The sequence below is a fragment of the Halomonas sp. Cn5-12 genome (assembly GCF_021532545.1).
In the GTDB taxonomy this organism is placed as follows: domain Bacteria; phylum Pseudomonadota; class Gammaproteobacteria; order Pseudomonadales; family Halomonadaceae; genus Vreelandella; species Vreelandella aquamarina.
In genome coordinates this window covers 112,883-170,553 of record NZ_JAKGAY010000003.1, presented here as the reverse complement: position 1 = coordinate 170,553, position 57,671 = coordinate 112,883, and the positions used below count along the sequence as shown (strand labels likewise).

The 57,671-nt window shown below is 56.1% G+C and carries 54 protein-coding genes; 9 read left to right on the top strand and 45 right to left on the bottom strand.

Features of this window, described 5'->3' with window-relative positions; all coding sequences use genetic code 11:
- Positions 1-679: 679 nt before the first annotated feature.
- Positions 680-1,129 carry a LexA family protein gene (locus L1249_RS03515; RefSeq protein ID WP_235253385.1) on the bottom strand — a complete coding sequence of 150 codons (450 nt, stop codon included), beginning with the start codon at positions 1,127-1,129 and terminating at the stop codon, positions 680-682.
- A 154-nt stretch (positions 1,130-1,283) separates the two neighbouring features.
- Here L1249_RS03515 and L1249_RS03510 point away from each other — a divergent pair, with 154 nt between their 5' ends.
- The 6 genes from L1249_RS03510 (at position 1,284) to radC (ending at position 5,104) form a co-directional block, all read left to right on the top strand.
- Complete coding sequence (locus tag L1249_RS03510) at positions 1,284-1,622, top strand: hypothetical protein (protein ID WP_235253384.1); 339 nt, start codon at positions 1,284-1,286, stop codon at positions 1,620-1,622.
- 98 nt (positions 1,623-1,720) lie between these two features.
- Positions 1,721-2,689, top strand: coding sequence for a DUF932 domain-containing protein (locus tag L1249_RS03505; protein ID WP_235253383.1), 969 nt, complete (start codon positions 1,721-1,723; stop codon positions 2,687-2,689).
- A gap of 124 nt (positions 2,690-2,813) precedes the next feature.
- The gene (locus tag L1249_RS03500) at positions 2,814-3,029 is read left to right on the top strand and encodes a hypothetical protein (protein WP_235253381.1); all 216 of its coding nucleotides are present in this window, start codon (positions 2,814-2,816) and stop codon (positions 3,027-3,029) included.
- Positions 3,030-3,069: 40 nt separating this feature from the next.
- Positions 3,070-3,861: an ERF family protein gene (locus tag L1249_RS03495; RefSeq protein WP_235253380.1), complete on the top strand. Its 792-nt coding sequence runs from the start codon at positions 3,070-3,072 to the stop codon at positions 3,859-3,861.
- A 44-nt stretch (positions 3,862-3,905) separates the two neighbouring features.
- Entirely contained in the window at positions 3,906-4,517 is a 612-nt protein-coding gene (locus L1249_RS03490; protein WP_235253378.1) for a lambda exonuclease family protein, read from the top strand.
- A gap of 44 nt (positions 4,518-4,561) precedes the next feature.
- Positions 4,562-5,104, top strand: coding sequence for a RadC family protein (radC, locus tag L1249_RS03485; RefSeq protein WP_442908418.1), 543 nt, complete (start codon positions 4,562-4,564; stop codon positions 5,102-5,104).
- A 183-nt stretch (positions 5,105-5,287) separates the two neighbouring features.
- Here radC and L1249_RS17655 read toward each other — a convergent pair whose 3' ends face one another.
- The 8 genes from L1249_RS17655 to L1249_RS03440 all read right to left on the bottom strand — a co-directional run bounded on the left by L1249_RS17655 (position 5,288) and on the right by L1249_RS03440 (position 17,181).
- Positions 5,288-5,983 carry a DUF3732 domain-containing protein gene (locus tag L1249_RS17655; protein WP_442908419.1) on the bottom strand — a complete coding sequence of 232 codons (696 nt, stop codon included), beginning with the start codon at positions 5,981-5,983 and terminating at the stop codon, positions 5,288-5,290.
- 1,244 nt (positions 5,984-7,227) lie between these two features.
- On the bottom strand, positions 7,228-7,716 hold the full coding sequence (locus L1249_RS03475; RefSeq protein WP_081192953.1) for a three component ABC system middle component: 489 nt from the start codon (positions 7,714-7,716) through the stop codon (positions 7,228-7,230).
- Positions 7,713-8,936 (bottom strand): ABC-three component system protein, encoded by a 1,224-nt coding sequence (locus L1249_RS03470; RefSeq protein WP_235253372.1) that lies wholly within the window; start codon positions 8,934-8,936, stop codon positions 7,713-7,715. Before L1249_RS03470 ends, L1249_RS03475 begins: the two co-directional genes overlap by 4 nt.
- Positions 8,937-9,130: 194 nt before the next feature.
- Positions 9,131-9,787, bottom strand: coding sequence for an NADAR family protein (locus L1249_RS03465; RefSeq protein WP_235253370.1), 657 nt, complete (start codon positions 9,785-9,787; stop codon positions 9,131-9,133).
- Entirely contained in the window at positions 9,771-10,814 is a 1,044-nt protein-coding gene (locus tag L1249_RS03460) for a phosphoribosyltransferase-like protein (RefSeq protein WP_235253369.1), read from the bottom strand. The genes L1249_RS03465 and L1249_RS03460 overlap by 17 nt, the downstream gene beginning before the upstream one ends.
- A 471-nt stretch (positions 10,815-11,285) precedes the next feature.
- Positions 11,286-12,194 (bottom strand): hypothetical protein, encoded by a 909-nt coding sequence (locus L1249_RS03455; RefSeq protein WP_235253368.1) that lies wholly within the window; start codon positions 12,192-12,194, stop codon positions 11,286-11,288.
- Between the two features lie 944 nt (positions 12,195-13,138).
- On the bottom strand, positions 13,139-15,121 hold the full coding sequence (locus L1249_RS03445) for a UvrD-helicase domain-containing protein (RefSeq protein ID WP_235253367.1): 1,983 nt from the start codon (positions 15,119-15,121) through the stop codon (positions 13,139-13,141).
- Positions 15,118-17,181: an ATP-dependent nuclease gene (locus L1249_RS03440; protein WP_235253366.1), complete on the bottom strand. Its 2,064-nt coding sequence runs from the start codon at positions 17,179-17,181 to the stop codon at positions 15,118-15,120. Before L1249_RS03440 ends, L1249_RS03445 begins: the two co-directional genes overlap by 4 nt.
- Before the next feature lie 759 nt (positions 17,182-17,940).
- On the opposite strand from L1249_RS03440, the gene L1249_RS03435 reads away from it, so the two are divergent.
- The 3 genes from L1249_RS03435 (at position 17,941) to L1249_RS03425 (ending at position 18,740) form a co-directional block, all read left to right on the top strand.
- Positions 17,941-18,105, top strand: coding sequence for a hypothetical protein (locus L1249_RS03435; RefSeq protein ID WP_235253365.1), 165 nt, complete (start codon positions 17,941-17,943; stop codon positions 18,103-18,105).
- Positions 18,092-18,394 (top strand): hypothetical protein, encoded by a 303-nt coding sequence (locus L1249_RS03430; protein WP_235253364.1) that lies wholly within the window; start codon positions 18,092-18,094, stop codon positions 18,392-18,394. Before L1249_RS03435 ends, L1249_RS03430 begins: the two co-directional genes overlap by 14 nt.
- A gap of 130 nt (positions 18,395-18,524) precedes the next feature.
- The gene (locus L1249_RS03425; protein ID WP_235253362.1) at positions 18,525-18,740 is read left to right on the top strand and encodes a hypothetical protein; all 216 of its coding nucleotides are present in this window, start codon (positions 18,525-18,527) and stop codon (positions 18,738-18,740) included.
- Here the strand turns inward: L1249_RS03425 and L1249_RS03420 are convergent.
- The 36 genes from L1249_RS03420 to L1249_RS03250 all read right to left on the bottom strand — a co-directional run bounded on the left by L1249_RS03420 (position 18,727) and on the right by L1249_RS03250 (position 57,650).
- Positions 18,727-29,775, bottom strand: coding sequence for an LPD38 domain-containing protein (locus L1249_RS03420; protein ID WP_235253361.1), 11,049 nt, complete (start codon positions 29,773-29,775; stop codon positions 18,727-18,729). The genes L1249_RS03425 and L1249_RS03420 overlap by 14 nt on opposite strands.
- A complete protein-coding gene (locus L1249_RS03415) occupies positions 29,775-31,019 on the bottom strand; it encodes a hypothetical protein (protein ID WP_235253360.1) in 1,245 nt (414 codons plus the stop codon). The genes L1249_RS03420 and L1249_RS03415 overlap by 1 nt, the downstream gene beginning before the upstream one ends.
- Before the next feature lie 9 nt (positions 31,020-31,028).
- Entirely contained in the window at positions 31,029-31,289 is a 261-nt protein-coding gene (locus L1249_RS03410) for a hypothetical protein (protein WP_235253358.1), read from the bottom strand.
- A complete protein-coding gene (locus tag L1249_RS03405; protein ID WP_235253356.1) occupies positions 31,286-31,762 on the bottom strand; it encodes a hypothetical protein in 477 nt (158 codons plus the stop codon). The genes L1249_RS03410 and L1249_RS03405 overlap by 4 nt, the downstream gene beginning before the upstream one ends.
- A 2-nt stretch (positions 31,763-31,764) precedes the next feature.
- On the bottom strand, positions 31,765-32,385 hold the full coding sequence (locus tag L1249_RS03400) for a hypothetical protein (protein WP_235253354.1): 621 nt from the start codon (positions 32,383-32,385) through the stop codon (positions 31,765-31,767).
- Positions 32,382-32,894, bottom strand: a complete 513-nt coding sequence (locus L1249_RS03395) for a hypothetical protein (RefSeq protein ID WP_235253352.1) — start codon at positions 32,892-32,894, stop codon at positions 32,382-32,384. Before L1249_RS03395 ends, L1249_RS03400 begins: the two co-directional genes overlap by 4 nt.
- Positions 32,895-32,958: 64 nt before the next feature.
- Positions 32,959-33,753: a hypothetical protein gene (locus tag L1249_RS03390; protein ID WP_235253350.1), complete on the bottom strand. Its 795-nt coding sequence runs from the start codon at positions 33,751-33,753 to the stop codon at positions 32,959-32,961.
- Positions 33,754-33,756: 3 nt separating this feature from the next.
- Positions 33,757-34,104, bottom strand: coding sequence for a hypothetical protein (locus L1249_RS03385; RefSeq protein WP_235253348.1), 348 nt, complete (start codon positions 34,102-34,104; stop codon positions 33,757-33,759).
- Positions 34,101-36,857, bottom strand: a complete 2,757-nt coding sequence (locus L1249_RS03380; protein WP_235253346.1) for a phage tail tip fiber protein — start codon at positions 36,855-36,857, stop codon at positions 34,101-34,103. The genes L1249_RS03385 and L1249_RS03380 overlap by 4 nt, the downstream gene beginning before the upstream one ends.
- A 27-nt stretch (positions 36,858-36,884) precedes the next feature.
- Positions 36,885-38,510 (bottom strand): hypothetical protein, encoded by a 1,626-nt coding sequence (locus tag L1249_RS03375; RefSeq protein WP_235253343.1) that lies wholly within the window; start codon positions 38,508-38,510, stop codon positions 36,885-36,887.
- A gap of 65 nt (positions 38,511-38,575) precedes the next feature.
- Positions 38,576-39,001 (bottom strand): hypothetical protein, encoded by a 426-nt coding sequence (locus L1249_RS03370; protein WP_235253342.1) that lies wholly within the window; start codon positions 38,999-39,001, stop codon positions 38,576-38,578.
- Positions 38,998-39,210 (bottom strand): hypothetical protein, encoded by a 213-nt coding sequence (locus tag L1249_RS03365; RefSeq protein WP_235253340.1) that lies wholly within the window; start codon positions 39,208-39,210, stop codon positions 38,998-39,000. Before L1249_RS03365 ends, L1249_RS03370 begins: the two co-directional genes overlap by 4 nt.
- On the bottom strand, positions 39,207-39,527 hold the full coding sequence (locus tag L1249_RS03360; RefSeq protein ID WP_235253336.1) for a hypothetical protein: 321 nt from the start codon (positions 39,525-39,527) through the stop codon (positions 39,207-39,209). Before L1249_RS03360 ends, L1249_RS03365 begins: the two co-directional genes overlap by 4 nt.
- On the bottom strand, positions 39,524-40,552 hold the full coding sequence (locus L1249_RS03355; RefSeq protein ID WP_235253335.1) for a hypothetical protein: 1,029 nt from the start codon (positions 40,550-40,552) through the stop codon (positions 39,524-39,526). Before L1249_RS03355 ends, L1249_RS03360 begins: the two co-directional genes overlap by 4 nt.
- A gap of 8 nt (positions 40,553-40,560) precedes the next feature.
- Positions 40,561-41,091: a hypothetical protein gene (locus L1249_RS03350; protein WP_235253333.1), complete on the bottom strand. Its 531-nt coding sequence runs from the start codon at positions 41,089-41,091 to the stop codon at positions 40,561-40,563.
- Complete coding sequence (locus L1249_RS03345) at positions 41,091-41,792, bottom strand: phage adaptor protein (RefSeq protein ID WP_235253332.1); 702 nt, start codon at positions 41,790-41,792, stop codon at positions 41,091-41,093. Before L1249_RS03345 ends, L1249_RS03350 begins: the two co-directional genes overlap by 1 nt.
- 3 nt (positions 41,793-41,795) lie before the next feature.
- On the bottom strand, positions 41,796-42,116 hold the full coding sequence (locus L1249_RS03340) for a hypothetical protein (protein WP_235253331.1): 321 nt from the start codon (positions 42,114-42,116) through the stop codon (positions 41,796-41,798).
- A 56-nt stretch (positions 42,117-42,172) separates the two neighbouring features.
- A complete protein-coding gene (locus L1249_RS03335) occupies positions 42,173-43,117 on the bottom strand; it encodes a P22 phage major capsid protein family protein (protein WP_235253330.1) in 945 nt (314 codons plus the stop codon).
- Positions 43,118-43,168: 51 nt separating this feature from the next.
- Positions 43,169-44,113 carry a hypothetical protein gene (locus tag L1249_RS03330; protein WP_235253327.1) on the bottom strand — a complete coding sequence of 315 codons (945 nt, stop codon included), beginning with the start codon at positions 44,111-44,113 and terminating at the stop codon, positions 43,169-43,171.
- 250 nt (positions 44,114-44,363) lie between these two features.
- Positions 44,364-46,622: a portal protein gene (locus tag L1249_RS03325; protein ID WP_235253323.1), complete on the bottom strand. Its 2,259-nt coding sequence runs from the start codon at positions 46,620-46,622 to the stop codon at positions 44,364-44,366.
- A complete protein-coding gene (locus tag L1249_RS03320; protein WP_235253319.1) occupies positions 46,615-47,064 on the bottom strand; it encodes a hypothetical protein in 450 nt (149 codons plus the stop codon). Before L1249_RS03320 ends, L1249_RS03325 begins: the two co-directional genes overlap by 8 nt.
- Positions 47,065-47,084: 20 nt before the next feature.
- Positions 47,085-48,695, bottom strand: coding sequence for a terminase (locus L1249_RS03315; RefSeq protein WP_235253318.1), 1,611 nt, complete (start codon positions 48,693-48,695; stop codon positions 47,085-47,087).
- Positions 48,676-49,245: a hypothetical protein gene (locus L1249_RS03310; protein WP_235253316.1), complete on the bottom strand. Its 570-nt coding sequence runs from the start codon at positions 49,243-49,245 to the stop codon at positions 48,676-48,678. The genes L1249_RS03315 and L1249_RS03310 overlap by 20 nt, the downstream gene beginning before the upstream one ends.
- 295 nt (positions 49,246-49,540) lie before the next feature.
- A complete protein-coding gene (locus tag L1249_RS03305; protein ID WP_235253314.1) occupies positions 49,541-50,095 on the bottom strand; it encodes a 3TM-type holin in 555 nt (184 codons plus the stop codon).
- The gene (locus tag L1249_RS03300; protein WP_235253309.1) at positions 50,095-50,379 is read right to left on the bottom strand and encodes a hypothetical protein; all 285 of its coding nucleotides are present in this window, start codon (positions 50,377-50,379) and stop codon (positions 50,095-50,097) included. The genes L1249_RS03305 and L1249_RS03300 overlap by 1 nt, the downstream gene beginning before the upstream one ends.
- Positions 50,380-50,396: 17 nt before the next feature.
- Positions 50,397-51,023 (bottom strand): glycoside hydrolase family 108 protein, encoded by a 627-nt coding sequence (locus L1249_RS03295; RefSeq protein WP_235253308.1) that lies wholly within the window; start codon positions 51,021-51,023, stop codon positions 50,397-50,399.
- An 84-nt stretch (positions 51,024-51,107) separates the two neighbouring features.
- A complete protein-coding gene (locus L1249_RS03290; protein ID WP_235253306.1) occupies positions 51,108-51,677 on the bottom strand; it encodes a hypothetical protein in 570 nt (189 codons plus the stop codon).
- Positions 51,678-51,771: 94 nt separating this feature from the next.
- Positions 51,772-52,329 carry a hypothetical protein gene (locus L1249_RS03285; protein WP_235253304.1) on the bottom strand — a complete coding sequence of 186 codons (558 nt, stop codon included), beginning with the start codon at positions 52,327-52,329 and terminating at the stop codon, positions 51,772-51,774.
- 367 nt (positions 52,330-52,696) lie between these two features.
- On the bottom strand, positions 52,697-53,074 hold the full coding sequence (locus L1249_RS03280; RefSeq protein ID WP_235253300.1) for a hypothetical protein: 378 nt from the start codon (positions 53,072-53,074) through the stop codon (positions 52,697-52,699).
- Positions 53,074-53,277 carry a hypothetical protein gene (locus L1249_RS03275; RefSeq protein ID WP_235253298.1) on the bottom strand — a complete coding sequence of 68 codons (204 nt, stop codon included), beginning with the start codon at positions 53,275-53,277 and terminating at the stop codon, positions 53,074-53,076. The genes L1249_RS03280 and L1249_RS03275 overlap by 1 nt, the downstream gene beginning before the upstream one ends.
- A 114-nt stretch (positions 53,278-53,391) precedes the next feature.
- Positions 53,392-53,517: a hypothetical protein gene (locus L1249_RS17420; protein WP_268825152.1), complete on the bottom strand. Its 126-nt coding sequence runs from the start codon at positions 53,515-53,517 to the stop codon at positions 53,392-53,394.
- Between the two features lie 795 nt (positions 53,518-54,312).
- Positions 54,313-54,723 (bottom strand): HNH endonuclease, encoded by a 411-nt coding sequence (locus L1249_RS03270; protein WP_235253295.1) that lies wholly within the window; start codon positions 54,721-54,723, stop codon positions 54,313-54,315.
- A complete protein-coding gene (locus L1249_RS03265; protein ID WP_235253292.1) occupies positions 54,720-55,229 on the bottom strand; it encodes a hypothetical protein in 510 nt (169 codons plus the stop codon). The genes L1249_RS03270 and L1249_RS03265 overlap by 4 nt, the downstream gene beginning before the upstream one ends.
- Positions 55,226-55,906, bottom strand: a complete 681-nt coding sequence (locus L1249_RS03260; RefSeq protein WP_235253290.1) for a DNA methyltransferase — start codon at positions 55,904-55,906, stop codon at positions 55,226-55,228. The genes L1249_RS03265 and L1249_RS03260 overlap by 4 nt, the downstream gene beginning before the upstream one ends.
- A complete protein-coding gene (locus L1249_RS03255) occupies positions 55,903-56,724 on the bottom strand; it encodes an ATP-binding protein (protein WP_235253288.1) in 822 nt (273 codons plus the stop codon). The genes L1249_RS03260 and L1249_RS03255 overlap by 4 nt, the downstream gene beginning before the upstream one ends.
- Before the next feature lie 2 nt (positions 56,725-56,726).
- Positions 56,727-57,650: a replication protein gene (locus L1249_RS03250; protein ID WP_235253286.1), complete on the bottom strand. Its 924-nt coding sequence runs from the start codon at positions 57,648-57,650 to the stop codon at positions 56,727-56,729.
- Between the last annotated feature and the right edge of the window lie 21 nt (positions 57,651-57,671).

Genomic DNA, 57,671 nt, shown 5'->3' with positions numbered 1-57,671 from the left:
CCCAATCCGGCTTGCAGCCAGAAATGCCACATCCAGAGTCTTAAAAGTTCGCGGACTTACTCTTTGAGAGTCGAGCGCTTCACAGCCGCCACCCTTTCGCGAAAATTGCAGGCACCAGCCTTCAACCAGGGGCGCTCTGGTGACCATTACTGACTTCAGCTTTCCGCAATCAAACAGCAACCGAATGTCCGCCTCTTGCATTTTCCCTATTTCGCCTCATCACTTTTCTGGTTTTGAATATTCCCGAGAGACGCCAACAGGCCCCGAATAGATCGAAGACCTAATCGCACCTCTCTATCGGTTCTGAGGTTTGCCTTAAGGTTGGGGAGATCACAGGGCTTTGGGAGCTGAACCCCAAGAACTCGGGCTACGTTTAAGGGATAGGGTTTCCTGTTACCTGGCAGGTCTTTGATAGCTTTTATAAGCCGTGACTCACCGAATCGCTGTAAAAGGTACAGCCACTCTCTTTACCCTCTTTCATTGGTAATCAGAGCGGACATTCTTCCTCCCAGGGGCGGGCCTGGGGGTCCTCTGGCCGTGAGCGGCTAGCCCACTTCCTTGTCTATTTCTGGAAAGAAACTTAGGGCAGGCTTATTCCAATGTCAATAGTTATCACAGTATTTTGTATTCGTCATACACTAGCATTCGTATGTAAAATTGTTGCAATCGATCAGGGCCATCATTGCAGCGTTGCCCCTGGAAAGCTGTGAAGCACATGGGTCACGACGCCCCAGACGTGCGACTCACGACCATCTAGGGGAATGGGAGGGTAAGCAGGATTACTTGCCCGTAGATAAGTCCTCTGCCCTACTCGCTCAAGGCGCTTTACTGTGAGCTCACCATCAACACAAATGACGATAATGCGACCTGGTAAGGCTTCGAGGCTGCGATCCACCACCAGCAAATCCCCATGGTGAATCCCGTCACCAATCATGGAGTCTCCTTCAGAACGTACGAAATACGTTGCAGCAGGTCGCTTCACCACATAGCGGTGAAGATCAAGATCGGTATCTAAGTGGTCATCTGCGGGCGATGGAAAACCTGCGCGCACGGCACAGGTATAGAGCGGTAAGGGCTCCGACACTGTCAAAGCGCCTGCTTGTCCTAGTAATGTCACTGATAACGTCATGGGCACCTCCATTGATAGCTGTATATAAAAACAGTATCTGTAAAGTACTCAATTAACGCAATACCACATCGGCGTATCCCAACTAATTTCAGACCTATATCACTCCTATGCATCCACCCCACTGGAACCTTTTCCGCTGCATAGGAGCTTCAATATGTCCCTACCCTGTAAGCGTTGTGCATCTACGCGCCTGCTGAACCTGGATACAGCCCAACGCGTGAGCGTGGTGGGCAGCACCTTGATCGGCGGTGCTATTGGTGCATGGCGAGCGACAGCCATCACAGGCCCACTGCCGCTAACTGTGACTCGCTTTCCGCTAGCAAAATTGCCTGCCGCCATGATGGGTGCCGTGGCCGGTGGTCAAACCGGCTCGCGCATCGCCACTTCATTGTTTGAACAATGGCTGCCAGTTGGCAGCGGGACACCGTGGTTATGCTTGTCTTGCGGCTGCACCTACCGCGACGCCTACCCGCCTTTAGCACCTAACGCTTAACCTATCGTTGTTCGCCCTGTGTGGGGCGAATGATCCGCCTATTCACTTTCGCGCGCTGGCCTTTGGTCAGCGCTTTTTTTATGTCTGGAGAATGACTCATGGCACATCTCGTTGAACACATGGCTTACGTTGGCGACACCCCTTGGCATGGCCTGGGGCAACAGTTGTCTCGTCATCAACCGCTAGAGGTCTGGCAGCAACAGGCCGGTATGAACTGGCATATCGAAGAAGCGCCGGTGCGCTTTATTGCCGAAGGGGCTAGTCACCTTGGCAGCATTCACTCGTTCCCTGAGCAGAAGGTGCTCTACCGCTCAGATACCAAAGCACCGCTCTCGGTGGTGTCGCAGCGCTATAAGGTGGTGCAGCCCGAAGAGATTTTGGAGTTTTACCGTGATCTGACTGAGTACGCCGGGTATGAGCTAGAAACCGCTGGCGTACTGAAAGGCGGACGTAAGTTCTGGGCGTTAGCCCGTAGCGGCTTAAGCACGTCGCTCAAAGGTCAGGATGAGGTCAATGACTACCTGCTGTTGGCCACTTCCTGCGATGGCACCCTTGCCACCATGGCAACACCCACCACGGTACGGGTGGTGTGCAACAACACGCTGCAAATTGCCGTCGATGGGACGTCGCAAGCGGTGAAGGTGCCGCATCGTTCAGAGTTTGATCCGCGTGCCGTGAAGCGTCAGCTGGGTATTTCGGTGTCTCAGTGGAATGACTTCATGTACCGGATGAAAACCCTAGCGGAGCGTAAAATCACTCGGCAGGAAGCGCAGCAGTATCTTCAGTCGGTGATTTGTGGGGCCGAGAAGCCGCTGGACGATCCCTCCAAACTGCCCAACTACCGAGCGCTGATTAAGGTGCAGAAACTCTATCACGGCGAAGGTCGGGGGTCTCACTTGGTGACGGCCAAAGACACGGCTTGGGGATTGCTCAATGCGGTCACGGAATACGTTGATCACGACAAGCGCGCACGCAGTAACGATACCCGTATAGACTCAGCCTGGTTTGGTCAGGGGGCACAGCTCAAGCAAGAGGCTTTGGATGCCGCCCTACAACTGGTGTCTTAACTATCCATACGCCCATTCCCACCAGCGATTCACCTAATGATCATCCTAACCCTCACGGCATAGACGCCCAGCCCCTGAAAAGGCTGGGCGTTTTGCTGTGGGGCTTATGCCGAGAGGTACCCGCATGAGCTTTATTTCCGACGCCATTGAAATGGCGCTCACTCGAATCACCAAACAACTGCTAGAACACGACGCCCATAACGCAACGTCGCTGGTGTGCGCCCAGGGCGAGTTCTATCGCGCGGAGATACGCCTGGAGCGTATCGATCCCGCTGACATTGCGCGTCACTTACCTGACGTTCCTGCGCTCGTTAATGACGCACCCCATGAACAGGGCTGACCAGCCCGCATTTCCCTCTTCACGTAAAAGGAGGTGCCCTATGGCACAGCGTACTCATGTAGTAAATGCGTCTCCCCAAAAAGGCTCAGTACCTTCCATTCAAGCAGACGCCAACGTTCAGCATTCCCCAAGCTCAGCGGCGCTAGAAGCGCATCCTACGGCTGATAGCACGGCGATTATTCAGGTGATCGAGCGCGCGGCGCTTAACCCTGACGTCGATATCGACAAGATGGAGCGCCTACTGCAAATGCAGGAGCGCGTGATGGACCGCCAGGCCATGATGGCCTACAGCGCTGCTATGGCAGCGATGCAGACAGAGTTGCCCAGCATTGAAGAGCGTGGGCAAACCAACAACGGTTGCTATGCCACGCTGGAGGATATCGTCGATACCGTTCGCCCCATCCTACAAAAACACGGCTTCGCGGTGAGCTTCCGTATTCAGACCCAGGAACGCGGTATCCAAGTAACGGGCGTGCTGATGCACAAGGACGGCCACCGGGAAGAGACCAGCATGCTCCTACCTGCGGACATGAGCGGTAACAAAAATGCCGTCCAGGCCTTTGGATCGTCCACCAGTTATGGCAAGCGCTATGTGCTGTGCGCCTTGCTCAACATCACCACACGCGGGCAAGACGATAACGGCCAGACCAGCACACGAGCAGCTGTAAAGAGGGTTACGGCCTTTCAGGCGGGGCAGATTCAGCGTTTGATCAGCCAGTGCCCAGCCACCACACAAGAGTGGTTCAGCGGCAAATACGGCGCTGCGGTTCAGGTGCCTCAGGCGGACTTCGACAAACTCCGCGCATCCCTCACCAAACGAGCCGTGAAATAGCGGCTCAGCCCGACCACTCATCTCATCGCCTACAGGAAGCTTGTATGCAGATACTCACCATGCCACAAGGCTCGCCAGAGTGGCTGGCGGCGCGTCTTGGGCGCGTCACTATGTCGGAACTCAAGGCATTGCTGGTGAATGGCAAAGGCCCCGGCGGGTTGGGGACTGGAGCCATTACCTACATGCACCAGTTGATCGGCGAGCGCATGACCGGTGAGCTGGCCGAGCCGTTTCAAGGCAATGCCCACACCAAGCGGGGACAGGAGCTAGAGAGCGTCGCCCGCTCGCTGTATCGCGATATCACCGGCGCACCGAAGCCTAGAGAAGTGGGCCTGATCCTCAACCACGACGTGGGCTATTCACCGGATAGCTTGATTGGGACAAACGGCCTGCTGGAGATCAAAACCAAGCTGCCTAAGTTCCAAATTGAGGTGCTGCTCAGCGGGGAAATACCCGACGAACACGTGCCTCAATGCCAAGGTGGGCTATGGGTTAGCGAACGGGAATGGATCGACTTTGTGAGCTACTGGCCCGGAATGCCGCTGTTTGTGAAACGCGCTTACCGAGACGAGGCTTTGATCGGCACGATTGCCAAGCGGGTTGACGCGTTCCATGAAGAGATGGAACGGCGTATCAGCCAAGTGATGGCGGCGTGACTTGCCTACTGAACCACAATACACATCCACTATTAACGACATAGATGCCGGGGCCACCACCCCGGCATCTTTATTTTTTGGAGGTCATCATGCCCCATAGCAAACTCAAAGCCGGTGAAGTGGCGGGCACTTACTTAGTCACGTCACCAGTCACAGAAACCGACATCATTACCATGGCCAAGCGGTTCGCACGCCGCAAGCTCGCCAAAGGCCGCAAGATCTCACAGCCCTCGCAAGCGTTTGAGCACCTGCAGCTCCTGCTTCAGGACTATGAGTACGAGGTGTTCAGCGTGCTGTTCCTCGATAGCCAACACCGTGTCATCCGCTTTGAAGAGCTGTTTCGCGGCACTATTGATTCAGCCAGCGTGTACCCAAGAGAAGTTTTGAAAGCGGCACTCGCTTACAACGCCGCTGCAGTCATCCTCGTTCATAACCACCCTAGTGGCGATCCTGAGCCTAGTGATGCGGATCGGCGTATTACCGAGCGCTTAAAGGAAGCGCTTGGCTTGATGGATATTCGGGTGATTGATCATGTGGTGGTGGGTAGTGATGGGTGTAAGTCATTTGCGGAAATGGGGTATTTGTAAACATCTGCTTGAATGAAATAGAGCTGCCTCACTGGGCAGCTCCTGAAATGATGCAATCTTTTTTTTGGTTAAGACGGCAAACGGCCAGAAGCTGCCTTTTAGTACTCTCTGATATAACGCCGCATTCTGCGCCTTGTCGCTGCATTATTTTTTTATGCCTTCTTAGCTGACATATTGCGCAAATCATGTGCTTTGCCACTCTTCTGGAACCAGCGCCGGAGGCTTTGTCCAAGGCTCTTCGACCAACGATTCTTGAAACCATTGGTCACGAAGGTTCGCGTGCTCGGTGATGATCAGTTGGAAACCGGGGACTTCCTCCTGAGTGAACTTTAGCAATAGTTCAAACAGTCGGCGCACTGCATCTAGGTCGGCGTCGGCCTCTGTCTTCTGTATTGATCCATCGGCGTCGTTATAGACCTGCTCAGATGGAAAATAGACCTGAGTAGGCTGATCGATCAGCAGGAATCGAGGTATTGGCCGGTTATTCTTTGCGGCGAAAAGATGTAGCGCAAGCAGTGCCGATAGGTGGTAGGCCAAATGATTTTCGCCGCCTCCAGTCCGCGCCATCGGAACCGGGCGTTCTGGGCGATCGAAAATTATAGTCAACTGTGGCAGGTTTAACCGAGCGGGGTAAGGACTGAACTCGGCGTTGAACTTTTGTATATAACGTGACAGATTTACGGAGATAGTGTTGAGAATCGAGGCTAAGCGCTCGTTGCTGTCATCCGCGCCAATCTGGTCTTCAAGCTGCTTAACCTTGTTGTCAAGACGACGATTCTGTGCTTCCAACCGAGCAAGTTCTGCGTTCGGCAGAAGCGTCTCTAGGAACAGGCTGATGCGACCAACCACGCGTGCTGCCGCATTATTACGAGAGCCCATTTGAGATATGACCTCGTTAGCCGAGATCGCCGCAGATAGCTCTGTTTCCTTCTGCTTTATGGCGCCCGCTATCTCGTCCACTTTGCTCGTCAGTTCGGAAAGGTAGGATTCGAGCTTTGGACGCTGGCCGGTAGCGATGCGCAATTCGCTGTCAAGCGACTTTAACTCGCCGAGCAAGGCCGCCGCGATTGGAGACTCCATCGCTAGGTTTCGTTCGCTGAACGGCCATTGCCATTCACCGTTGTCTGGGTTTTTCGGCAAAGCCTTGATCGACGCCAGTCGATCCAATTGCTCGGCTGCCTCATTCTCGTAGCCACCCGCCCGCTTGGCAAACTGTCGTGCCGCGTCGATCCTCGATTGAGTGTCGCGTCGATCCTGACGCAACTGGCTTAGATCTTCTTCCAAGAGCGAAATCCGGCTGCCGTCGTCGTCGGGTACCATTTCGGGCTTCCACGCCAGCGCAGACCTCAGCGCCTCGATGATCCCGCTTCCATTCGTGCTCTCCCCGCCTCTAATGACACCGACGCTTCTGGCTTCCGAATAGAGGCCAATGGCCTGCTCGTGCGATGTGTCGATAGCGTTGCTCGCCTGTTCCAACTGCTTGCTGTTAATCCTAAGGTCCCGCTGGGCTGTGCGTAGACGAGATTCCAGTTCATAGCGGTCGCCGGAAGAGACGCCGAGCAGGATCGGCAGAGTGTCGCGGATTGCCTGAGGCTGGTACGGCTCGTTCTGGCGATAGAAAAGCTGATCCTTGTTGGCTATCAGCCCTTGCTTCTGGAACAGATAGTAGAACGTGTGCTTGACGTTCGCGTCGTAACTGTCGCGGCTGTGTTCAAGCGCGACATCTGTGCGGTTCTCGCGAATACCGAGTAAACGCGACAGCAATTCCACAACGCTATCGTCATCAACGTTGGCCACCAAATCCTTGAACGCAGGCGTCTGTAACTGAGTACCACGTCGGAGCATCGCCATGCTGCAACTGGCTCCTACGCTAGGTGGGCTCGGCTTAGCCACTAGAACCTGCTCTTTCTCGAACTGATAGACCACGGCGAACCATGCCACTTTGTCGCGAATTACGCCTTCGGGAACATTGAATGAGGAGCGGCCCATGCAATACTCAATGATCTCGGAGAGTGCGGACTTGCCGGTAGATGAGCGTCCGGTGATGACATTGAGCCCTTCGACCCTAAACCGGAGATCCCGGCGTTGACCGTCGTGGCTGTAGATATGGATAGAGCTAATCTTCATGGACGAATCCCAAAAGTCGTGTAAACGGTCACCGGATCGGCAATGCGTGCGAATTCCCGTCCCAAGATCCGTGCTACTTTCTGGCAAGAAACGGTCTCGTCAGTTCCCCGGACGGTCTTGCGCACTTTGTTGGGCACGGTCTGAATGCGACCGTCATCCCCAACTACGATGCACCCCCGTTCCATGAGCAAACCGAAACCCTCGAAGACATAAGGCAACATCTGCGTCACTCGGTCAGCGAACCCCAGTGTAATCTGCTGGTTCTTTTCCGTGATCTTGAGGAGATAACTACGCGGACTGTCTGCAAGGACTTCTCGCGAATCCTTGTGTAGGCACAATGGCAGTACCAGCAGAGAAAGGGAGAAAGGCATCCCGCGAGTATCTTGTTCCTCGTAACTAGAGAGGGCACGGTACAGTACCAAACCGCAGAAGGCTGGGTTGAACAGATTCCGAATCTCGACAGGGCGCAGGTTCCATTGCTTCATGAGGCCACTCCGAGTACTTTGCTAAGACGATCAAGAAATCCGGGGTGCCAGTAGACCCTAGGCTTGGGCGTGGCATCGGCCAAAATATGGAAGCTTCCGCGGAGGACATAAGGCTCAGTAACCCGGGCGCGGATGCGTAAGGATTCGAGCTTTCCTGTCTCGAACTCCGCCCAGTTATAGAGGGTCGCGCCGGCTTCACGAAGCGCGTTCTCGGCGCTATCGTCTGCCAACTTTTCGAAGACGACATCCTTGTAGCGATTCCACTCGTCAGCAAGACGATCTTCGTATTCCTCGACTTCTCCTGACACCAGCAGGTTCTCGCGTGCCCAAGCGGATCGCTGCTCAAACGCGCGATAGTAATCTAGGACAGCGCTTCTGATCCGGCTGGAGGAGAGGCCGATCTCGCGGAGTTGCGCCACGAACAAGCGAGGATCTTCCTCAATATCAATCTCGCCTGCGTGCTGTTTTCCCCGAAAGGTGATGGGAAGGTTGTCCGCTTTATATTCCTCGGCAAAGTTGGAGAGCTTGTCCGATACCTCGTAACCGAAAATTCCTTCCGGCCGTGCGTGTGTCAACTGCTTTATCACGGCGTCAGTCCACCAACCTTCCAGTCGCTCGAAAACGAACTCGCGGTGCTCGCGCCGGATGCTTCGCATGTGCTTATCCCTGATGATCGACGGGATATCATCGATACGTGGGCTGCCGTCAAGGATCAGAATACGTTCGAGAAAATCCTGCTTCTCTGGCTCACTCAGCTCGTTGAACGACACAGCGATCGGCGCGATGAGTTGCGACCTTGAATTAGCGAGCGAGGCATTTGCCAGTTCAGTTAGTGTCACCAAATCGCTTGAACGAACGGGCTGGTCAGGGAGAAGACGTTCGAGAAACGAGCCGGCACTGACGGTACCCGTAGTAAACAGGAAGAACTGCAAGTTTGATGCGGAACTTCCATCACGTTTGTACCGTTCCAGCCAGATGTTCACCGACTTCCAAAAGTCCGTGGAAAGATCGGCCAGCCTGTCTCCGACCGCCTTGTGCTTGAGTGATGCTAGGGATTTTCCGCCATCACAGTCGATGAAATCGAGGTCATCGTCTTTTTCCAAGAAGACGGCGGTGTCCTCCGGCAATTGCAATAAACGGAGCAGGGCGAGACGTGCCTGGTAGATATATCCCAAGCCTTGTTCGCTGGCTGAATATTTGTCGGTTTTTGTAATCGTCATTGGCTCAACCGATACCTAATTATATTTTCAAGGGTCGCAGTCTACCCAGCGTCAATGTTGACGACCATCCCTTCTGATGGGCTTGATCCATACACCACTTAATGCGATTACTCTCTCCGGCATAACAGTGATTAGGGCTCCCCTCGCTACGTTTAAATCCGGTAGTCATAAACTAAAGGGCTGGGGAATCTACGCTATTGGAACAATTCAGGCTGTGGCTTAAAATCATTGCCTGAGCTCCTGAAAGTGGCTGTCTCGACTGGTTTGCCTAGCAGCATGAAGTCGGGAATATCAAGTGGTGGTAACGTCTTCAACACACCCGCCGCGTCATCTTTGAGTTTCTCCCGCAACTCCATTAGAAGCCTACCAAGTACGTTTTGCCCTACTAATATATCGCCAGACTCGTCTGCCAGCTTGGCTCCCCAAAAATCATCCTTGCGTGATTGCTCTACGATCGGCTTATCACAAGTCGCAAGCAGCAGTCGACCAAACTCCTCATAGTTCTGCGCGAGCTTAACGCGCAGGCACCAGCGCATGACCTTGTGTCTGACCTCGTACCAATCCGGCCTTGAGTCTTTTCGATGCGGCTTGCTCTTCATCTTGGCGGTCATCGGGCTGCGCTGCCGGATGATTTCCCGTTGGACTTCCGGCATGTGAGGGAAGCGACAGGCTTGATACAGGGCCTCCGAGGTTAAGATGCGAATGCCGTTGATCTGCAAGGGGTAGCCCGACGCCATGTTGGATAGGCCACCAAAAGTCTCCTTCGTCCTGTAGACAACGACAACCTCGCTGCGGACGTAGGTCCGCAAGAGGCTTTTCTCATGTTGAGTTAGACTAGAACCTGAAGGCATCGAAGATATTCCTCGCGGAGGAATAGCCCTCACGCTGTAGTAGCGGGTACCAGTGCAGGGCCCCCGAGATCGCCTCTGGATCTCCCCACCACATTGCAAGTGGACAATTGTTCGGGCAATTCCGGTAAGTGACGATCATCGAGCCAAAACCCACGCCAAACGGGCTGAATCCGAGAGGGCGCATGGACTGTTTTGGGTTCTCGCTCTTTGCCCTGATCTTCGCCCCTGCAATAAGGAACTCACTCTCCAAGACTTGACGGCCCGCTTCAGATGAGAATGGTTTGATAGCTGCTGCGCTTGGCTGTCGAGGCTCGAAGGGGAACTTCGTAGGTAAAGCCATGTAGTTCTGAAGCTCAGCCTCCTCAGGGATCACCGTGGGCCAAAGCACTCCTGAACTGTTCTTGTACCACTTGCGGTTCTCAATCTCTAGGGCGCGCCAATACTTGATGGCGATCTTCTTACCCGACTGTTCGACTACGCTCTTAAGCCTTCTATCGACTAGGTACGACCCTCCTGAGTGAAGAGCAGCAACGATGACATGAACCGTAGCCGACTGCGGCGCGTCATTGACTATCCACGGCTCAAGGTCATTGCCTATGCGGTTGCCGCTGAACATCACGTCGTCAATGTAAATAAAGTCACCTCCGTCCTCTCCACAGTCGTCCAGGTCGAGGCCACATTCCTCTTCGAGGCACTTCGAGAAGAGCCTCAGCATCTCTTTCTGGCTCTGACCATTTTGTTGGATGCTCAAGAAGTTTGTAGACGACCAATACGTGGTAGGGTCGTCGGCACCAGCCAACTTCGCGTTGGTCACGAGGCCGCGGAGGAAGTCCTTCACGTTCTTTCGCGTGAAGAAGGTCTGCTTGATAACATGCTCAAACTCTCGCAGGAAGGGCAACTGCTGGGCGGGCGTGAACTGTTGAAGCCAGCGGTCAACGTGCTCCGGTGTCGGCTCGGCAAGGTCCCTTTTTCGATAGGTCCTGATCTCGTTCGCTACGGAGGCGAGCAGGTCATCACGTTCGCTCATCTAGTATTCCCCTGCCAATTGACAAATCTTAAATTTTCTTTGTATTTATACCCAAGATCGACACAATAATAGGCGCCACATGTGTATGTAGTAGACATACACCCTAACAGTGATTATAAAACCCTCTGCATATCTTCAATGAACCCTGCAGCACATTCATTCAGGTTATACAGCCTTTAATTCACGACCTATCCCTATGAATTTAAAATAAATTAAATATAAATAGTAATAATAACATAGATTGTCGTGGCGCCTGCATAACACGGCTGAATCAGTTTGCCGCTTTCGGCGTAAAGTCCGCTTTGGGTCGCTCTCAGCCATAAGGGATCTTTCAAATCTTTATGGTGAACGACCGCTCTAGGCTGCAATCGCACCGACATTGCGCAAACGGGGCACAGCAATATCTCATCGAATTCACACTCTTCAGCCAGATACTCCAATCCCCCTTCAATTTGAACAACTTGCGTTTCATCACCAGGGTACTGTCTCCGGCGTCAGCGGTATGTCAAAGTAAAGGCCTCCGTCCTGGAGTGATGTGCACAGGATGCCACCTTCAGCGACCATGTCGTCCGCAATGTCTCCTATGACCTCAAAAACACCTTGGTCTCGCCATGTGCCGTACTGGGCCGCTATTGTGTTGCAGGCTTCATACAATCTGTGGAAATAGGCTTTAAACCAATGGCCATCAAGTGCTGCGTCGAAGTTCGGCCTTTTGTATAACTCTAAGCCGTGTCCGGCTAGATTTCCGAGATAATAAGCAGCGTATTTCAGCAAGTTGCCGTAGGCTCGACAAGCTTCACAGTAAACCTTTTCCACGTCGCCGTGTAAACGATAAGCTTTAATTGATTCGTTGGCTTCCTGACGCGCTGTGCCCATGTGTTTGATCAGCGTTTCTTCATAGCCTTCGGTAGGATCTTCGCCGAAGCCAGCGCTAAGACGCGTTGCTGCATACTCATCCCAGCACGCTAGGATCACATCGCTGCGGGCCCTGTCTCGTATGTCCCTGAAGCATTTACGCAAAAGTACGCCTGGAATGGCAGCTTCAAACTTGCCGGTAATCTCGACGTGTGCACACTCGTGGGCCACGATGTGCAGCGCTGACTGGAAATCAGGGTGGGTGTCATCCAGAAGTGGCCACAGGTACTGGGCATTGAAGACGATATGGCTTTTAAGCATCCCATCGCGAAGCACTGATGGCGTCATCGCGACGCCAACAACAGCCCCTTCCGACGGTGTGAGGGTGTGACTGCTTTCGTAGCCGCGATCTAGCTCAGCCAGTGCTTGAGCGTAATCCTCGGCAACCGTCACGCCGTCCAGCTCGGATAGATTAAACACACGGCTGAACTGGCGAACTACCTGCCCAATCTGCGTTGCGATCATGCGCGCCTCGTCCTCACTAGGAAAAGCTCCCCTGGCGGTAATGGCAAATTGTTCAGGCACAGTGGTCGAGGCCTGGTTGGTCTCTGTATTGTCAGTCGACTCTGCCACCTTGATGATTTCTCGGCTCTCAAAAGTTTGGGTGTGGGACAGGCTTGGATCCATGGCCAGTTATAGTTGGATCTGCATTGGGACATCATTATTGGCAGACTGCTTGCTACCGATCAGCTTTGTGGTTCCCAGAAGGGACTACCATCAACAACTTGCTGCAAAACACTCATGAACCAATGACACTCTAACGGCAGTAATGGTTCGAGCCATGACTGTAAACTAACCTTAGCACATGACAAGCGTGAACTGAGCCATTCTTTGACATTCAGCTGTTGGTGGATCATGCCATTAACGTTCCAACTAAAATTTCTTTTACACCTTGGAATAACGGCAAGCTGGTTGGGCAGAAGTCGCCTCTGCGCCTTAGGGATATCTGGGCCATACGTGTGCGCCTACAGCTTCCCAAAAAGACGAGAGACCTTGCCCTCTTCAATTTAGCCATCGATAGCAAATTACGAGGCTACGACCTCGTCAATTTACGAGTACGAGATATAGCCCATGGTGCGTGCATATCATCACGAGTCATCGTAATGCAGAAAAAAACGCATCGACCTGTCCAGTTCGAAATAACCGAGCAAACCCGCATGCTGATATACCGTCGAACGAAAAATTTAAGGGCAGTGCAACTGCTCCTGGGTCACACAAAGCTGGAAAGCACCGTCAGGTATCTAGGGATAGAGGTCGATGATGCGTTGGAAATGGCAGAACAGACTGAAGTTTAATAAGGACAAACGACTGCCTATCCTGGGCCGTCGTTGTTCGCCCAAAAGCGGTCGTTGGGTGTCTAGGAAACTAGGGGCGATTAACTGATCTAAACGGCGAACCACGTGGCCCTATCAAATGTCGATAATTGCCCAACCTGCCTGCTGCAGTGCTGTCCTCCTCTTGGTCTCGGCCTTACCCTCACCCAACGAGCTTTTTCGCATGGCCAGACAAAGCATATGAGTCGGCCTGGTCATCGCCACGTACATGAGCATCATGCTCTTCTTCGCCGCCTCGTTCGGACGCTTCGCAGCTGAGGCTTTGCCTTCAAGCCACGGCAAGAGCTTGTTGACGAAGTGAGTGCGGTTGTACGTTTCCAGAATCAGGGTGGCAGCATGCGTTTTACCCTTCTCGGCGTGAATCGAAGACAACCGGATGTTCACGTTCTCAGAACCGGTCTCAAACCTGTACGTGTTGAGCAGCGCACCACCGTTGTCACCTGGGTCTTCTACCAGAGGGGCAGTTGACCAAGCGAGATAGGCTTTAGCATCCGCTGCTGCCAGCAGTTGATCAGAAAAGACCAAATTTGCAGCAAGATCCATTAAGCCTGAAGCAACCACTGCATCCCATTCCGCCTGGGTAATATCAGCGGGGCTAAACAACAGCCGTTCGAGCCATTCACGATATGCAGCGGCCACTCCAGGACGCCCGGCAAGATGCTGTTCGACGCATTGATGACTGCGAGACCTCGCCACAATCGCGTCACGGGGAAACGCCAGGCGCACAAGGGTCAACAAGCAGGACGCAATCAGTTCCACGCCTAGAGCCGCAGTTGCATCCCTAGCAACATAGCGACGAGCGATGTGCATACCCTCTGAAAACGTACGCGGCTTGAACGAAGGCTTATTAACCTCTGACTGATACGGAGCCCAGTAATGCTCAACCGCTTTGGGGTAGTGCTCTGGATTGTCATTCTCCAGTCGATGTACCGCTCCAATCGCATAGATACCTGATGTCCGGACATCTGCAGGTAAGTGCTGGATCAGCAGCTGCCCATAGGCATCTAGGACATTACTCACGTCGTCATCAGGGAAGACGATGATGGTGTTGGGAGCAGGCTGGTTTGCACCACTCTGCCGTAATCCTACCAGGCCGCCAGTGATTGGCAGGTAGGCAAAGGGATTGGCGATGGACGCGATCGACTGATTGAAGCGGAAGCTACTAGCGATTTCCATGGTGCTCGATTGATCAGGGAACGGCTCTGGTAGCTCCACCTTCACATCGAAGATTTCCTGGTTGGGATCCCCAACCCTGATGACACAAACATCTGGATCCTGACGCGGGAAAACCTTGCTCAAGATGTTGGCCTGCTCGTACCGCGTATCTTGCATCTCATCGACCAAAACGCAGGGAAAGCGCAATCGCAAAGCGCTCGCTACCTCAGGTTCCTTAACCAGCAGCGCATCAGCCAAAACGAACACTTCATCGAAGCAAAAATGCCCTGTCTTGGCTGCATGAGCCATCGCTTTGCAGGCATTTTTGTAGGTGTCCGTATGAGCCCCGAATTTCAGACTCAAACCGGTTAGCGGGTTGTCGAAATCGACAGTTCTTAAGCGCAAACTTTCCACTTTGATAAACGCCGATTCGAACGCTTTCTTCATGCCCGCGTATTCCCTGGGTTTCAGTGCTTTCCGGCGGGCGGCATGTGTGAGTTCATCGTCGATGGCCGTGAGGGTAATGCCTTCCGATCGAAGCCATGGTGAAGCAAGGAATCGCCCAGTGAAGCCATGGATAGTGTCGATGCAATGTGGGTAGCGAAGCAGACGTTGCCCAATCTCCGAGCCTCCCAAGCGATGTTCAATTTCCTCCCGCGCTGCGTTGGTATGTGAAAGGACACAGATACCCTGAGTTCGACTCTTCCAATGGCGAGCGAGGATCGCCAGTTTGGCCACCACTAATGTGGTCTTGCCGCTGCCAGGGCAAGCGGAGACGTCCAGTGAGCTCATGGACTTCAGGAAGCTGCGCCTAGGCTCGTCTAATGCCTCCAATTTCATGAGATTGGTGACCCACTCCACATCGTCGTCGGTTATCGGATCAATGAGCTGGGTCAGGTTCATTCCTCGTTCTCTTCAACAGCTGCTGAAGTGCAGGCTACAGTGCCCGTGGCAACCGACGTGACCGTAGACCCCATCGGCGGTACTGCTGAGCCACTGGTGGCGTATTCGATCGCGTGATTCACAGACTTTGATAGCGAGTCACGCAGAGTTGTCGCATCCAGCGTCTTAGCCTCGAAACGGTCTTCTATCAGGTCGATCAGATGCTGGGCAGTAATGGTTTTGGAGGCCTTCTTGACCAGCTTGTAGACAGCCGAACACCTGGCCTCCTTGGTGGAGTGGGCTGCCTCAATCGCCTTGAATGCGGTTTCAGCCTCAACCAAAAGAGCTGCTCTAGTCACCTTCCCCTGATCAACCTTTTCCTCGTTGATCGCTAGGTAAGCTGCCGCGTGCACCTCAGGCGCAAGACCGGAAAAGGCCAGGTCATATTCGAGTGTCCAGTGGTCTGCTACGAAGGTTCGAACGCACTGTCCGTCGCTCACCATCCGCTTCTGACGATGCTCAGCCATACCGGCTTCTTGCTCTGCAATATTCGCGCCGAAATCACGCACAGTCTTCCAGCGGCGGCTAGTACTGCTCCACTTGGGATCAGTCGGCCCCGTTACCAATTCGTGAATCTCAGGCGCGCAGTCAGGCATGACATCCATATCGGTAATACACGCCGTAGGAATGGAGATCTCACCCTTGCTCGTATCTCGACGCTGCATGATCTTGGAGTAGCGCCGCAACCCTACGCCGCCCACATTGATCACCGACACACCATGTTTGGTCAGGTCTTTTCCAAGCATACGCGCAAGGGCTGGCAGAAGGATCGCTTCAGCATCGCCCTCCACCACCAACAGCCCTTTGGCGAAGAACAATCCTGCTTTCGTGACATCAAGGAATCGACTCAGGAACCGATAGTCATCGGCGCCCAAGCAGGTCTGATCTTCAGCCAGGGAGAACGCGTGCCCTTGATGCATGAGCACAAGATTCTGGATCGGAATCTTTGAGCTTAAATTCGGGCTGTGTGTGGTCAGAACCACCTGTACCGGTCTCAAACCATCCTCAGGTTTCGCGGCCTTCTCAAGAAACTCCATAAGCTGCAGTTGCCGCTGCGGGTGCAGGTGAGCTTCAGGCTCTTCAATCAATAGCAGCGGCAAGCCGTCCGGCTCTTTTCCAAGCAGGAGGAGCTCGCAGGCCATAAATAGTACGTTGTTCGAGCCCAGTCCATACACGCCCCGAGATTCCCTCGAAGCGTGATTAAGCAGTCCGAGCTCTAGGCGCTCAAGGATCTGTTTCAGCCTCGCATCCTCGGTACCCCCCTCGCCGAAACTGATACGGCTTGTCAGGGGCCGTCCCGCAAGAGAAAGCGGGGCCAGGTAGTTTTGGTTGATAGCATGTTCAGCGCTGACGATAGCGGTGTGCTTGTTCACCAGATACCGCATGTAGTCGCCCATACCAGCAATGCTCAACGCTTCTGCATCAACGGGGCTAGCAGGCGGGGTGGCGGTATCGAAAGCGTTTCCGACATCGATGTTTGGGAAGCTGCTCAAAACCTGAGAGAGCCGAGAATTGCGGCCTGGCGACATCTCGCGCTCCGCATCACGTAATGGTTTCAAGTAAGCAGTGGCGAGCAGAAGACGGGCCCCTGCATCCAGGGACGGTCCTTCCCCGTTCTCTCCGGAACGCACTGAAATATCCACCCATCTGCGGGTGAGCGTTGAGCCTTGGACGCGCGTGGCTGACCAATGAATGTGCAGCCGACCCACGCTGTTCTTGTAAGTAACATACTCAGCGAACGCACCCAGTTCGGCCTTACTCAAACCATCTAATGTGCACCTCAGCGTAATAGTGCTGGCCTGAGCTCCGCTGTTATCGATATGGAAATCTTCTAGTTGCAGCTTCTGGTATTCAGCATCACGGGTTTGCAGTACATACCGGATCGCATCGATGACTGCCGTTTTACCTGCATCATTTTCTCCAACCAGCGCGGTGACACCTGGGTTGAAGGCGACCTCCAAGCCATGGTTGGCCTGGCCAAACTGGCGGAAATTTTCTATTTTCAAAATAGATAGGTACACAGCGACGCTCCCTGTTACTCATGACGAGGCAGGGACGCCTATCTTGGCCATTTCTGCCAACCCAGTGCTGATCCCTGATGACTGGTAGATTTATGACATGATCTATCGGGCGAAACCAATATCTTAGGATGACTGTCTGCTCCTGGCCGTTAGCCGCCCTCCACCAACTTCCGCTTTGGGTCGTTATCAGCCAATAGCGATCACTCATAATTCTTAAGATGACAGTATCTGAATGAAAAGCGGCTGTCACCTCTCACGAGCGTGCACGCATGAAGCTTTTACTGAATTATGGTTCGAAGGTTAGTAACAAAGAATCAGCAATAAGGGAGTCAGCGTCCAAAACAGTTCAGTTCTGCTCAATGAGAGCCAAAACCAAAGTATGGGCTGGGGTATGGGCTGACTGAATCACAGACACAAAAAAGCCGCTGAAATCAGCGGCTTATTCGTAATGCTTGGCGGAGGGACAGGGATTCGAACCCTGGATAGGCTATTAACCTATGCCGGTTTTCAAGACACCGAAACCATACCCCGCCTGAATATAAGCAACTGATATTTATATAGTTATCTGCTGGGTGCAACGTGAATTTGCTATATCAACGGCGCATAACGTGCTGTTGCTCACGTCAGCAACGGTGACGCGCTCACAATCCCTTCACAGAGCTTTCAGGCATGGCTGCATGCCTGAGCGTTCTTCCTGCTTCGCAATCCCCGATCTACTCCCGCACTGCTATCCTGATTCAAAACGAACAGGAGCCACCCATGGAAACCCCCGCCGACTACTTCAACCGAAAGCTCACCGATGAAGAGCTGGTTGCCAAACTGCGCAAATTGCCCGCCAACCGCGCTTGCCGAGAGGCTGCGGACAGAATTGAAGAGCTGGCTGGACTAAAACGCCCCGCCCCATCGAGTGATGAACCAGTATAAGTATGCGGCCCTGCAGTGGCGCAAGTCTTTGGAGCGCCGGGGTTGGCACAACATCCGAAAAGGCGTGCCGATCAAGAAGGTCGTGGAGTTTCACATCATTTACCGCGGCGAGCTGCATAGTGGTCGCTGTAAAGTCTTGCACCTTAGTTCGCAAGACACCTACGACCCGGGGACGCTGGCCTACTTGTTTCGTCGCACTGACTTGATCACCGAGGGCGTTTGGCGATTGCCCCGCGATCAGAATGCAGAGCTAGGCTGGGTTGTTCGAGATTTTGACTTGGGCGGTTAGTACAAAGCGCCAAACGTACTGATAGAAACGTTATAGCTTCGCTTACCTGATCACATCAATCAGCATTGCAAGGCCCTCGCAGTAAATAGCCTGCAGATGTACCCTCTATGAAAAGCTACTGGAGCCTGCAATGGAATTAGGCAATTTACTTGGCATCGCAGTAACGCTTTTGATGCTCGGTGGGCTAGTGATGACCCAGTTAAACGGCGGCCTTGGTATGTGGCTGGCCGTTAGCTGGGTTGGCATCCCTGCCTTTTTTCTGGTGGCTGGCCTACTGGTCAACCACCACTCCCTCCTGTTTGGCTTGGCTATCGCCATGGGCATCTATGCATTTAGGCGTCGTTAGCCAGTCGCTGTTGCTCTACCTCCCTTCCCAGCACTTCCACAATGCGGTTTCGCACCGTGCGTAGGCGCTCAAGCTCGCGACGCTTATAGTCCGGGTCCATCTCTGCACTTTGGCGCACTTGATCCATCCGCTTGTTAATGTCGGATAGGTCGCCGCGCGCATCCTGCAGCTGCTTGCGCAAGCGGAGCAAGTCTCCCTTGTTCTGGGCAAGTTCCCTCGCCTCCTCTATTGCCCCCATCTCTTCCATTTTTCGCAAGTCTGAATAAACCCGATCAGCTTCTTGCAGGCCTTGATAGAAAACATCCATGTAACGCGTCGAATAAGCCGGCGTCTCTAAGTCACGATAGAAGCGACGGATAGGCCGTGATTCCGTCCAGCGGCTACTGGGTGCCTGCTGGCCATTGGCGCGCCGCCAGAACGTATCCGACATGCCTGCCGCATAGCCGCCAACGCTTCCCAAGTAACCATTCACTAGGTAGTCGATCTGCAGCGGTGAGAGTGCCAGCATACTGTCATTGCCAATAACGTTCTCAAGGCTGCCTGACAACCAGCGCGCTGGCATGGTGGTGCTAGACCGGAAACGCAAGCTAGGCGAAAGCTGCTGGTCCCAATAGGGTTCAATCGGCCGATCACGGAACGGATCACGGTTGGCATAGATATCCAATAACGGCGCTGCCGCCTGCGGTACCGGACTAAAGCTGAACGTTTGGCTGATCATGTGCCATAGCCGTTCTTTAAACAGGTCGCCACCTGCCGTGTCGTCAATAAACTGCTGCGTGACGCGCTCGGCCATGGTGGAAATGGCACCTACTTCAAACGGCTTCGGAATGAAATAAACGTCATCACCGTTGCGAATGTACCAATAGGTATCCTTCTGCCATTCCGGCAATGCCTGGTACTCCTCGTCATCGTTGTTGTGCATCAACAGGCCGATAGACGCCACCATCAACGCACCGGTCACAATAGAGAAACGCTTGGCTCGCACCTTGTCCGAATCGCTACCTTTGCCAAAGGCGGTTAGTAGTGTTGGTTTAAAGCCATCGCGGTACAACTTATCGAGGCCCTGAATGCGTGCGTTTAAGAACGGCACGGTATCAATGAGAAACCGCGTCATAAACCAACTGCCGTGGTTCGAGAAGTCCATTAGGTCGCGCGCCTGAAAGGCGGCGTATAGCTTCCCTTTATCAAGATTGGCTTGGTACACCTTGGCACGGTTCACGTTTTCAGCAAACTCGGTGGCTTCATTCCAGCGACGCCACAGGAACTTGCCCGCTTGCAGTGCGGCACCCGGGTCGTTGATTACCTTGGCACGGCGCAGGTTTCGGTTTAGCTGGGCTTTGAGCTCGTCGCTCCGATCTCCGTAGAGGTGACCGAAGTTAAAGGAGCCGCCGCTGGCAATCATTTGCGCACGGTTTCGCTTGTTGGCGTAGTAACCTGCGCCACGCACAGCATTCCATAGGGGGTTCATGCCCGCCGGTGTTACCGCCGCCGACTGCAGAGAGTCGCGGATGGTATTCGCCGCCACGAACTCAGGCGTGACCGTGACCATGTTAGTCAGCAAACGCTTAAACCAGCGCATGGCTTTCAAGCCCGAGCTATCCATTACTGCCTTCATGCCCGCGTCTGTCATGTTCACCAGCGCTTTGTACACTAGGTCATCGCTGATCTCGTAAAACACTTGCTTGCCATCGCGCAGAATGAACGTCGACGATTTAGGATCACGGTTTGACTCGGCCACCTCGCCTGCAATGCCTACTGCTACTGCGTTTTCGATGGCCTGCGTGGCCGCTTGGTTTTTCAGAGAGGCCGAGAGCAGATGGTGGTAGTTCATCAACGTGTTTTCCAGCAGGTCGCCAATGCGCATATCCGCACCTTTAAGGCGCTGGTAGGCACGCTGCCGCGTCAGACCTGCCGTGGAAGCTGGCCCCTGTACATCGTGCGTGTTCTCATCCAGCACTCGGTAGAACGGGACGTAAAACTCTTCCGCCCAAATTTCGCGCTGGTCACGGGTCAACGACTCCCACTCCTGCATGATGTTGTTGTACTGCTGGTCTGGCGTGTTCAGCGCATCCGGCTGCAATGTGTCGTTGACGTAGGTGTCTAGCCACTGCTCAAGCTCTTGGCGCGCCTGCGCATATATAGCCTGAGCGTTGTCGAGCATGTCGCCATCGGCATCATTGCGCATGGAGACATCGGCACGCTTTAGCTTATTCACCAGCGCTTCCGGAGCGCCGTACTGGCGAGCGATCACGAGCGCGGCCTCTGGCTCGCTCATCGCTTTGCGCAGCAAGCCAGACTGCTCGGCAATGCTCAGCACGTCGTCACGAATTGCCTGGAATTGCTCAAACACGCGCGGGTAAAGCGTGCGGCGAGCCTCGCCGTTTTTAGCGCGACCGTTATTCAGCTCCATCAAACCGCGAATATGACGCTCTTCAAAATAGTTTTCACGGCCTTGCTCCCGCAGCTTTTCAGCACGGTTACCGGCGATCCAGCCCATAAAGCGGCTTACCTCGGCGGCATCGCCCAGCTGGGCCAGCACTTCGTGCAAGCTGTTTTTCTCGCCCTCCTGCAGCTCGATGACTTTCTGCTCAGGGTCGAGACGGATGCGGCCGCTATGAATCAGCGTATGCAACGCGCCCTGCGCTGCCGGTGCCATGCGCGCCAGGATCCAGCTGGAGGAGGCAGTGCTGCTCTCGATGAAGTCGCGTCCCAGCGCTTTCTCGTCCAGCTCCTTTAGGGCTGCGTATTTGTCCACTAGGCCGGCGCGCATTTTCACCGCAGCGCGATCCCCGATATCGCGCACCTTGGCCATGGCAGAACCGGTCACCCCCAGGGGCCCGATCATGTCGAGAGCCTCGGCTTGGTCGGCGTCGAGGTCGCTGAACTCGTCGGAGACACGGCTGGTATCTGTGCGGCGGCGCATGGCAAAGGTCATGTTGTCGGCTTGGCCGTCGTCGGCCTCGGCCTGCTGACGGCGCAGGTAGTCGCGCGACCTCTCGCCAAGCTCCAGCACGTCGGTAGTGGTCCAGGGGATCGCAGGGAGCAAGTGGCGCAGCAGCTCCTTCATCTTTGCCACGGCGCGCTGCCATGCGGCAGGCCGATGCCCATTTTCGATCAGGTGCGCCACCATCTCTTCGGCGATGGTGACATGGTGGTCAGGGTTGCTGGTGTCGAGGAAGGGGTAATCACGCAGCACTTCGTCCCGCGCCTCGCGCCCAATGCGGCTGTGCGGAAGGCGGCGATACAGCTGCCGCATCACCGGCTCGAGCTCTGCGCCCAATACGCCACGGATGCCCTTGTGGCCCACCGCCTCATGGATGGCAGTACGCACCGCCTCGCCAACGCTGTCGTTGTTCTCGGCGATGATGTACAGGCGGTTGCCTTCATAGAAGCCACGCACATCAAGCGGATTGACTCCGTTTAGGGCCATTTTCAGCAGCGACATAGGCGGTAGCTGAGTGGTGTTTTCTACCACTTCGAAATCGCCTAGTTGCTCACTCATGCTCTCAAGCGCTGTCACCACATCTTCGGCGGTCGGTGGCGCTTCTGGGCGGTCGGACTGAGGGGTTACAGAGTAGCGCTGATCGTTGGCGTTTTCGCTTGCGGCCTCAATAAACGCCTGCCGCTGCGCTTCGCTTTCAAACTGAAAGCCAGGGATTGCACCGTCGCGTTTATAGCTGGACCAGTAGCCGCCGTTTGCTTTAGCTATGTCACGCAGTGCGTTAAAGGCGTTGCGCTCCACGCGGCCATTCATCTTGGCAACAAACAGCTCAATGCCTTTTTTGGCGTGGGTTGTTTGCGCTGTCTCAAAGCTAGCGCCTTGGCCTGACAAGTTTGCTGCCGCCGTGTCTACTTGCGCTACGGTTGGCGGCTCGGGACGATTGCGACCAATATCAACGCCTTCAATGCGATCAAACAGGTCGTTGATAGAGTCGGCATTACTTAGATCGATGAGGCGGCTAGGCGCACCCGCTTCGTTGTCTGCGCGCTTATCCAGAATGACGATGCGCGTGGCTACTTTGGTCGCTGCACGCTCAAACGTTGAGGTTGGTAGTTTAATATCAGCGACCATGCTGACGCCTTCCGTTTCCTCAAACCACTTGTCAAAGCGCTTATCGGCAGCAGGCCCCGTAGGGATCAACGCCACCACACGGCCGCCTTGGCGCAGGTGTGTCTTGAACGCGCGGTCCAGGTGTGCAATCGCCGTTGAGCCACCAAGCCCAAACGGCGGATTCATTACAATGCTGTCGTACTTGTTGGATTTCGCCAGGTCTTCAAACGTCGTCTCATAGACCTTGGCATCCCCCGCGGCTAGGCGAAGGCGAGACGCCAGCTCATAGGACGGCTCAACTAGGTGCGTCTGCGCTGTTTCGGGAATCCAGCGCGCAATCGCGCCATGGCCTGCGCTCGGTTCCAGAACATCATCACCGGCACGAATACCGGCCCACTCCACCATCTTGAGCCCCACCGGTTCAGGCGTCGCAAAGTAGTCCTTGCCTTCGCGGGATTTATTGCGAGCATTGCGCTTCTGCTGACCGTAGTAGAACGACCTAGCGCGGTCGAAGTCGGTCATTTCTGCAGCGGTGCGATCAAGCTCTTTACCGCCAACTCCTTCACCTTCCATGCCCGCTGGGTAATTATCCGCGTCTTGATACGCTTCGATAATGTTGTCTTTCAGCGCGCGCGCCAGATTGCCCATGGCTAGGTTTTCAGCAGTGCCTGCCCGCTCGGCGAGCTTACTGGCCACCATCGAGCGTTCCATTGATAGCCCGGTACTCATTAGGCGCTGTATCGCGTTGGATTGAACGCCCACACGGTAAATACGGCCTTCGGTTTGAATCTGCGCGGTCGGCTTCACCGGCAGGCCAAGGTTGATAAGTACGCGTTGATGCTTGCCGCTGGTGTCGTGCAGGGAAATACCCGCGCTACCGGCGTCGGTCTGCACGGCGATTATGTCAATGCCGCTATTGTCACGGTTGAAGCGCTCGACGTTTTTCGCGCGTTCGCCTTTGCTGACGGTGCCGTTAAACTCCACCATGCGTTCGCCAAAAGCCTTATTGAGCGCATCACGCGGCGACTGCAAGCCGGTCAGGTCAAGGTTGTATAGATCCGGGCGTTCGGCTTCCAGGCGCTTAAAAATGTTTGAGTCGCCTTCTCCCGCCATTGGCCGGAAGGGGTGGAAGCCGCCACCCTTGTTGTAGTCGTGAAAAACCACGACCTTGCGACCTTGCTTGAGGTGCTGCTGGATATAAGGAACGGCGTGCTTGGCTTTGATCGATTCCAGCAAATACGCGCGGTTCAGGTAGTTGAAGCGCTTGCTGATACGCTCGGAAAGCTCGTCCCACACGGACGCTTCGGCTTGCGCTTGCTCATCGCCTTCGCGGCCTTGCTCGCGGGCAGCGCGTGCGCGCTCCTGAATCCACTCAAGCCCTTCATCGATACGCGTGCCAATGCCGTCGGCCACCAGCTGGAAGCGGCGGTCGTAATCCTGGTCAACCTCCAGCATCCGGGCACGCATGGCGCCGTCTTTCTTGAGCTTTTCGTTGAACTCGCGCTCCAGTGGCGCAACGTCAACTTCCGGCCCCGGCGTGTTGAGCTTGTTGTAGCGCATCCGGTAGCCGAAGTTCTGCATGAAGAAACGCTCGCGCGCGTCGCCCTGGTTATAGCTGGGCGTGCCGTCGGTGCGCGTCTGGCCTTCGTCATAATCGAACAGGTAGCCGTTAGCCCACTCTACTGATTTGCGATAGGCAAACGGTGTCGCTGATAAGAAGGCAGTCCGCGTGCCGCGCGCTTCCCACTTACTCGCCTGGGTTTGTTCAATGTCTTTAGCTAGCTGGTCAAGCTCGTCGGCTACCTGCTTTCGCTCCTCAGACAGCCGCGTCTCTCTATTGGCATCCTCACCTCGTCCACTATCAAGGGACTGTACGCGAGCGGCCTCTGCCTGCGATCTCAGTGTTTCTAGCCGTTCAACCAGGTCAGGCCGCTGCATTTCAGCTAAGCGCCGCGCCGAGCCAGGGTAGCCAGTGAGTGCGCGAAGCGTAGAAAGCGCTCCGGTTTCCTGGAACTCGTCACGCTGTAGCAGGTTGTGGGCTTCGTCGGCAATGATTAAATCCCACTCGCGCTCAGCCAGGCTATTGTTCTGCCTCATGTTGGCGTAAGTGGTGATAACAGAGCCCTCACCGCCATTGTCGCGGGTGTCACGCAGCTGCTTAATGCTTAGATCGACATTCTCGCCGGCGGCCATCCAGTCGCGCGCAATCTTGTCACTAGGCACCACAATCAAGATATTGGGGCGGCCCATTAGTGCGTGACGCTTGGCAACGCCTAAGCCTGAGTAAGTCTTGCCGGTGCCGGTGCCGTTAGCGAATAAAACGCCACGCCCGTTAGCTTCAAAAAAGCGGCGCTCAGCAAAAGCAACATCTTCTTGCTGAACCTTGAGAAGCTGCGGCAAGGTTTCGGCAATACTATCCAGTGACGCGGGTACCACATCATCTTGAGCAATCGCTGCGGGTGCAGCCTTACTTACCGCATCGACAGTCTTTTGAGCATGTCGTGTAACTGTTCGGCTTGCTCGGGCGTCAGTCGGTGCTCCTCCGTCATCACCATCACGGCTTCGTCCGCTGTCGTCACGTCCGGTAGGCTCGCGCGCAACGTCATACTCCCCGTCTCCTCGATGTACGCGGTTATCGCTTCTTGTTCGGCCAGTACCGGCGCTATCTTCTGATACGCCAGGGCGACCGGGTCGGGAACGCCGCTCACTTCCAGCGCCTGGGCTTGGCTCTCCATCGCTTCGTTGAGCTCGTCCTGATCCATCGCGAACAGCTTCTCTGCCCACGTCGTTTTCAGCGGCTGAGACTCCAGTATCTGGTTCAGTACGCTGGCCGGTACTTGATACATCGGCGTCGCCCTCGTTGGTTAGTGTATTCAGCGCCTCACGCACCGCGCCGGGATCATCCATTCCGGTCACATCGAGGCCGCTATCTTCCATCATATCGCGGCCACCATTGTACCAAGCACGCAGGTAAGGACGTATTTGCTCTACGTTGGTACCGAGATCACGCGCCATGGTGCGCGCAAAGTCGGTAAAGCGCCGCGCACCGGCTTCTAGGTGGAAAGCTGCCAGCTCGGTACCTAAAGACAGCATTTCGGGGTCGATGCCGCTATTTAACTGCCCTAATTTCGCCCGCAAGCGTGCACGAATCTCTTCGGCTCGGTCGCGGCTAACCAGTGTATTGGTATCGCCCCAGGCGCTATCTTGTGATTGCGCTTCGCTGTCAGGCTCAGGCTGGCTCACCACCTGAGCAAGGGTTGCATTCGCGTTTCGATAAGCCCCCAGCCACTCCCCCTGACTAATAACGGTGGAGCTACCGCTTTCCGTATTAGTGATATCCAGGCTGCCATCTTTTCCTATGGCGTTGACCCTGTAGCCGTTTCCAGTGCGTGCGTATCCGGCATCGCGATTCATCGTGATCATATCGCCAGGCACGGCGCCGCCGAAGGCTTCGCTTGCTCGCTGCTGACGTGGGTTTAGCTTAGGAGGCTTGCGCGGCTTACTTGCTCTGGATGTGACCGCAGGAGCCTCAGCAGGCGGCTGTGCTGGCTGTGCGCCGAAAATATCACTTTGCCCACGCGAGGCGGCAATATCAGCGGTGCGGTTGCTGCCGCTTAGCACAAAGTCTTCAGCATCGCGGTCTGCTTGGGCGCGCTGCGCTTCTTGGTTGCGCTGGTTGGCTTCGGCCTGTTCAGCCTGTTGGACTTGCTGCTCGCGTTGCGCAAGGCTTTCTTCTGTTTGCATTTCCAACAGAGGAGTGGTGTTTTCGCTGTCGTTGACTCGTCCCTGTAGAGGGGCATCATCATCGTTACGTCTCGCTTTTATGCTTTCAACGACCTTCTGCACCGTGAGGTTTTGGTAGCTCTCTCGCTGCTGGCGATATAACTCTGGATTAACCTTCCTGCTGCGAGCGGCAGGCAACTGCATGGCGAAATCAGTGGATTGCATGGTATTAAAAAAGGCTTCAACTGCCATGCTTAATGCCTGGTCGTCTACCAGAGCACTTCGAAGCCCTTTTTCACTAGTCAACTTGTCAGCCAGCTGATCGGCCAGCTCATCCGTTGAATACAGCCGCTCATCACTTGGGGGATTGCTGGCTTCAGCATTTTCTCCAGGCACTGAATTGAGGTCTGGTGCCACAAAACCCCATCCACCCTCTACCTCAACGGGCTGGGCGTTGGGCGTATCACGGAAGCGCTTGGATAGCTCGACGGCTTTGCGCGTCTGAAACGGCTTGCCGTCGGTCTTTAGCGTTACCGCTGGCTCTGCTTGCGCTCCTGCTCCAGGGCGTGGGCGTTGTTCTCCTGCACGCGCTGTTCGTGCGTCGTTGACTGCAGGTACTGGTTCACTTCTTCCAGCGTCTTGCCCTGCTTGATCAGCCTGTCCGCTGCTAGGTGCTGGTGTACGTCCTTCGCTCGTTGCTGGGCTGTTTGAGCCATTTAGTAGTGCCTCTTTAAGTTCTCGCGTCACGCTGGCCAGTGTTTCGCCATCCTTCACACGGCGCGCGGCGTCATTGATCTGCTGGTTAATTTCCGGCGTGGTTGTCGCCCGCTCAAGTAGCGCAATAGCGTCTGCCGAGGTTTCCTGCAGGGCGTTGTTGCGGTCTTTGGCGATGCGGTTGCCTGCCTGCTCAGCCGTTTGGGCGTTATCATTCAGCGTAGCGAATAAGCGCTTGTCGCGCACCAGGGTTTGGCGCAGGTTATCCATGACCTTCACGCGCTCACCAATGAGAGATTCTGCCGGATCATCACCAAACAAGCCGCCTTGCTCGCCTTGGCTTTCAGCAAAGCCAGCTTGGCGTACTTCATTGGCTAGCAGCTCGCGCTGATTATCGTTGGTCGGCTTCACGCGCTGGAACACGCCCACGGCGGCGAGCTGCTGGTCGGGGTCTGAAAATGACCGACCAATGACTGCACCGTCTTTTTCGGCAATGACCTTGTTAAGCACCGCTCCAAACGGCTCAGTGTCCAGCTTGGCAATGTCGGCACCGTCGCGCACAAGCTGCGTGCGTGGCAGGTTGCTCTCGCGAATCACCGTATCAATATCGCCTTCGCTGTTCCGGAACACCTTGGCGGCATCTATCGAAGTGGCGCTACCGGCGGCAATGTTCGCCTCAGCGGCGGCACGGCGCGCATCCTCAACGGTAACGCCATCGGCTTCACGCAGCACAATCGCGTTCACGTCTGGCTGTTGTAGCTGGCGAGCTAGGTTAATGCGGTGGTGACCATCGGCGGCGTACACGCTGCCATCGGTGCGCTCATGCAGGATTAGGTTACCCGCGCGTAGGTCGTCCCACCTCTTGACGCCTTCCAGGCGCGTGTCTACACCCTGCTCATTAACCTCTGTACGGAACTGGTAGGCTTCAGGGTCTACCTTGATGCTTTCAACAGGTACACGGCGCGGCGTCTTGGCGTCAGGATTGGGCGAGGGCTGGTCAGGGGCAAGCGCTGGCTCAGGCTGGGCCACTGCTGGGTGCTCTACTTCTTGAGCTACTTCTTGAGTCACTTCTTCTGCTTGCTCGTCTTGGCGCGCAACGTCCGGTGTTTCGGGCGGTGCCAGAGATTCATCAGCCACCTGCTCACCGTTAATCGTGATCGTGGTGTCGGGCAGGTTGGCGTTAGGATCGTAGTCGGGAATGCCATCTTGGGCAGCCTGCTCCCGCCACGCTTCTTCCCAGCGGCGCTGGGCATCCATATCCAAGCCTGCTGCTTGCTCTGGTGCCGCTTCGGCTTCTGGCGCAGCGTCAACCGTAGGCTCTGGCTCTTGAGTAGGCTGTGATGGTGGCTCGCGGTTATCGTACCGCTCGTTGATCGCAGCAATATCTTCTGGCGTGCGCTCACGGACAGCATCATTAGGCGTGCGCTCTGGCGTGGCGTCTAAGCCGCCACCGGCTGCGCCCGCAAGGCCAAGGCCGCCGCCGAACATACCGCCCAATACAGCATCGCCAAAAGTGCCCTCGCTTATATCTTGGTTGCCACCAATGGCGCGGTTGGTATTAGCGCGAGCCATCATGGTCTCGCTTACTTCCTGTAGTGCTTCGGCGGGCGCTTGAAGGCCGACACTATCCACTGTGCGGCCTGCGATGCCGCCGCCAATTGCTTTTTGCATAGGGCCAAGCACGTAACTGGTGACCGCACCGCCAGCTGCACCTATGGGCGCACCGCCCAAGAAGGCTGCTGCGCCTGCGGTTTTGGCAGTCTGCTGCTGGGCTTCATCATGGCTTAGGCCGTTATCGCGCAAGTCGCGGTATAGCGTTGACGCTTCACTCAGCTGCGTCTCGTCCATGCCCATCACACGCTCTTCGGCCTCGTTGGCTTGCGAGCCACCGGCCTGCGTGCCACCCATTAGAGTCATGGCCACCGCCACCCGCTGCGGCGAGCCTGCCAGCATAGTGGCCGCCTGCGGCGCAAACTGGCCGATCAGTCCGGCCATTTGCGCGGCATAGCCGGTAACGCTGGGGTCTTCACCCATGGACCAAGTACTAGGCTTGAACACGTCGCCTTCTGGCGTGCTGTCCTTCATTACTTCGCGGAAGGCTTCGGTCTGGCTGGCGTCAATTTGCTCCGAACCTTTCTGCATCCAGCCTTCAAACGCCTGGAACGCATCGCTCGGTGCCATGCCACCAAGCGCGGCATCGCCTTTATCGATCAGGTCGCCCAAGCCCAGTTTGCGCAGTCCGGACTCCACTAAATCGCCACCCCAGGAAAGGAAATCACCGGCGCCGCCCACGGCGTAACCCGTGCCACTCACACCACCTTCTAGCGCTTCCAGTCCAAAGTCACTCGCGCGAATAGAGTCAGACGGCTGCTCGGCAGACGATTGAGGCTGCTCTCGCTGAGGCGCGCGCTCCATGGCCAACCCTGTTGGCTCTACTGGCTGTTCACTAGCAGCGGGCGCTTCCTGGCTTGCATAACGCTCCCACGGTTTGGCAGGCGCGGCATTTGAGGGCTGCTGTTGCTGATACTTTTCCCATGGTGCTGCCATTAGCGCGCTCTCCAATTGTCCGGGTTCGCGGGGTCGCCGCCTAAAAATTCATAACCGTCTTCTACGTGGCCGACTTGCGGGGCACCTGGCTGGGTGTTTTCCGGCTGCTGGTCTGGCTGTTGTGCCGGCTGTTGATTGGCGGCTTGTTGGCCTCCAGGTCGGTCAAAGGCTTGGCGTGAGGCCACATCTAGCTCCTGAGCTAATTGCTCACGGCGGGCAGATAGCTCTACGCGCGCTTCTTCTGATAAAGAGTACGAGTCCAGCTGTTCATCAACCCGGTCAAGCTCATCGCCAAGGAAGCTGATATAGCGGGTGTCCATTTGCGAGCTCTCACCAGCCCTGGCGCGCACCGCTTCGTAGGCTTCTGCGAAGGTTGGGTAGACCTCGCGCTCCACCAGCGCTTGTGCCTCTTGAATGCGGCTTGGCGTGCTGCTACCACTGCCCCCTGCTTGAGGCGCACGCCCAATCACCTGCTTCGTTTCGCCGGTCACCGTATTGCGCTGCAGGATAGAACCGCCCGGCCCTTCAACCTGCTCCCAACGCTCGTTGCTATCACCACGCAACAAACCAAGCACTTGTGTCGCACGCTGCTGGGCTTCTGGCGTGCGCATGGTATTGCGTAGCAAACGCATGCCTTGCACCTGCTCTACTAGCGCCTCCACCGGTACGTATTTCACCAAGTCGTCATCAGCGGTGCCGCGCCCTTCGGTCATCGGTGCGCGGTAGGTGTTGCCGTCCTCGCCCACGACTTCAAGCTCAAGCGCCACGCTTTGGCCGTCTGGGGCCGGGTACATACCGACCACGCGCTTTTGGCCACCTTCGCCGCGGTTAATCTCAGCGCCAAACATTTGATTGAGGGCTTCCAGGCTTTCTGGATCGTTGGCGTCGACAGTGGTGTCAGGGTCAATCACTGCCATGGCCTGATTGATCGACGCGTCTGTCTGCGGATCTAGCGCGGCCCAAAACTTCGGGTACCGGCGCAGGGTTTCCAGCTCGTCTTCGGCGACGTCCATGCCGGAGCCGATCTTGCCGAGCGTGAACTGTATTTCTTCCATATCGCGCTGCCGCTGCACATCTTCTTGCTGGGCACTGAACTGTTGCTTCTGCATGTCGAATTGCTCGGCTTGCATCGCATCCTGTTTTTCAGCGCGCTCATTCTGGAATTGCTGTTGCTGATACTGGTTCATCAGCCCAAAGCCTTGCGCGAAGCCGCTGGCCAAGCCGCGTGTATCGAGTCCTGACATAGTGACCTCCTAGAAAATTGAGCTGGCGAGAAAGCCAACGCCCGCGCCAATCGCCATACCCATGGGGCCACCCACCGCACCGATCTTTGCACCCGCCATAGCGCCAATCCCTGCCCCCATGCCCACGGCCTGCATTTTCTGGGTTTTCTCGGCCTGCTCCATTTGCTCTTCGGCTTGCTTGGCTTGGCGCTGCTGGCCCGATAGATCACTTAGCCCCTGCATGGCCTGGCCTTCCATTTGTTGGCGAAGGCCTAATAGTCCGTAGCTCATTGGTTCATCACCCTGTCAGGAATATTGGAGAGGCCCATGCCGCCCGCCAGAATGGCGTCCTGACGATCTTGGGCAGAGATGCGTGCCTCATTGCCCGCACTCACCATGGAGGCGCTACGTTCTAGGCTGGTGCGACGCTCTTCGGCGGCTTGCTGCTGGGGAGTCTGGCTAATGCCGTACCCTTGGCGTTGCTGGGCAAGCCCTTGCTGGCTGCTGTCGAACGCCAAGCCCACGGCATTACTGGCATTGGCAGCGGCTGCGCCTGGGGCGTTGTTGTCTTGGGCCACGCGGGCCAGCTCATCGACGTAGGGGGCGAAACGGTTTTTCCAATCGGCCCATTGAGCGCGGTTGAGCTGGCCCAACAGCTGTGAGGCCCCTTGGTCACCGCGCATGGCTTGATTGGGGTCGACGCGCTGCTGTGCGGTTTCAGAGGGAGCGTAGGTAATTTGTCCGAGCGTGGGTTGGTATTGCATGATCACACCCCGCCTGCGCTGACTTGATCGTAGAGATTGAGCCCTTGTGCCGGTGCGGGCTTGTTGAGATAGTTCGATGCGCCCGCTCCAGCCACCTGGCCAAGCAGCTGTAGGTTGGCGCTGCGACGGTTAAAGCGCGTAGCAGCGGATTGCCGAGCATCGGCTGCCGACTGGCTGGCAACGCTCGATAACCCTTGCTGTGCCTGCCCTGCCTGCCCCTGGCCGATGGCCACAATATTCTGCAGGCCCTGCACCTGCTGGTTCTCTTGCTCAAACTGAGCGCGCCCGAGGGTTTCACCGCCTGCGCTGGCACCGCCCAGCGCGATGCCGTTCATCGTGGATTGCGCGCGACCGCTAGAAGGGTCGATGCCTGCTTGGCTTAACTGCAAACCCGCTTGGTCACTTGCCTCACTCACGGCCTGCTGCTGGCTTTGGAGCGTGCGGCCCGCGATGTAGCTCATATTGGCGTCGCTGGTCATATCGCCCACCGACTCCATGTACGCGTTCTCAAGCGGGGCTAGCTTCTCTTGGGCAAAGTTCCACTTTTCGGCAGCGACTTGGGCCAGCTGGCGTTGCTCAGGGGTATCCTTAACCGTGTTGTCACCACCGCCACCGCCGCTCACTGGTCACCCCCGTTCAGCGATGCGTCGACATCTTGCTGATACGTTTCGTCTTGCGTGGGATCGAGTCCAGCCAAGTAGTCATCAAGGCCGTCTTCATGAAAGTGGTCGCGAATCGATAAGCTGACCTTGTTCATCCACTCATAGCCACCGACCAGATAGGCACACTGCGTCACCACGGCCGTTAACTGGTCGCGAAGCACGAAGGCTAGGGTTTTGTAGTGGCGGCTGTCAGAGCGCTCCAGACACGCGCTATCACGCCAGTCTTGTAGCGCACTGGCCATAAGCGGGCGTAGGTAAGGTTCATGCTCGCGGTAAAACGGATTCGCGGGCAGCTCTATCAGCGCTTCCCAGAACGTGCGGATGAGCGTGGTATCAGCTACTGGATTGTCTTTATCAACGAGGTCGTCGAGCGTTTGGGAAATACGAAACAGCATCTCGCAAAATTGTGCGGCCGCTTCGTTATTGCGGAGTACGCCACGTAAAAACGTAGCTTCATTCTGGCGGGGCATGCGGCACCTCACGGTGGGGCAATTTAAAGGGATAGTGTAGCAGGGATAGCTAGGAGTTGGTTTATTAAAACGACTGTCTTCTCGTTAATAGATACCCAGGAGTTACATCAGTGTGTGAGCCATAAAAACCAACAGCCTCGGTAAAACGTCGGTGCTCCCAGACAAAATACAGCCTAACTGTGTTTCCGACCAAAAAAGGCCGCATCTTATGCTGCCGACCATACACCGCCATTAGCGGGTAAAAATCAATCATCATGTTATTGCCAAACGATAATACCGTGCTACCTACTCTGCTATTGAAATAGTTATACGAGTTCAAGTCCAGACCGTTGTCTCGGGCCTCGAACTCTGAAATGCCGGTATTGATCCGTCCTGTGTTGATAATGGCTTGGTTTATCAAACGCGAATCAAAAACGCGCCCGCCACTAGAATCATTGACATAAATGCCGTGAGTGGCATCAAACCAATAGCCTGCCGCAATGGCCGCGCCAATTGCATTCTGGGCATTGATATACACTTCATATTCAATGTTGCTGCTAACCGACGATGTTGTTCTATCCGGATTACCGATGAAGTTGGTGCAAGCGTCAAAGCCACGCCAATTACCCGGCGAGCCAATGAGCTTCGTTATTCCTACAGGTCGCCCACCGGTATGCCTTAAACACAAGTAAGGAGGAGCCTGCGTTGTGATAACGTTGGGGAAAAATACCGTTTTGGGAAACCAGCCATTCTCAATGTTGTCCGGCTTCCGGTTGAAGGTGACGGTGATTGAACGCCGAAGGATTAAAAAGTAGTTCTGATTCTCCCCATCAATAAGAACACGCCCATTACTGTTTCTTATATCAATGCCGTAGGCCATGTCTCACCCTGTCGAGAAAATTGATAAGTACGCATAGCCCTTCAGATCAAACGAGCTCTGCCAGTAAGCGCGCCCCTGATAAAAAGTCACCGTTATCCTAGGAGGCAACACCCCGCTTGCGGGCATGTTATCGACGGCGTCCATGTACTGAGGGCCTACTTGATAGGCAATATCGCCGGTGTAATAGTGGGTGAAGGCGAGGGAATAAGTAGCGTTTGGGTTGATAGCAGCGTTGTAAATATTGCCGCTAGTGCCATAAAGCCTAAATGAGCCCACGGTGCGAACCGTTAGATCATTGCTACTTAGCCACAGCTGGCCGCCAGGACTGTATATCTCAAAACCATAGCTCATAAGCGACCAATCCTGACGCGCAGCCTACCGCCATCGTCATAGACGCTCATCCGGTCGCCGAACATCTCCATCCGGCCACCAGAGCTCGAGGTTTTGAGATCGAAGCCCCCATTGGGATGCAGCCGCCAGCCACTCGCGGGCCAGTTAGAGGATTGTGCGACGCCTGTGAAAGTAGCCGCTTCGGCCACGCTAAGGTTGTCCACGTCAATGGCATCAGCACGAATAAGGCCGCCTGCTGTGGTTACGGGCGTGCCATCATCAAGAAAAAACTTACCAATGGTGATGGCACCTAGCTGACCCTCTTGGATGGAACCATTGCGGATCATGGCCGTGTTCATATAGACCACATCATTCACGATGGTGAACGGCCGCCGCTTGTTGGCATTAGTGCGTCCTACAAAGAAGCGATCCACGTCAAAGCCCGCATCGACTTGAGAGCCGTCGTTGTAAACGCCAAAGCCGCCCACCAGCCCATTCGCCTGAATCTGCACGGTGTACAACGCACCAAGGTTGGTCAGTTCACCGTCGACTCTCGTAATTTCCGTCTCGAACGTCTGCTGCACACCTGCGAGGTTGTCGCCTAGCTCAGAGGCTATGGTCGTGACTTGGCTGGATAAGGCCTGCGTCTCAGAGGCGAGAATGCTTTGCGTCTCCTCGATGGCGGCGAAAGCGTCTCCGAGCTCTACCTCTAGCCCATCGATTCGGCGCGCCGTCGCTTGCTTATCATCGGTGCGTACCTCTTCCAGCCCGTAAAATGTTGCCGCCGCCGTTTTGCGCGTCGCTGACATCACCCGCTGAATCGAGCCCAGCAGCTCGTCCTCTGCCGCCCTGATACGTGCTTCTTCGGATACCAGCACCACATCTTCGCCCACCGACGCCATCAGGCTCTCTACGTCCAGCGCTAATGCGTCAACCGCCGACGACCAGGCCTCACGCTCGGCAACAATGTCAGCCGTATTATTTTGAGTTTGAGCTGTCAGTGTTTGAAGGTCGGTGGCCAGCGCGTCGATCTGAGTACTACGCGTCTCTGACTCGTTTTGAATAGACGCAGTATTGGCATTAAGCTGCGACAGAAACGCCTGAAGCTCATTCGCGACGGCTTGCTCCTGCTCCGCCAGTGCCCGCTGAATTTGCTCAATCGCCGCAGTGACTTCGGGTATGTCGACTTCGGCAAACGTCACCAGTACACGATCTACCAGCACGCTCTTACCTGTCCCCGACGTGTCGCCCCAAATCACCAGTTCGTGCGCCGCCCCGGTATTCCCTGCCGGAACATCAACGATCACATCGTAAAAGGCATACTCGTTGGTCGGCGTGAAGCGCACCCACTCGCCAAAGACACCGTCCACGCAGTAGGCAACGGCAAACTCACTGCTGGCGTTACTGCTCGGGCGCTTGGCATAAAGCGAAAAGCGCACTTCATTGCCAGCAAATTCGGTCGCTGTATCGACATCCACGGCACGGCGTACCCCCCCCGTTTGCGGATTAGCGCTCGACTGCGAAGAGGTAATGCGAGCCGCTTGCTGGCCTGCGTAAACATCGCTGGTTTCCGCAGCAAGAGCGTTGTTGCTGGTAGCAGACCAAGCGTTGAAGTCGCTCCCCGCCTCGAAACTGCTGGCAAGAGAAGGCCTAGCATCGAGGCGCGCCGATAAAATGCCAACCTGCGTCGACAACGAGCTAAATTGATCGATGCGAATTTGCTGCTCAAGAAGAATCAGCGCTTCGTTATCGTCGACACTGCCAAACAACTGGTCGATCTGCGTAGCAAAGACTTCGTTGTCATTAATACGCACTTGCGACATAGAGTAGATCGAGGCCGCATTGGCATTGTAGGAAGCCGCTATCACGTTTTGCTGCAGAGCCAGCAAGCTGTCTTCTAGCTCAAGCTGCTCTACGGCTTGCGTTATCGCGGTCGTGCGATTCTCGACTTCCTGCTGAATCGCCTGAGCCCGCGCTTGTGCCTCAAACGTCAAGCCTTCAATTCGCTCAAGTCGCTCGCTATCAAGGGCGGCAATACGCGCCTCGCGCTCTTGAGCCAAACGGTTCGCTACCGTGCCATCCAATGATTCAGGGCCATTCAGAGCGGTATCAAGCTCTCCTATGCGGGCGATCTCTTCCTGCAGAGACTGCGCCAGAACACTGTCATCAATCTCCCCAGTGATTAGCTCGATGATATAGCCAAGGTCTGCTATTGGTGCGGCATAGGTGCCGTTAGGACTATTGGGCGGCCCCTCTACATCTGCAATCGAGGTAAACGTGATCCAGTAGTAATAACCCTTGAGCTTTGTGGGGTCGTTAGGGTCAACCGCATCGTCACGCACGTAGTCGGTATAGAAGCCCCCGCTCTCACGGCCAATCAGCTCCGCGTTTGCGAAGTTATCTTCTTCGCTGCGAAAGATGCTGGTATAGGCATGGTTGCGGTACTGCTGACCGGGGATCGTCCAGCTCAGATTGATCATGCCGTAGAAGCCGCCCTGCACATCAAAGCCTGCAGGCGCGGGAGGAATTGTGAGATCAGGAGCGGGCGGCAGTGCACCAGAATCCAAGTTCCCATCCTGGCCAGGGCGCATACCGGGCTTTAAACGACCAATGCCGCTATCTAACAGGTCACGCAACGTGACCTTGCGGTCTAGCGGATCACCCCGCACGCCTTCGCCGGTTTCCAGAATCTCGGTCATGGCGGCAATCAGGGGGCGTAACTCGCTCGGCGCCTTTGGCGGCACGGGCGGCAGTGTCCGACGGCGTCGGTTCATGGGCACCTCACGGTGAGCCTGAAAGGGTTAAATCAATTCGCTGGGAGACGTCGCGATCTGGATGGACTGTACTTCGTGGCTACTTTGAATCTCGATCTCCCAATCACGGCACAAGGTGTAACCCGCCGGAAGTCGAAACATGCTGGAATTGGGAACTTGCGTATCCAGCACTTGGTTGCCATCAGCGCGAATAATGAGACGAACAGGGTAGTCGGAGGCAATCAGCTTGCCGCAGGCAAAGCCTGCGCTTCCTGGGGGCACTTCATGTAGGCGGGAGCGCCAGGTGTAGGTCATTGGGCCACCCTGCCCCCATGCGCTAATGGCATCATCTTGGATCAGGTAAAGCGCTCCTGCTGCTATGTCGTGATACCCGCCGCTGGCATCAATATCCAAAAACTCAACGCCTTCACCGGGCGTAAACACCATGCAGCCACCTTCATAGAAGGCAAGGTAACGACCATCGTAACGATAAGCGTGCATGGTGCTGGGGTTCAGCGCTTGCCACTGGTCTTTGGTAAACACCTCGGCAGTCACCACGCGGGCATCGCGGCCACCGGCAGCCACTAGCCCCTCATGGCCTGCGTAAATAACGTACTCGCCCATATCCACTAGCGAGCGCGCAGATACGCAAGGCTGATCAACGTCTAATTGCATGGGCGACATAGCTTCAGGACTGGCACCGCTGACAAGGTAGGGCTGCCCTTGCGTCGCCACGATCAAGCCTGACGACGTGGCGCCAATGGCGACGATGTTGTCTTTGAAAGCCAACTGGTAGGCCACTGGCCACGCGTGCGGCAAGTACGCTTCGCTGAAGCACAGCGTGTTTTCAAAGAAGCCCGCCAGCATACCGCCAGGGAGTGCGGTTAACCCATGCAGGCGCGAATCGGGCATATCCCACTCAACCGACGGCAACGCGCGGCCAAGCTGCGCGCTGGTGATATTGTCAAAGTATTCCGTGTTGGCGATGTTCACATCGGCCACGTACTGGTAAATACCACCCGACTCTGCGCGGTAAATGCGTTTCGTCACAATGTCGTGACTACCGCTCGGCACGCTTGGTAATGCCAGCTGTACCTCGCCACCCGCAGGCGCACCACTGACCATATCCCAACGCTCAATGATATTGCTGGGCGCACTGGGCGGCCCCTCCTCGCCAAAGCGAGAGATCAGCGTGACTACGTACGAGGTTTCCAGCGTCGTCGGTGGGCGCTCGCTGACAGGAGTGCGCCCAATAGGAGCTGTTGCTGACGGTGCACTCGTCGGCGCGGGAATGCCCAAGCGGAAGCTATTGCCGGGGTACGGCGGTGTGCCGCTGGTAATATCGCTAATGCCGCCCATTTTTGGCGGGCCATCACCGGTCCAGTACACGCGTGAAAAGTCGTCATTCGCAAGCGGCGACTTCACAACGTCAACGTTCTTTCCAAGGCCCCACGTCAACCAGTAACCCTGGCCTTCATTTCCCGCTGGGTATCGGTAAAGCGTGGAAGGATTCGCCACCACGCTGAGAGATTCGATGATTAAGGGGGCGCGTTCAGGCTTTAGCGTACCGCGCTTGAGGTAAACGTTACGCGCCCGCTGGGCGTTGTTTTCTGGCAGTAGCCGCGCGCTTAAGATCGGCAGCTCGCCGCGAAAGGCGCTATGTTGGATTTTCAATATGTCCACCTTTCAGGCATAAAAAAACCGCTTACGCGGCCGTTGTTCTGATACGTTTTGTTGCCCTACCACCGGATAGCGTTCACCGCTGCCACCGTTTCAGCCCCTCGCACCGCCTTCACCAGCCGCTGCCGCTTCCCCGTCAACTGCTGAAACTGCGTGAAACGCTCGGCATTACTCACCACCGCTTCGCACAATTCAACCAGTGTCTCGGTGCCATCTGAGCCATTACGCCCTAGCAGGATGTTATCCAGCACGGGGGTTGCCGGGGCATCGCCTTCTGGATGTACGTGCCACTCCAGGTACGCCCGCGCCTCGCGGTTCTGCTCTGTCCACGACTGCTGCTCGATCTGCGGATATTCGCGCACCAGGGGTTCAGCTTGCCCGCTGTACGCGTCGTTGATCTCTCTGATCTTGGCCACTTGTGCCTCGGCCAGTAGCTCGGCGGGGGTTTTGGGCAGAGTAACCTCTGCGTCTTGTAGCCAGCTCATGGGGTAGGCTCCTCGCCTGCATCATACTCAACAACTATTTTGCAGTAGCCGTGGACGTCCTCATCCTTTAAATTCGTACCCGCATAATAGGCAGGCTTCCCCTCATCATCACCGTAGCCCATAGCCTCACCCCTCCCGTTTTTATCCGCGAAAAGATAGTCTTGTAGGTATTCCAGTTTCGTGCCTTCTGTTAGTCGCTTAAATTTCATTCTGTCACCTCGTTTTCAGGCTCCGGCACTACGTCATATAGCGGTAGCTCAATCGGCCCGTGGTGGTTTTCCAACACGATGGGCGCGGGAAAGCGCGTTTCATGCGGAGCGTTGGGGCCGTGGCCGAGGATAATCATGCATTCGTATTCGCTACCTTGCCGAGTCACCTTTCCCAGTTCTGGATGAAACGCAGTGGCACCATCAGGCAAATCGCTGAGATCGTAGCTGATTCCATTAACGAATAATGTGGTCTCGCGGATGCTCATAGTAGTTTCGTTATCGCGTGCAACTGGCGATAAGTGCAGCGTCAATTTCATAATGCTCTCCAGTTACCAATGGCGAAATAGCTAACATTGAATTGAGCGGTTGTTAACACGGCAACTGCAATGGCACGAATCGCTACTGAGGTTTCAAGTGGAGAAGCGGGCTTAATAGAAAATAAAGCGCCTCTTGCACCAGAACCATCTGCGACGGTGGTATCTAGTCCGTAAGGCGCGCCCTCAAACGAATGAGGGAATGTAATAGTTTCGGTAAACCCTGACGCATAAAGCGGCCCGTATGCTGATTCGATGTTGAAGTTAACTGACTTATTTCCGAAGCAGATAAGCGTTCCATTTGCGAATTTAAGATAGTAACCATTGGAGTTTTGCCCTGACTCGAACAGCGCCCCTGAAGGTAAGCCGTTAGCAAAGGCTACCGCTCCTAAAATCCGCTTATGGTGCAGCAGCTCGAAGGGTTCATAATTAACAGGGTCTAGTGAACTCTCGGTGTTTATCCCGTAGATTATTCGTCTAGAGGTAGGGAAGAACGACAAGATAGAATTTATCGATGATCCTGGTGACGACATATTAATGGGTAGGTGCGCGGCGTATTCATTGCCCGGTGAATACGAAGGTACGCCGGTAACGGAATCAACAACTGGTCTATCAACACCGTAAATACCTCGGCCTAGACCTTTAAAGTTGACGCTCTCGCCAGAGCGAATGTCTCGGGTGACACTCCCCAATCCAAACCCACCCAACGCGATAAGGTCGCTGCCACCTCCGCCCACTACACCCCGCCCTAGTAGCGGCCCCAGCTGATCAATCACACTATTCAGCTCGGCTCGGTCGGGGAACTCCGCAATCAGTTCAGCACTGGAACCCTGGCGACGGTAGAGCCGCATATACGCACCGCTGCCCGGTACGCTGAAATACTTGCCATCGGCCACTGCCTGCCGCCCTTCGGTGATTGTCGGGTAAATGGCGTTGAGGCCCATCGCCGCGTCGCGGAAACGAATGACCTCTTCCTGTAACGCGGCGTTCGTTTGTTCTAGCTGTACAACAGCCTGCTCGAATGACATACAGCCCCCTAGATAAATCGTCTTGGTTGAACGCGCGCGCCCTGCTGCTGCCCGTAAACCGATAGGCGATAAGCGTCGTTAATGCCCGCCTTAAAGTAGGTTTCGTGATAAGCCGCTTGTTCGACGCTTCGCCACGGCTGAGGCAATAGCAGCAATCGATGAGTCGCGCCGTGGCGCAGGGTTTCAAAGTGCTGGCGGCGCAATTCCTCTGGCAAGCTGCCGTCGCTGGTCGGCTTGACGGCCACACGCGCCGAGAACATATCGCCATCGCCCACCCGATGAATGCTTACGCTTTCCGGCGATAGCTGCTCATAGTCGACGCCTGGGGTCATAACCCGGTCGCCACGGAAGAGCGTAAGCACCCGCACGCAGTGGGTGCCCTCGGGAGCCATCAAGGCCCCCTCCTGTGTTACAGGGGCGTCAACGATCCAGGCATTGCCGTCTTGGCACAGCCGGAACTCTGCCCATTTGATGGCGTCTCGAACGGTCATCAACGGCGCTTCGGGAACGTCCTGCACCACTGTTTGCAATAGATCCATCACTGACGCGTCCGTGGCGGATTGGATGAGTTGTCAGGCGTATTCGGTGAAATAGCGCGCGCGACCTCTACCTTTTGACCCAGCGCGCCCATGTACGCCTGCATGTGCATCTGGGCGCGGTTGAGGTTGGCCGCATGCTCAGCGTCTTTGGAATAGGCGCGGTACAGAATGTAATCGGTAATCACCGGCGCGTAGCTGTCATTGAGCCGGATGGTTTCAGCTTCCAGGCCGGTAAGGCCTAGTGCGACTTCATGCGGTGATGGCGTCGAGGAATAGATCAACTCGACCTTAGCGCCTACAGCGGCCGGCGGGTATACGTAATAGCGGGTTGGGTCTTGGTCGTCGAACATGTACTGCTCGATATCGACACTGGCATCGTCGCCATGCCAGCTCCGTCGCGTGGTATCTAGTGAGCGCCGCGTAGTCACCATGATGCCCATCTTCTGGCTAGCGGCAGCGGTATTGCGTACCACGTCAATCAGGCGCATGCCATCGCTAGGAATTTCTTGCCGTGTGCCCTCGACGAGCTCAACGCTCGTATTGATCGCAGAGGCATCGGGCTTAATCTGGACAATGGCCTGGTAGGCTTCATTCAGCCAGCCGATCAGCTCCTCGTTCGTCCAGCGGGTACCGGCGGCCGTCACTTCCTGCAACACCAGCTTGGCATTACGAATGACGGTGCCTACAGTCGTGACGGCCATCGCTTACACCTCCTGCATGTAACGGTTTTTAGCTAAAGCAGCGGTCCACGGGAAGACACGCCCGTTCTTCAGGTGCTTAAGCATTCGGCCTTGATATTTGGGCTTTTCAGTTGCAACCGGTTCAATGGAGGATTCGCCAGGGCTCAGCTCTTCTTCTTCCGTTACGCCCTGCTCGGCCAGCTTTTCAGCGGCTTCAAGCAGCTCAGCGCGGATGGTCTCAACCCCTTGGCGCTTATCAATGGGTACCGATAATGTTTTGGCCAGCGTTTCCAGGTCGTCTTTCGTGACCGCGTCTTCAATTTGCTCAATCAGTGTCTTGGTCATGCGTGTTTCCTCACGGAAAGTAAAACGCCACCCCGAAGGGTGGCGATATGGAGCGCTTAGGCGGCGCGCTCGGCGTACAGGTGGCCCATGGCGTTGGGGTCAATGACCTCATAGCCAAAGACGTTAAGGCCGCGCACCAGCTGGCCGAAGTCCTGCGGGTTAGGCAAGTTCTCCATCTTGGTCATCTGCGACGCGAAGGTGAGCGCCTTCTTGTGACCAAAGATTGCGTTAGTAGCCTGCCGTGTGGTGGTGGCGTCGGTCACTTTCGACATGTTGTTGCTGATATACACATCGAAGCGGTCCAGCATGCCTACCTTGCCGTTACGGAACACCGAGGTGTTATCCCCCATGGCGCTCGCGTCGCGCAGGTCGGACTTCTTGAGCATGCCGTTCATCCAGGCGGGCAGAACAATCCAGCGGCCGTCGTCAGGCACGTTCTGCTCATCCAGTACCGAACCACAATCCACCAGCACATCGAGGATGTTGGTTTTGTCCACGGACACCGGCGCACCGGCCGCGCCCATGTTGTACCCGCCAGACTCACGACCAGCGGCAGCGCCTGCGTTCTCTGCGGCCGCGTCGGCAAACACGTCACCGAGAATCACCTTGTCGATGGCGATCTTCATCTGCTGGCCGGCATCGTCCGACCAATTATCCATCAACTTGATATCGGCTTGATACTCGTCAACGTCGTTCACCTCAAAGGCAAAATACTTCGCCTTGTCGATGTGCAGCTCGACCTTGTCGCTGGTCGGCTTCTCGTAGTTGAGGCCGCCGCCAACTTCATAGTCGCGGATGGTGATAGACGGCGTGGTGCGGATCATCACCGTATCACCTTGCGACTTGATCTCACCCTCGTAGTCAGTGTTGGAGATTTCAGCGAAACAGGTTCGCTGGTACAGCTTTTCAACCATCTTTCCCGACCAGACCTGCGGGATAAACCCGGAGGTAGACGTGCTGGAGTAGTCGGGATGCGATGCGTCGCGTGTTGGACCTGCCATTGGAATACCCTCTTATCGCCTCACGGCGAGGAATCGGAACCGCCAGCCGGGTTATCGAACCCGGCCTTCACGTTGGGCGGCAAAAATATCGGCTTCCAGGCGTTGCGCTTCGTCAGCGGAGTAGCGGCCAGCAGTCTTGTCGCGATAGAACTGCGTAATGTCGGCACCGGTCCACAGCTTCCCGCCTTGGGCTTGCGGTGTGGGCGCTGCTTTCGTGGTGCGCGGCTCTACTTGCTCATCGGGGACTTGGCGCTGCTGCTGCGTTGGCTTCGCCTGATTCAGATAGAGTTTGAAAACGTCGGCCACCCCTTTGGCGTCCAGACTCTGTTGCGCCTGGCTGAGGGCCTGCTGGTACTGCTTGCCTGTTTGGGGGTCGAACTTACTGAGGAATTGCAGGAAAGCGGCTTCGCTGTTGACCTGTCGGAAATTTGGCACCGCTTGCTCTAAGCTCACCCAAAAGCGTGCTTCAGCGTCTTCGTGCTTCTCGGATTCGAGACGATCCAGGCGCTCCTGCAGCTCTTTGGTGTTACCGGCATCAGCTGGGGCCGCTCCCTTTTGGGTCATGCGCTCGATAAACGTCACCAGGTCTTCGCCATACTCCTGCTTGAAGTGGGCGAGCTGTTCGTCAGTAATGCCGCTGTTATCGGGCGCTTTATGCTCCTGCGCTTTGAGTTGCTGGTCTTTGCCCGCAACCTGCTCTTTCAGTTGTTCAACCTCTTGGCGCAGCGCTGGCAGCTCGCTGTTGTACTTGCCTTGCAGCACTTGAAAGCGGTGTTGCCAGTAAAGGGCGTCTTGGCTTTCAGGCTTAGGCTCGTCTTTCAGCGGCTCAGCGGGTTGCGCGTCCGGCTTGGCAGTGTCCGGCTTCTCAGCGTCGCGTGGCGGGTTTTGCTCACGGTCAGGAGCCTTGGCCTTATCGGCGTCGGGGTTCTCTGGCTCGCGGTCAAAGTGCTTAGCGGCAGCGGCAGCTTGTGCCTGTACGGACTGGGGTAGTGACATTTCAACTCCTATGACGCCTCTCGGCGTGTCTGTGAGCCGGGCTTAGCCGGGGTTCACGATTCGGGTAACGGGTTCAACCTGCAGTGTTGAGCGTTGCCCACAAAAAAGCCGCCTCCAAAGAAGCGGCTTGCTTGTGAGGCCGGGCGAACCCGGCTATTTGAAACGTTTATCAATTACATCGCGTGCGGTTTTCAGCTTTTCGATCAAACCGGCTAACGCGGTCGCCTCGCCCTGCTTGCGCGCAATCTCGTTACTGTCGCGGCATTGTTCCAGTTGGTTGCGACAGTCCTCGCGCTGGGAGTTGAGGATATCCAGAAGATGCTGGCCCTCGGGGCTGGCGTGGATTCGCGACAGGGCTTTCCATTGCGGCTCGTTCATTCTGGCCTCTCTGCGTTTCGGCAATGAGCTTGGCGATCTCTGCCAGTAGGTGCTGGGCATCCAGCGGTGCCATTTGCTGGGCGATCTGGGTGTCGGCTTGGGTTTCGGCCGCGTCGGCGCCGTACTTCTGCGCCTGGGCCTGCTTGACGGCCACCTCAGCCTGCGCTTTGGCTTGCTCAATCTGTTGTTGAGCCTCTAACTGCGCTTGCTGCGCCTGCTGCTGCTCGGCTAGGTTCTGCTCCATTTGCTCTTGCGTGGGGATCAGGCCTGGCATATCCAGCTTCTCTGCCGTGCTTTCCAGCAGCTTACGGCGACCCTCCATGCCTACGATGCCCATATCCATTTCGTTGGCCGTCATCTGCAGGAACTGCTGGCGAAGCATGTTGGTCTGCTCACGAATCAACATGGCAGAGCTACCGCGCGCGACAACGTTGCAATCACCTTTGATGCTCGGGTCTTCGCTGTACTGCATGTTGTAGAGCCAAAGCGCCTCGATCACTCGGCGTAACACGCCGCGATCAATATGCCGGATGGCGTCTTTAATCCCCTTATTCGCTGACTCCATGAGCATCGATAGGCCGCTCGCCGTATTACCAGCACCGCCTACGTTCTCATTGCCGTAGGTGTAGCGCGGGATGTTGGTCGCATCATCTGCGCGGCGCTCGAACTGTTCGTAAACAGCGAGCAATTCGGCGGCGTTGCTGCTGGGCTGATAGAACCGGACGGCCGCGTTATTACCGGTGACCTGGCTGTCTTTGGTACGCCAGATTTTCCACGGGTAGATATTGGTCGGGTCTTCCTGTGGCTGCAGGCGTTCTTCATACACTTCCACCTGCGGCCCGGATGAAATAGCGAGGTTATTTACCAAACTGCGCGCCGTGGCATTGCACACGTCCTGAACATCCGCCATCAACTCGGGGATGCCTTGGCCCCAGAAACTGCCTGGCACCGGCTGATAGCTGGCCTTGTGATACGGGCGGCGCTCCAGCGGGTCGCGGTTAATGCGCACGCGGATAACGTGCTGGCCAATCAAAATGGCCTCAATCTCATACTCAGCCAGCGGATCTTCAATTTCGTCCGGATTGACGCCCCACTGCAGCAGTGTCACGCCTTGGGCACCGCCGGAGTAGATCAACCCGTCGATGGTTTCGCCGTGGGTCAGCCACTCATGGCCGCGCCCTTCTAGCTCAGCGCGCTCGCCATCGGTCCATAGCCAGTCGCGTAGGCCACCCTGGCCATACTGCTCCAATACGCGGCGAATCGACTCTTCGTTAAACGACGGCACCCCAATGAGCTGGTTCAGTTGCATCCGGGTAAAGCGGGCGCGCTCAATGATGAACGCGCCGTCATCCACGTTGGTGGCGTCCGGGCTGGGGTACATATCGAACGGTGATACCCGTTCAAACTCAGGCCGGATAGTGGTGCTCTTGACCGGCTGCCAGCCTTCTAGCCATTCCAGCGTAGGCACGCGACGCAGGATTGGTGCGCGCACAAACGCAGCAGGATAGGTGACAAAGTCATCCACGAATTGCTCGAAGGCCTCAGACCAGCCACCTTCTGCCAGCTGGTCGGCAATCACATCCTCATGACGCTCAGCGGCTTCCTCTGCCCTCTCTTGTGCCATTTGTCGCACTTGCTCGCGCGCCTGCTCAATCAGGGCGGCCATGTCAATTTGCTGGCCTTCCTGCTGTGCCTGAACTGCTTGTTGCTGTAGCTGTTGAAACACGGGCATCACGTACTCATCGGGTACGTCAGCCACTGGTGTAGGCTGTAGGCCCCACGGCTGCTCATTCGCAGGCATCATGATGTCGCGTATCCAAGCGCCGGCGGCGCGGCACTTGGTAGCAGTGAGCATCATGTAAATCTCGGCACCACCTTCCTTGCGGATAGCAGCCAGCTTGCTTGGGTCGTATTCACCTTTACGGCGGCGAAGGCAGTCCAATAAGCGGTACTCTACTTCCTGCTTAGCGGTCTTGGCGGATTCCCATGACCGGCGAATGTGCGCGCCCAGCGACGACTCCATGAGCTGACGACGGCGCTCCTCCTCGGCCTGCATTTGCTGAGCTTCAGCCGCTTGCTCGGCGTGCATCTCAGTCGCCGACTTGTACTGCAGTAGTCCCAAACTAGCCATTCGCAGCACCCTGCGTTATCGCCTTGTAGATAGCAGCATCGGCAGCGCGCTTGTGGGTACGCATCCGCTGTACGTTGCGGCGCATCGGCCCCAGCTGCTTGAACAGGTCAGTGATATAGCCAGCAGGGTCGTCTAAAAACTCCAGCAGCTTGACGTTAAACGTCACGCCCATGCTGCCTTTGACTTCAAACTGCAGGCGCATACCCGGCTCTGGCGTCGTGACCTTCTCCTCGATGATGATCATATCGATCTGCACATGCCCCACGTCCGGGCGAAAGCGCTTAGAGGGAATCGGGATGCCGTACTTCATTAGCTCTTGCGCAATACCCATCGCCGCATCGCGAGCGAACTTCTCGATGTCGCGGCTTTGCAGGCCTGCGAGGCGCAATGCTGCCGTGCGTGCCCGCTGCTGCTGCGAGCCGTTCGGGGTGGTGTGAATCATAGCGCCTCCCGGCGGGGTGATTAGGTGTGAGCGCTCCAGCCACCACGTGATGAGCGGTTAGCGGGAGTGGCGGGCAGTTGCGCCCTTGCAAACAGTGATGAGCGAGCGAGGGTTTCCAGCGCTTTAGCACCGTGAGACGCCCAATCGTGGCGAGGCGTTGACTTGTACACGCCGCGCTTGTCGTCCCACTCTTTTCGATAGTTATCGAGGCATAGCACGCCCTGGTGGCAGGCTTCCTCGTCTATCCAGCACATCGGCAGGAACTGGCGCGTCGCTTGGACCCCCTCGGCGTGGTTGCTAATGCGCGGCACCGTCTCAAAGTTGATGCCGAAGCCTTTGGCAACATCGGAACGACTCAGGCCAGTGCCTAGCTCGCGAACGGCGAGATCGTGCGGGCCAAAATGTCCACCGTAGCGATAACCCTTCTTATTCAGCAGATCGGCGTAGTATTCGATGCCTTCGCCCTCGCCTTCGAGGTAATCGATCAGGTGCACCTCGCGGCCTACGACCTGAGCAAACCAAATCGCCATCGTGTCGTTCATGCCCAAGTCCCATGCGGTGTAAACCGGAAGGCTGGGGTTCACCTGAACTTGGCTAGTGAGTCGCTTGTTCTTCCGCAGGAACTGCATTTGCGTGGCGAAGTACGCACCCTCGACCGACTGGCTGAATGCCTCTTCGGGTGTGCTGGGGTATTCCCGCTGCATATCATCCTGCAGCTTTTCGGCTTTCTTCGCGTACCAAGCACGCTGGCCGTCAGTCGTCTGAATGCCGTGCTTGTGCTCAAGCTGCTCAAAGTATTCCGCCAGACGCTGAGGTATCACAACGCCTTTGGGGCTCATCGTGTACGTTGGCTCTTGCCACCAGGGGAAGAAATGAAACTGAAAGTCCATTTCTGTCAGCGTGCGGCCCATCTCTTTGAGCTGCTGCGCTGTCTGGCTGTAGTCGAAGAAGTAGCCTTCACGCCCTTCGGCGGTACTCTCAAGCGTTATCTGGTTGCCGATCCCCACCGCTTCAAAGGCACCGGTCACAATCTCCTTGGCCTTATGCGGGAACTGGCGACATATCTTGCCGAACTCCGATACGTGCAAGCGCTGCAGCGTGCCACCCCGATAAGAGGTGGAAACCTTGATGCTCGAGCCATTATCAAAGACGTAGGCACCGCTGCCGCTCTTATCGCTAACTGGCCGGGGTATCTTGGTACCCAGCATCTTCAGCAGCGCGTGCCAGGCATCGTCGATGTTCTCGTACGCGAAGGTGATCTTGTTCCTGAATATGTCCTGCGCATCTTCCAGCTTGTGACAGATACAGCCCGCCGAGAAGTTATCCTTGAACAGGCAGTCATCCAGCGCGTCGATCATTTCGAACGTGGTAAAGCCCAACTGGCGAGCCTTCAGTATCAGGTCAAGGCAGTGGCCGCTTAGATAGCGCTCCCGCTGGGCGGCGTTGGGCTTAAAGCGAACCTTCCTTCCCGACTTATCCTTGATCTTGTAGAGCGAGTTGAGCCGAAACCACTTGAGCGATAGCGCGGCCAGCAGGTCAGCTTTGTCGGTGAGTCTGCCCTTGGCATGAGCTCGCAGGTAGGCTTCTGCGCGCTTGACCTGACGTGCCCGCTCACTCGGCCCCAGAATCACTTGGCGCGACCTCTGCCATCAGTTCTTCAAACGACTTCACGCCCTCGTCTTTGTCGTTGGCATCCAGACCGTAGTTCTGGCGCTCCAGCTTAATCACTCGGTCAAGCGCCTGGGTCCCGTGCCCCATACACTTGCCGACGTACTCCAGCGGCACATCAAGCTCGGCAGTCCCGCCAGTGGGTAGCTCGACAGCGATCTTGCCTTCGGCTAGCTGGCTCTCCAGCAGCACGGCGAAACGCTCGGTAATACCCCGCCAGCGCTCAAGGGTTTTTCTGTGCCCCTTCACGACCGCGGCATTCTCGTTCGCTGCCTGCTCGACCACATCGTCATCAAGCGCGGCCTGCGCTTCAGGCGGCAACGATGCTCGAGTGATTTTTTCCTGCGTGCGTTCGCGAACCCGCTCGGTCAGGTCTTTCTTCCAGTCATACTTCTTAGCGCGTCGGCTGATATTCGAGCGGTTCACGCCGTGCCGTGCTTCAAGCTGGGCCAGCGAGAAACGACCGGTGCGATATTCCCGCTCGATCAGCTCCCAATCGTGTCGTTTCGCCATAAAAAAACGCCACCATTGCTGGCAGCGTCTCCATAGAATAGGGTGATGCGGCGGTTGGCGCTCATCTCAACATCCTGGGCTAGATCCGTGCAGCTAACGCCGGATTCGAACCGGCTGCTCCCAGGTACCCTGCTAGAAGCACGAAAGCACGTGCATTCACCGCATCAAGGTGCCGGACGCTTCACAGCGTGCGGCGAGGTTGGCACTGCCTCACGGCATGGCCAAAGGCGGCGCTTCACAGCGCGACCGGTGCAACGCTTCACAGCGTGGCGTGTCGCCTCACGGCGAGAATTTATTAACGCTTCCGAATAGCACTGATTGCATCCATGAAGCCGGAAGGTGTTTGGCCCAACTGGCGGGCTTTATCATTGGAGCGCTGCTTGATGTTCACACCTTGAACAGCGGCTTGAGCAGCGACAGACCAAATCAGCACATCGACCACAACTGATAGCTGGGCGGGGTCCATGACGATCACCCCGATTAGACCGAAGTTCACAGACGCCAGTGACAAGGCCAGCATCCAACCGTTAAAGGGTCGCCAGCCTGCCCGGAACGTCGACTCGCTCCCCACCTCGGCCCGCATCGTCTGATTGATCTCTGACAAGCGGGCAGTTTCTGATTCAAGGGAGAGCTTAAGCATTTCTCGCTCATGCTCTTGCTCAAGCCGCCGCAAGCGCTCTACAGCTTGCGGATCTGCCTGAATAGCGGCTTCCACCGCTTCTGGACGCTCTTCAACACCCAGAACGCCAGCGATGATGCTGCCAACTGCAGAGCCAGCCTTGCCAGCAAGAGCACCGCCAGCAATCGGCGCGATCTTCCCCACGGTCTGCGCAATGTCACGCCACTCCATTATTGGGTCTCCAGCGCCGATACACGGCTGTTCAGGTTATCGATACGATTTTCGATCTGGTCTAGCTCACGGCGTGCATCAGTAGCGCGGTAGTAGGTGTCCCCCCAGCTTTTCAGCTCATGGCGCAGTTCCTGAAGCATTAGGCCTTGCGTGGTTAGCCGCTCCTCTAGCACCACGGACTGCTGCCCCAGCTTCACCAGCTGAGCACCGGCCCAAATACACAGTGCTACCAACAGCACTTGGATTCCTGTCTGCATATGCCGCTCAAATACGGAGGGTTTCACGTCGCGCTCCTGGGCCATCAGGCCACCTCCGCCGCGATCTCGCTGTATAACGTCGCTACCAAGCGGTCTGCCTGGTCGCTTTCGACTTCACTGCGTAGATTGACGACGCGCTTAAACCACCCGTAGGCGAAGTCCTCTTGCCGCTCGTCCCGCTCAGCGAGGCCACGACAGAAGGCAATGCGGACGCCATTGATAGATTCGGCCAGCACGTACAGGCCAGCACCACCTCGCGCCTTGCGGTAATCCGCGAGCGCGTTCAGCGTGGCAGGCCCCATAGCACCGTCGACCTTTAGGTCAGGAAACAGCTTGCCGCGACTGTTCAGCACGTTAAGCGTGCGCTGCAGCTCTTGCGCCGCTCGGCCTGGGCCAGAGTGAACGCCGAAGTCAAACAGGTATTCGGCCAGCGTCGCGCTGATCGGCGCGATGCGGTCCAGGCGAATGCTTGTCCAGTAGCGGGCTTCATAGATACGCACGGCCAGCGACTTGGGCAGGCTGCGCATATCACCCTGGTAGCCGTTCTCGCGCGCTACCGCGACGGTAATGCCGTAATTGGTCGGGCCGCCACGATCAGACGAGTGATTGACGTAGCCGCCCTCTCGATCCATGACCGAGGCGACTAGTCGTTGCTTGAGGGAGGTTGTCATGTAGGGCTCCAGCGCCTCACGGCGGGGGAAAACAGAAAAGCCCCACCAGAGACTGGCAGGGCCTACGTAACTGCAACAGATAAACTACAAATTCAGCTCAGCTCTAAGCTCCGTCCTAATGTCGCTAAGCAAAACAATGAAATCAAGTCCTTGTTTAGACAGAGGGTTGTCTAAGCTTGGCTCTCCTAAAGTCTCAGCTTTAGCTGAAAGCACGCTGATAGCATTAAGAATCGTATGCAGTTCATTTGCAGCTTCACTAAGGCTTTTATGATGCGGCTTCAATAAGCTCCTTAGCTGAATAGTTAGATCCAGATCAAGGTTTCTAGCGGTTACTTTTATACGCTCAGGGCCACCATCATAAAGCCCAGAGGCGTCAGATTGGATGGAGACAACAAAACGCTTAACCTCCAAATCAATTCTGTCAGCCATCTGTAAAGCTTCTTTCAAACCCTGACGTCTAAACTCAGCCTTATTTGCTTTGTCCGTGGCGCTATAAGCACCTTTGGCGCCTAGCCATGCACCCAACCCGGCGCCAATAGCGGCACCACCTAGTGTAGCCGCTGCTCCGACCCAAACTGGCCAAGTATCAGCAGAGGCTGTTTGAACTATTATTTGAACAGGCTGGCTTAGATACTCTGGCAGCAACGGCGGCACTCGCAGGGCCTCATAGCAAAACGCCCCGGCTCAAAGCCAGGGCGCAGAATTCGATAGTGGGATTATTCTGGTTCAAAATGCGGCAGAGCGCAAGTTATGCTGCCTTGGCGCTTGTGATTAGCCCTGCCACTGGAGCCAACGCCTCGCACTCCCAGCGGTCGAGCGTGTCCAGAAGCCGATCCCAGACGCCGCCCCACGTTGAGCGGTCGCGCCTGCTCCAGTCTCTCGTATTCACTTCTTCCCCATGCTCCAGCTCAATCCACGCCGCGATGCGCCGGGGATTATGCAGCCCTGGTCTGTTATATGGGTACGTTGTCTCGGCATGGTGGTGAATCGCCGCCGAAACAATCCAGCGCAGCTGACGCGCCGCTTCTGCCGGTGGCCGCTCTACCTGCCCCTGCCCTGGCAGCCGCATCTGCATACCAACGTGCATTAGCGCGGTGTGTATCCACTCTCGATCCTCTGCTAGCTCATCGCGTGTGAACGGCCCGAAGCAATAGCGAGCCAACGCCTGCATGTGCTTCGGCAAACGCTCAACGGCGCTAATAACCTGCCCTGCTTCCAGGCCATGCACTATCCGCCAGTCGTTGTTGTTACGCTGAGTGGTCTGCACCTGGGCGCCCATGCGCGCAATCTCTGCGGCGTACTGCATTACACTCCCGCGCTGTTCGTGATACGCATCAAAAATACATTGCCTGGCTGATATATACCGCATCACCACCCCCTGCCGTTGCGTTTTCGTTGCGTTATTGCGCAACTGTTGCGTTTTGTTGCCTGCCGCGTTGCGCGTTCTTCTTCAACCGCTTGTTCCCAAACGTCTTTTATCCGTTGCGGTGTTGCGTGCGGGAATCTCTTCACCCACTGCGTATGCACTGCCTTCCGTTGAGCTTGTGGCACCTGGAGCATCTGCCTTGCGATGAATCTCAATTCGCATTCACGCGCCCATTCGTGCCACTCAGGCGGGTAGCCATTGGTGCCGCCCAGCGGGCGACCATCGGGCCATGCGGTAGGGCGCTCGATCATGCCGCCACCTCGGACACCGGTATGATTTCGATCCAAGTTCCGGTCTCCGCCTGCCGGTCGATCTCGGGCGGCTCCATGATGACTCTACGCACGTACTCGCCCTGGTCGTCGGGCAGCACACCGGCGGCGACCAGTCCGTCCTCAAGGTGCTTCACATTGAGCGAGTAATTGCTGGTATCGCGCCGACGCACACCCTTGCCCAGCCTTGGGCGGAAAACGAGGTCTACGCATCCGCTAATCGGCTTGATGCCATCCCGCTTCACGACGTGGCGAACCAGCAGATGACAGCTATCGACCTCGCGTTTGCGTTTGGTCCAGTGCTGACGGGTGCCCACGTTGGTGCTGTTGGCCAGATAAGGGACGAATAGGCGCATCAGTCGCCCTCCGCTTCGTGGTAGCGGTTGGCTATCAGCTCGTCAGCTAGCTCGCTGCTCGCAGCCTCTCTTTCGATCTGCGTCTTTTTCCATACCTCCCAATTTTCCTCACTCGGATATTTAGCCCAATGGTCAATCGCCGCCAGCTCTGAAGCTCGCGCCTTCGCCAGTCGCTGCCCGGCCTTGGTGCTAATCATGATCATGTCGGTACTCCAAGGGCTCGCCCTGATCGTCATAGCCGTGCGTGAGGTAGAGACCCAAGCCAGTCAGGAACAACGCACCGGCGACGATCAGGCCTACTAAAATCCATGGGCTCATCATTTCACCGCCTTGACCAGGCCGCGCCTGGCGAGTTGGTCCAGTGTCAGCACAATGGCCTCATTCATCCGCGCTCTGCGCTCTTCACGGCTCAAGTCTTTGCCGTTGTCGATTAGCGAGACCATGATTCTGCTGGCCTCCTGTTCTGATTCTGCTGATGCGCGTTAGCCCATCTACAGTTTCCCGGCTCGTAATCACCATCATTATCTATGCGGTCAATACTCAGCCCTGGCGGCGGGTCCCCCATGTCTGCATAGAAATTCTCGAATGAAGAGACCCATCTATCACAAACCCGTATTCCTCTTACCCCGTACCACTCGTAATCAGCATGATTGGGGTTTTGACAGCGTCGCTTCATCCCAATCCAAGTTCGATAGGCTCTGGTGTAGCTTTTCCCGTGGGTTCTATTACTTTCGCCTCGCTGCTTTCCATGTTCGGACTTCCAGCACCCACACGATTTCGTATTACCTTTTTTGATATTTGAATAGGTCACATCCACAAAGCTTCCGCAGTCACAATTACACCGGTAAACGGTGTCCCTGCCGTTGCTTGAAAACTCCACTGCTATGAGACGGCCATATCTCGAGCCCATATTGCTTTGGTGATTCACTTTCTTTGGGCACATATCAACCCCCGTCGCGCAAGCTGAGCAATAGTTCTGCAAATGGCGTCGTCCAGGATGGCTCGGCGCTCCTCTTTGCTATATCTCGTTCCTGAATCAAGTTCGTAGTGACATGCCGGGCAAAGAGCTGCAGTGAGACAGTCATCAGCCTTGCTGCTCATGCCCTTGCCTTGGTTGCGGTGTGCGGCTTGGATGCCCCAGGCACCGCACAGCACGCAGCTATCAATTTCGTGCACGTTGCTGAGCCACTGAGGGCTACGGTGCGGTTTGGTGGACAGGTAGCACTCATTGGGCAGCATTACGCAGCCTCCCTTGCCAGCTTCTCGAAATAGAACTCAACCCTGATATGCGTCTCTACGATCAAACCGTGTTTCTTGGCCATGCGATAAGTGGGTGCATTACGGTCAAGCGCGCCAACGTAGCCAGCCAGCACATCGCGCCACTGATCTAGCGTGTATGTCGCCTTAGAGAGGTTGCATGGCGCGCAAGCGGGCATGAAGTTGTCGAGCGCATCGTTTTCAATGCGATCAGCCCCGACCAACTGGGTTTTATAGCCCTGCCCAGGCTGGCGAATCAGCTTATGCCGACGGAACACAGCCTTAACGTGGTCAGCATGCCAACGCTTGCCGAGCTCTTCCCCGCAGTATGCGCAGCGCCCTTTGAACATGCCGAACAGCTCTGCGCGCTCGGCTTTAGTGAGTCGCCTCATGCCACCTCCCTGTAGTCGCGCTGGTTAAAGCCTTTCAGGTTTGGATCCGTTAAGCGGAAACCGAGACCGGTGAAGTGCTGCCAGCACCGGTCCAGGTATTCGGTCTTCTGCGCCTTGGTCATGCCCCTGGTCACCGGGTAGTCATGGGGCTCCATCATCAGCTCGATGCGCTGCTCATATCCCAGCGAGCCCAGCACGCGTTTGCAGGCATCGCGGTAGGCGTCAGAGTCGCGGCAGAGAATGGCAATGCCAAAGTGGTACTTGCAGTAGCCTCGGTACCACTCGGCATCGCAGTCGCCTTGCAGGGCCGCTTCCTTGCACCACAGTCGCTGGAGGCGGTTCTGGTCCAGGCTGCGCTTTGGCTCGTGCTTCTGAACCACAATTTCGACCTGCCCCCACTGCTGGATGGCTTGGGTCAGCACGCTAGGCAGGCGGCCGATGGCGGCCAGCGCCTCGGTCACGCTGCTGGCCCGAGAGACAAATGGCTTGTTGGCTGGCTTGGTCATGCGGCACCTCCGGCAAACATATCTACCTGTGCTGTTTCTCGCTCAAAGCGGCCCTTGGCTGAAGCGAAGCAATCACGATCTATCTCAGTACCAACGAAATCACAGCCGAAGTAGTGAGCAGCAATGGCGCTAGAAGCACTGCCAAGATGGGTGTCCAAGATTTTCTGACCTGGCTCTGCATAGTTGGCCAACAACCATTCATAGAGCTTCACTGGCTTTTGAGTGGGGTGAATGCGCTTTTCGTTAAGTCGCTTGTTGCCATGAGAGCCTTGGATCATTCCATTCCAGCGGTACCGGAAGATGCGTACAGCTTTATCGAATGAGCTACTGGCCAGCTCAGCATCAGCGAACGAGCTAGCACCATTTTCTTTATCCCACACGATCCAGCCGGGGCCACTGGCATCGAATCGGTTACAGAAGTGATTGGCTCCCCAGATGATCTGGTGCTTGGATACGCGTTTGAGCTCATTAAAGTACTCAGGCCCTGGGACTTCCCAATGCTTGAGTTCGCCATACTTTCCAGCAGGAACCAGAGTGGCGCTGTATTCACCGTTGCGATAAAAACCAGGCTTGTTGGGGCCATCAAAGTAAGGCGGGTCAACAACGGCAAGATCAAATGCATTGTCCGGTTGAGAGCGCATGTACTTCATGCAATCCATATTGAGTAGCTGGATCATGCCGCACCTCGCTGCGTCCGGTAGCTGCCCCAGTCCAGCTTGAGCGTGGTACCACCGCCCTCCTGCATCCGGTCGATGATGCGCCTACCCATGTACTCCTCGAGCTTGTCGGCTTCCAGATTGCTAATCAGGATCGTTGGCAGCATCTGCTTGTAGCGCTCATTGATGATCTTGAAGAGCATCAAGCGCTCCCACTCGGTGCCAAGCTGCGCGCCCACCTCGTCCAGAATCAGCAGGTCGAGCCCACCAACGAAGGCGCGAATCGCCTCCCTCTCACTGCCAGCCTTGTCCTTGCTGAAAGCCCGCTCCTTAATCAAGTCGATCAGCTCGTAAACGTCGATGCCCATCACCACGCGACCGCTGGCCAGCAGCGCGTTACCGATGGCATAGGCCAAGTGGCTCTTGCCGGTCCCCACGCTACCGGTAAAGACCAGCCCGCCGCCCTGCTCCAGGCGTTGGTCAAACTTGGTGACGTAGGCACGGCAAACGCTCACCACGTATGATTGCTCACGGCTGACCACCTCAAAGCCGTTGAGGGTTTTGTTCACGAAACGCTTGGGAATCAGCGAGTCTTCACGCAGCTTCTCAAGCCGCCGGCGGCTGCTGGCTTCGCTGGTCTGGTTAACCTCGGCCTGGCTAACGCCTTTGGCATCCTCAAGCGCGCAGTGGGGGCAACCAGCCCACCGACCGTTGGGCATCTTGGTATTGGCAAACGCGCCATGAACCCGACAGCGGTCAGCTTTGTTTTCAGCGGTACCGGCGAGCATGCTGGCTAACTGGCCGCGCACTTGTGGGGTGGTTGTCAGTGATTGAGCCATGGTTAATCCCTCGCCCACGCTGGAAGTTCAAGATCGTTGGTGCCGTAGGAGCCCACGGGCAACGGTTGGGCAAAGCCCATGCGGCCGTCTTGGCGCTGGAGCTGAGCACCACGACCACTCTGGCGATTGATCAGCCACTGAGCTTTGACGCCTTGCCAGCCCGCCAGAATGGCCTCGTCAATCGCTTGGTCTGGCGTCATGCCCGGGATGGCTTCGCTAGCTTTCACGGCCTCACCAAGTGCCAGCATGAGCGCACGCTGGGTAAGCGGTTTTTTAAGCGCGTTGCGGTGGTCGATGAACGCCTTGGCGGCTTCGGCAGAAACCCCGTTCGGCAGATCGGCAAGATCAAGCGCTGCCGGTTTTGCTTTGGAAGGCTTCTTCGGCGTGGCGGGTTTTGGATTTTTAGGAACGGGATCGCTATCCCCTTCGAACGTAGTGAGAAGGGGTTTGTCTTTCCTGTCTTTATAGGTCGGCTCATTCTGGGCTGGTTTAACCGGCTCATTTTGGGCCGACTCGGCTCTTTTTGTTGGAGCCTTCCGTTTTGAGCCGGTTGAGGGTTCCCAGCTAGAAACATCCTTGTTCAAAGTAATCGGTGAACGGCTGCCACCTTTGCGAAAAATTACGTTGCGACGAACTAGCTCACTTATCACTTTTGAAACACGGGATTCGTGCATCTTGGTTAGTTTGGCAACATCCTCTGCGAAAATGCGGTCACTCTTTTTATTCCATCCATACGTCAAGCGGACGACCGCTAGCACTACGCGACGTTCGCGATCCGTAACTGGCGCTCCAATAATTTCGTCAAATAGCTCGTTGGCTATTCGCGTATATCCATCCTCCACTTGTGGCCCCTTGCTCGGCGCTGCCGGTGCCTGGGCGTCATCACGACGCGCTCTAAATTGGTTTAAATCGGCGACCTGTGCCATAATTAACTCCGTTACCTGTGT

What these genes read in the sequence shown, in the direction of transcription:
- L1249_RS03475 (WP_081192953.1), bottom strand. Translation starts at nt 7,716, where the DNA reads ATGAAGCAATGGAACCTGCGCCCTGTCGAGATTCGGAATCTGTTCAAC.
- L1249_RS03500 (WP_235253381.1), top strand. Translation starts at nt 2,814, where the DNA reads ATGAGCTTTATTTCCGACGCCATTGAAATGGCGCTCACTCGAATCACC.
- L1249_RS03420 (WP_235253361.1), bottom strand. Translation starts at nt 29,775, where the DNA reads ATGGCAGCACCATGGGAAAAGTATCAGCAACAGCAGCCCTCAAATGCC.
- L1249_RS03380 (WP_235253346.1), bottom strand. Translation starts at nt 36,857, where the DNA reads ATGAACCGACGCCGTCGGACACTGCCGCCCGTGCCGCCAAAGGCGCCG.
- L1249_RS03415 (WP_235253360.1), bottom strand. Translation starts at nt 31,019, where the DNA reads ATGTCAGGACTCGATACACGCGGCTTGGCCAGCGGCTTCGCGCAAGGC.
- L1249_RS03280 (WP_235253300.1), bottom strand. Translation starts at nt 53,074, where the DNA reads ATGCGCCTATTCGTCCCTTATCTGGCCAACAGCACCAACGTGGGCACC.
- L1249_RS03435 (WP_235253365.1), top strand. Translation starts at nt 17,941, where the DNA reads ATGGAAACCCCCGCCGACTACTTCAACCGAAAGCTCACCGATGAAGAG.
- L1249_RS03340 (WP_235253331.1), bottom strand. Translation starts at nt 42,116, where the DNA reads ATGACCAAGACACTGATTGAGCAAATTGAAGACGCGGTCACGAAAGAC.
- L1249_RS03275 (WP_235253298.1), bottom strand. Translation starts at nt 53,277, where the DNA reads ATGATCATGATTAGCACCAAGGCCGGGCAGCGACTGGCGAAGGCGCGA.
- L1249_RS03325 (WP_235253323.1), bottom strand. Translation starts at nt 46,622, where the DNA reads ATGGCTAGTTTGGGACTACTGCAGTACAAGTCGGCGACTGAGATGCAC.
- L1249_RS03430 (WP_235253364.1), top strand. Translation starts at nt 18,092, where the DNA reads ATGAACCAGTATAAGTATGCGGCCCTGCAGTGGCGCAAGTCTTTGGAG.
- L1249_RS03505 (WP_235253383.1), top strand. Translation starts at nt 1,721, where the DNA reads ATGGCACATCTCGTTGAACACATGGCTTACGTTGGCGACACCCCTTGG.
- L1249_RS03370 (WP_235253342.1), bottom strand. Translation starts at nt 39,001, where the DNA reads ATGAGCTGGCTACAAGACGCAGAGGTTACTCTGCCCAAAACCCCCGCC.
- L1249_RS03465 (WP_235253370.1), bottom strand. Translation starts at nt 9,787, where the DNA reads ATGCCTTCAGGTTCTAGTCTAACTCAACATGAGAAAAGCCTCTTGCGG.
- L1249_RS03425 (WP_235253362.1), top strand. Translation starts at nt 18,525, where the DNA reads ATGGAATTAGGCAATTTACTTGGCATCGCAGTAACGCTTTTGATGCTC.
- L1249_RS03270 (WP_235253295.1), bottom strand. Translation starts at nt 54,723, where the DNA reads ATGAGGCGACTCACTAAAGCCGAGCGCGCAGAGCTGTTCGGCATGTTC.
- L1249_RS03470 (WP_235253372.1), bottom strand. Translation starts at nt 8,936, where the DNA reads ATGACGATTACAAAAACCGACAAATATTCAGCCAGCGAACAAGGCTTG.
- L1249_RS03510 (WP_235253384.1), top strand. Translation starts at nt 1,284, where the DNA reads ATGTCCCTACCCTGTAAGCGTTGTGCATCTACGCGCCTGCTGAACCTG.
- L1249_RS03335 (WP_235253330.1), bottom strand. Translation starts at nt 43,117, where the DNA reads ATGGCAGGTCCAACACGCGACGCATCGCATCCCGACTACTCCAGCACG.
- L1249_RS03385 (WP_235253348.1), bottom strand. Translation starts at nt 34,104, where the DNA reads ATGAGCTATGGTTTTGAGATATACAGTCCTGGCGGCCAGCTGTGGCTA.
- L1249_RS03405 (WP_235253356.1), bottom strand. Translation starts at nt 31,762, where the DNA reads ATGCAATACCAACCCACGCTCGGACAAATTACCTACGCTCCCTCTGAA.
- L1249_RS03305 (WP_235253314.1), bottom strand. Translation starts at nt 50,095, where the DNA reads ATGGAGTGGCGTGACATTGCGCAGACCGTGGGGAAGATCGCGCCGATT.
- L1249_RS03345 (WP_235253332.1), bottom strand. Translation starts at nt 41,792, where the DNA reads ATGGCCGTCACGACTGTAGGCACCGTCATTCGTAATGCCAAGCTGGTG.
- L1249_RS03365 (WP_235253340.1), bottom strand. Translation starts at nt 39,210, where the DNA reads ATGAAATTTAAGCGACTAACAGAAGGCACGAAACTGGAATACCTACAA.
- L1249_RS03250 (WP_235253286.1), bottom strand. Translation starts at nt 57,650, where the DNA reads ATGGCACAGGTCGCCGATTTAAACCAATTTAGAGCGCGTCGTGATGAC.
- L1249_RS17420 (WP_268825152.1), bottom strand. Translation starts at nt 53,517, where the DNA reads ATGGTCTCGCTAATCGACAACGGCAAAGACTTGAGCCGTGAAGAGCGC.
- L1249_RS03320 (WP_235253319.1), bottom strand. Translation starts at nt 47,064, where the DNA reads ATGATTCACACCACCCCGAACGGCTCGCAGCAGCAGCGGGCACGCACG.
- L1249_RS03285 (WP_235253304.1), bottom strand. Translation starts at nt 52,329, where the DNA reads ATGCAGTACGCCGCAGAGATTGCGCGCATGGGCGCCCAGGTGCAGACC.
- L1249_RS03455 (WP_235253368.1), bottom strand. Translation starts at nt 12,194, where the DNA reads ATGATCGCAACGCAGATTGGGCAGGTAGTTCGCCAGTTCAGCCGTGTG.
- L1249_RS03295 (WP_235253308.1), bottom strand. Translation starts at nt 51,023, where the DNA reads ATGACAACCTCCCTCAAGCAACGACTAGTCGCCTCGGTCATGGATCGA.
- L1249_RS03360 (WP_235253336.1), bottom strand. Translation starts at nt 39,527, where the DNA reads ATGAAATTGACGCTGCACTTATCGCCAGTTGCACGCGATAACGAAACT.
- L1249_RS03255 (WP_235253288.1), bottom strand. Translation starts at nt 56,724, where the DNA reads ATGGCTCAATCACTGACAACCACCCCACAAGTGCGCGGCCAGTTAGCC.
- L1249_RS03395 (WP_235253352.1), bottom strand. Translation starts at nt 32,894, where the DNA reads ATGCCCCGCCAGAATGAAGCTACGTTTTTACGTGGCGTACTCCGCAAT.
- radC (WP_442908418.1), top strand. Translation starts at nt 4,562, where the DNA reads ATGCCGGGGCCACCACCCCGGCATCTTTATTTTTTGGAGGTCATCATG.
- L1249_RS03265 (WP_235253292.1), bottom strand. Translation starts at nt 55,229, where the DNA reads ATGACCAAGCCAGCCAACAAGCCATTTGTCTCTCGGGCCAGCAGCGTG.
- L1249_RS03350 (WP_235253333.1), bottom strand. Translation starts at nt 41,091, where the DNA reads ATGGATCTATTGCAAACAGTGGTGCAGGACGTTCCCGAAGCGCCGTTG.
- L1249_RS03310 (WP_235253316.1), bottom strand. Translation starts at nt 49,245, where the DNA reads ATGGCGAAACGACACGATTGGGAGCTGATCGAGCGGGAATATCGCACC.
- L1249_RS03495 (WP_235253380.1), top strand. Translation starts at nt 3,070, where the DNA reads ATGGCACAGCGTACTCATGTAGTAAATGCGTCTCCCCAAAAAGGCTCA.
- L1249_RS03490 (WP_235253378.1), top strand. Translation starts at nt 3,906, where the DNA reads ATGCAGATACTCACCATGCCACAAGGCTCGCCAGAGTGGCTGGCGGCG.
- L1249_RS03330 (WP_235253327.1), bottom strand. Translation starts at nt 44,113, where the DNA reads ATGTCACTACCCCAGTCCGTACAGGCACAAGCTGCCGCTGCCGCTAAG.
- L1249_RS03445 (WP_235253367.1), bottom strand. Translation starts at nt 15,121, where the DNA reads ATGAACCTGACCCAGCTCATTGATCCGATAACCGACGACGATGTGGAG.
- L1249_RS03515 (WP_235253385.1), bottom strand. Translation starts at nt 1,129, where the DNA reads ATGACGTTATCAGTGACATTACTAGGACAAGCAGGCGCTTTGACAGTG.
- L1249_RS03355 (WP_235253335.1), bottom strand. Translation starts at nt 40,552, where the DNA reads ATGTCATTCGAGCAGGCTGTTGTACAGCTAGAACAAACGAACGCCGCG.
- L1249_RS03460 (WP_235253369.1), bottom strand. Translation starts at nt 10,814, where the DNA reads ATGAGCGAACGTGATGACCTGCTCGCCTCCGTAGCGAACGAGATCAGG.
- L1249_RS03390 (WP_235253350.1), bottom strand. Translation starts at nt 33,753, where the DNA reads ATGGCCTACGGCATTGATATAAGAAACAGTAATGGGCGTGTTCTTATT.
- L1249_RS17655 (WP_442908419.1), bottom strand. Translation starts at nt 5,983, where the DNA reads ATGGGCTCTCGTAATAATGCGGCAGCACGCGTGGTTGGTCGCATCAGC.
- L1249_RS03410 (WP_235253358.1), bottom strand. Translation starts at nt 31,289, where the DNA reads ATGAGCTACGGACTATTAGGCCTTCGCCAACAAATGGAAGGCCAGGCC.
- L1249_RS03260 (WP_235253290.1), bottom strand. Translation starts at nt 55,906, where the DNA reads ATGATCCAGCTACTCAATATGGATTGCATGAAGTACATGCGCTCTCAA.